This is a genomic window from Comamonas serinivorans (assembly GCF_002158865.1).
In the GTDB taxonomy this organism is placed as follows: domain Bacteria; phylum Pseudomonadota; class Gammaproteobacteria; order Burkholderiales; family Burkholderiaceae_C; genus Comamonas_E; species Comamonas_E serinivorans.
Map to the genome: position 1 here is coordinate 3,010,297 of NZ_CP021455.1, position 56,855 is coordinate 3,067,151.

The 56,855-nt window shown below is 67.2% G+C and carries 51 protein-coding genes (2 of these 51 only partly in view); 29 read left to right on the plus strand and 22 right to left on the minus strand.

The window, feature by feature from the left end:
• Nucleotides 1-54, minus strand: the 5' end (the start) of a protein-coding gene (locus CCO03_RS12720; protein ID WP_087281597.1) for a Bug family tripartite tricarboxylate transporter substrate binding protein. 942 nt of this gene lie to the left of the window's left edge; only the first 54 of its 996 coding nucleotides appear in the window; it begins with the start codon at nt 52-54; its stop codon lies beyond the left edge, outside the window.
• 98 nt (nt 55-152) lie between these two features.
• On the opposite strand from CCO03_RS12720, the gene CCO03_RS12725 reads away from it, so the two are divergent.
• Complete coding sequence (locus CCO03_RS12725; RefSeq protein WP_087281599.1) at nt 153-1,058, plus strand: LysR family transcriptional regulator; 906 nt, start codon at nt 153-155, stop codon at nt 1,056-1,058.
• 193 nt (nt 1,059-1,251) lie between these two features.
• On the opposite strand, the gene CCO03_RS12730 is transcribed toward CCO03_RS12725, so the two are convergent.
• The 3 genes from CCO03_RS12730 to CCO03_RS12740 are packed head-to-tail and all read right to left on the minus strand — an operon-like array spanning nt 1,252 to nt 2,857.
• Nucleotides 1,252-1,845 (minus strand): LOG family protein, encoded by a 594-nt coding sequence (locus tag CCO03_RS12730; RefSeq protein ID WP_087284646.1) that lies wholly within the window; start codon nt 1,843-1,845, stop codon nt 1,252-1,254.
• Between the two features lie 20 nt (nt 1,846-1,865).
• Nucleotides 1,866-2,288 carry a diacylglycerol kinase gene (locus tag CCO03_RS12735; protein ID WP_087281601.1) on the minus strand — a complete coding sequence of 141 codons (423 nt, stop codon included), beginning with the start codon at nt 2,286-2,288 and terminating at the stop codon, nt 1,866-1,868.
• Nucleotides 2,285-2,857: an RDD family protein gene (locus CCO03_RS12740; protein ID WP_087281603.1), complete on the minus strand. Its 573-nt coding sequence runs from the start codon at nt 2,855-2,857 to the stop codon at nt 2,285-2,287. Before CCO03_RS12740 ends, CCO03_RS12735 begins: the two co-directional genes overlap by 4 nt.
• Before the next feature lie 642 nt (nt 2,858-3,499).
• Here CCO03_RS12740 and CCO03_RS12745 point away from each other — a divergent pair.
• Nucleotides 3,500-4,540: a Bug family tripartite tricarboxylate transporter substrate binding protein gene (locus CCO03_RS12745; protein WP_157667672.1), complete on the plus strand. Its 1,041-nt coding sequence runs from the start codon at nt 3,500-3,502 to the stop codon at nt 4,538-4,540.
• Between the two features lie 537 nt (nt 4,541-5,077).
• Here the strand turns inward: CCO03_RS12745 and CCO03_RS12750 are convergent.
• Nucleotides 5,078-6,019 carry a 2-hydroxyacid dehydrogenase gene (locus tag CCO03_RS12750; RefSeq protein WP_087284648.1) on the minus strand — a complete coding sequence of 314 codons (942 nt, stop codon included), beginning with the start codon at nt 6,017-6,019 and terminating at the stop codon, nt 5,078-5,080.
• Between the two features lie 101 nt (nt 6,020-6,120).
• Here CCO03_RS12750 and gloA point away from each other — a divergent pair, with 101 nt between their 5' ends.
• From gloA to CCO03_RS12765, 3 genes are all read left to right on the plus strand, one after another.
• Nucleotides 6,121-6,531 carry a lactoylglutathione lyase gene (gene gloA / locus CCO03_RS12755; RefSeq protein WP_236903798.1) on the plus strand — a complete coding sequence of 137 codons (411 nt, stop codon included), beginning with the start codon at nt 6,121-6,123 and terminating at the stop codon, nt 6,529-6,531.
• 171 nt (nt 6,532-6,702) lie between these two features.
• Nucleotides 6,703-6,984, plus strand: a complete 282-nt coding sequence (locus tag CCO03_RS12760) for a hypothetical protein (RefSeq protein WP_157667673.1) — start codon at nt 6,703-6,705, stop codon at nt 6,982-6,984.
• A 706-nt stretch (nt 6,985-7,690) separates the two neighbouring features.
• Complete coding sequence (locus CCO03_RS12765) at nt 7,691-9,649, plus strand: gamma-glutamyltransferase family protein (protein ID WP_087281611.1); 1,959 nt, start codon at nt 7,691-7,693, stop codon at nt 9,647-9,649.
• A gap of 325 nt (nt 9,650-9,974) precedes the next feature.
• Here CCO03_RS12765 and CCO03_RS12770 read toward each other — a convergent pair whose 3' ends face one another.
• Entirely contained in the window at nt 9,975-10,961 is a 987-nt protein-coding gene (locus CCO03_RS12770; protein WP_087281613.1) for a purine nucleoside phosphorylase YfiH/LACC1 family protein, read from the minus strand.
• A gap of 197 nt (nt 10,962-11,158) precedes the next feature.
• Between CCO03_RS12770 and CCO03_RS12775 the strand changes: the two genes are divergently transcribed.
• From CCO03_RS12775 to CCO03_RS12785, 3 genes are all read left to right on the plus strand, one after another.
• Nucleotides 11,159-12,481, plus strand: coding sequence for a polyhydroxyalkanoate depolymerase (locus CCO03_RS12775; RefSeq protein ID WP_087281614.1), 1,323 nt, complete (start codon nt 11,159-11,161; stop codon nt 12,479-12,481).
• Nucleotides 12,482-12,681: 200 nt separating this feature from the next.
• Nucleotides 12,682-13,347 (plus strand): RnfABCDGE type electron transport complex subunit B, encoded by a 666-nt coding sequence (locus CCO03_RS12780; RefSeq protein ID WP_087281616.1) that lies wholly within the window; start codon nt 12,682-12,684, stop codon nt 13,345-13,347.
• A 244-nt stretch (nt 13,348-13,591) separates the two neighbouring features.
• Nucleotides 13,592-14,119, plus strand: a complete 528-nt coding sequence (locus CCO03_RS12785; protein ID WP_418236023.1) for a DUF192 domain-containing protein — start codon at nt 13,592-13,594, stop codon at nt 14,117-14,119.
• Nucleotides 14,120-14,486: 367 nt separating this feature from the next.
• On the opposite strand, the gene CCO03_RS12790 is transcribed toward CCO03_RS12785, so the two are convergent.
• Genes CCO03_RS12790 through CCO03_RS12800 form a run of 3 tightly spaced genes read right to left on the minus strand, consistent with a single transcriptional unit; the run spans nt 14,487 to nt 17,092 of the window.
• Nucleotides 14,487-14,954 carry a hypothetical protein gene (locus CCO03_RS12790; protein WP_157667674.1) on the minus strand — a complete coding sequence of 156 codons (468 nt, stop codon included), beginning with the start codon at nt 14,952-14,954 and terminating at the stop codon, nt 14,487-14,489.
• 49 nt (nt 14,955-15,003) lie between these two features.
• Nucleotides 15,004-15,432 (minus strand): DNA polymerase III subunit chi, encoded by a 429-nt coding sequence (locus CCO03_RS12795; protein WP_087284650.1) that lies wholly within the window; start codon nt 15,430-15,432, stop codon nt 15,004-15,006.
• A gap of 13 nt (nt 15,433-15,445) precedes the next feature.
• On the minus strand, nt 15,446-17,092 hold the full coding sequence (locus CCO03_RS12800) for a leucyl aminopeptidase (RefSeq protein ID WP_087281622.1): 1,647 nt from the start codon (nt 17,090-17,092) through the stop codon (nt 15,446-15,448).
• Between the two features lie 24 nt (nt 17,093-17,116).
• On the opposite strand from CCO03_RS12800, the gene lptF reads away from it, so the two are divergent.
• From lptF to CCO03_RS12815, 3 genes are read left to right on the plus strand one after another with little or no spacing between them, the layout of a single operon-like run.
• Complete coding sequence (gene lptF / locus CCO03_RS12805) at nt 17,117-18,226, plus strand: LPS export ABC transporter permease LptF (protein WP_087281624.1); 1,110 nt, start codon at nt 17,117-17,119, stop codon at nt 18,224-18,226.
• Nucleotides 18,223-19,323 carry an LPS export ABC transporter permease LptG gene (gene lptG, locus CCO03_RS12810; protein WP_087281626.1) on the plus strand — a complete coding sequence of 367 codons (1,101 nt, stop codon included), beginning with the start codon at nt 18,223-18,225 and terminating at the stop codon, nt 19,321-19,323. The genes lptF and lptG overlap by 4 nt, the downstream gene beginning before the upstream one ends.
• On the plus strand, nt 19,320-19,715 hold the full coding sequence (locus CCO03_RS12815) for a sirohydrochlorin chelatase (protein ID WP_087281628.1): 396 nt from the start codon (nt 19,320-19,322) through the stop codon (nt 19,713-19,715). Before lptG ends, CCO03_RS12815 begins: the two co-directional genes overlap by 4 nt.
• A gap of 252 nt (nt 19,716-19,967) precedes the next feature.
• On the opposite strand, the gene CCO03_RS12820 is transcribed toward CCO03_RS12815, so the two are convergent.
• The 5 genes from CCO03_RS12820 to mltG all read right to left on the minus strand — a co-directional run bounded on the left by CCO03_RS12820 (nt 19,968) and on the right by mltG (nt 23,664).
• Complete coding sequence (locus CCO03_RS12820) at nt 19,968-20,351, minus strand: PilZ domain-containing protein (RefSeq protein WP_087281630.1); 384 nt, start codon at nt 20,349-20,351, stop codon at nt 19,968-19,970.
• Nucleotides 20,352-20,354: 3 nt separating this feature from the next.
• Nucleotides 20,355-21,482 carry a DNA polymerase III subunit delta' gene (locus CCO03_RS12825; protein WP_087281632.1) on the minus strand — a complete coding sequence of 376 codons (1,128 nt, stop codon included), beginning with the start codon at nt 21,480-21,482 and terminating at the stop codon, nt 20,355-20,357.
• Entirely contained in the window at nt 21,482-22,189 is a 708-nt protein-coding gene (gene tmk, locus CCO03_RS12830; protein WP_087284652.1) for a dTMP kinase, read from the minus strand. Before tmk ends, CCO03_RS12825 begins: the two co-directional genes overlap by 1 nt.
• Before the next feature lie 257 nt (nt 22,190-22,446).
• Complete coding sequence (locus CCO03_RS12835; RefSeq protein WP_157667675.1) at nt 22,447-22,623, minus strand: hypothetical protein; 177 nt, start codon at nt 22,621-22,623, stop codon at nt 22,447-22,449.
• A gap of 36 nt (nt 22,624-22,659) precedes the next feature.
• Nucleotides 22,660-23,664 (minus strand): endolytic transglycosylase MltG, encoded by a 1,005-nt coding sequence (mltG, locus tag CCO03_RS12840; RefSeq protein WP_169717503.1) that lies wholly within the window; start codon nt 23,662-23,664, stop codon nt 22,660-22,662.
• A gap of 136 nt (nt 23,665-23,800) precedes the next feature.
• Here mltG and ygfZ point away from each other — a divergent pair, with 136 nt between their 5' ends.
• Both ygfZ and CCO03_RS12850 read left to right on the plus strand, forming a co-directional pair.
• A complete protein-coding gene (gene ygfZ / locus CCO03_RS12845; RefSeq protein WP_087281636.1) occupies nt 23,801-24,805 on the plus strand; it encodes a CAF17-like 4Fe-4S cluster assembly/insertion protein YgfZ in 1,005 nt (334 codons plus the stop codon).
• Nucleotides 24,806-25,184: 379 nt separating this feature from the next.
• Complete coding sequence (locus tag CCO03_RS12850; protein WP_087284656.1) at nt 25,185-27,791, plus strand: transglycosylase domain-containing protein; 2,607 nt, start codon at nt 25,185-25,187, stop codon at nt 27,789-27,791.
• 38 nt (nt 27,792-27,829) lie between these two features.
• On the opposite strand, the gene CCO03_RS12855 is transcribed toward CCO03_RS12850, so the two are convergent.
• On the minus strand, nt 27,830-28,258 hold the full coding sequence (locus CCO03_RS12855; RefSeq protein WP_157667676.1) for a hypothetical protein: 429 nt from the start codon (nt 28,256-28,258) through the stop codon (nt 27,830-27,832).
• 122 nt (nt 28,259-28,380) lie between these two features.
• Here CCO03_RS12855 and dnaG point away from each other — a divergent pair, with 122 nt between their 5' ends.
• Nucleotides 28,381-30,492, plus strand: a complete 2,112-nt coding sequence (gene dnaG / locus CCO03_RS12860; RefSeq protein ID WP_087284658.1) for a DNA primase — start codon at nt 28,381-28,383, stop codon at nt 30,490-30,492.
• A gap of 359 nt (nt 30,493-30,851) precedes the next feature.
• Here the strand turns inward: dnaG and CCO03_RS12865 are convergent, their stop codons facing one another.
• Nucleotides 30,852-31,655 carry a PEP-CTERM sorting domain-containing protein gene (locus tag CCO03_RS12865; protein WP_157667677.1) on the minus strand — a complete coding sequence of 268 codons (804 nt, stop codon included), beginning with the start codon at nt 31,653-31,655 and terminating at the stop codon, nt 30,852-30,854.
• Nucleotides 31,656-32,161: 506 nt separating this feature from the next.
• Here CCO03_RS12865 and rpoD point away from each other — a divergent pair.
• The 7 genes from rpoD to CCO03_RS12900 all read left to right on the plus strand — a co-directional run bounded on the left by rpoD (nt 32,162) and on the right by CCO03_RS12900 (nt 43,234).
• Entirely contained in the window at nt 32,162-34,549 is a 2,388-nt protein-coding gene (gene rpoD / locus CCO03_RS12870; protein WP_087281641.1) for an RNA polymerase sigma factor RpoD, read from the plus strand.
• Nucleotides 34,550-34,840: 291 nt separating this feature from the next.
• Nucleotides 34,841-35,389, plus strand: a complete 549-nt coding sequence (locus CCO03_RS12875) for a septation protein A (RefSeq protein WP_087284660.1) — start codon at nt 34,841-34,843, stop codon at nt 35,387-35,389.
• Nucleotides 35,386-35,691: a BolA family protein gene (locus CCO03_RS12880; protein ID WP_418236024.1), complete on the plus strand. Its 306-nt coding sequence runs from the start codon at nt 35,386-35,388 to the stop codon at nt 35,689-35,691. The genes CCO03_RS12875 and CCO03_RS12880 overlap by 4 nt, the downstream gene beginning before the upstream one ends.
• 49 nt (nt 35,692-35,740) lie before the next feature.
• Complete coding sequence (locus CCO03_RS12885; RefSeq protein ID WP_087281643.1) at nt 35,741-36,538, plus strand: peptidylprolyl isomerase; 798 nt, start codon at nt 35,741-35,743, stop codon at nt 36,536-36,538.
• 528 nt (nt 36,539-37,066) lie between these two features.
• Entirely contained in the window at nt 37,067-38,533 is a 1,467-nt protein-coding gene (locus CCO03_RS12890) for a class I SAM-dependent methyltransferase (RefSeq protein WP_087281645.1), read from the plus strand.
• A 65-nt stretch (nt 38,534-38,598) separates the two neighbouring features.
• Nucleotides 38,599-40,791 (plus strand): FepA family TonB-dependent siderophore receptor, encoded by a 2,193-nt coding sequence (locus tag CCO03_RS12895; protein ID WP_087281647.1) that lies wholly within the window; start codon nt 38,599-38,601, stop codon nt 40,789-40,791.
• 382 nt (nt 40,792-41,173) lie between these two features.
• Nucleotides 41,174-43,234, plus strand: a complete 2,061-nt coding sequence (locus CCO03_RS12900; RefSeq protein WP_087281649.1) for a peptidase U32 family protein — start codon at nt 41,174-41,176, stop codon at nt 43,232-43,234.
• A gap of 177 nt (nt 43,235-43,411) precedes the next feature.
• On the opposite strand, the gene CCO03_RS12905 is transcribed toward CCO03_RS12900, so the two are convergent.
• Together CCO03_RS12905 and CCO03_RS12910 are read right to left on the minus strand one after the other, a co-directional pair.
• A complete protein-coding gene (locus tag CCO03_RS12905) occupies nt 43,412-44,269 on the minus strand; it encodes a hypothetical protein (protein WP_087281651.1) in 858 nt (285 codons plus the stop codon).
• 37 nt (nt 44,270-44,306) lie between these two features.
• On the minus strand, nt 44,307-45,047 hold the full coding sequence (locus tag CCO03_RS12910) for a hypothetical protein (RefSeq protein WP_087281653.1): 741 nt from the start codon (nt 45,045-45,047) through the stop codon (nt 44,307-44,309).
• 338 nt (nt 45,048-45,385) lie between these two features.
• Here CCO03_RS12910 and CCO03_RS12915 point away from each other — a divergent pair, with 338 nt between their 5' ends.
• Complete coding sequence (locus CCO03_RS12915) at nt 45,386-45,832, plus strand: universal stress protein (RefSeq protein WP_087284664.1); 447 nt, start codon at nt 45,386-45,388, stop codon at nt 45,830-45,832.
• A 468-nt stretch (nt 45,833-46,300) separates the two neighbouring features.
• Here the strand turns inward: CCO03_RS12915 and acnB are convergent, their stop codons facing one another.
• The 4 genes from acnB to CCO03_RS12935 form a co-directional block, all read right to left on the minus strand.
• The gene (acnB, locus tag CCO03_RS12920; protein WP_087281655.1) at nt 46,301-48,889 is read right to left on the minus strand and encodes a bifunctional aconitate hydratase 2/2-methylisocitrate dehydratase; all 2,589 of its coding nucleotides are present in this window, start codon (nt 48,887-48,889) and stop codon (nt 46,301-46,303) included.
• A gap of 104 nt (nt 48,890-48,993) precedes the next feature.
• The gene (locus CCO03_RS12925) at nt 48,994-49,566 is read right to left on the minus strand and encodes a hypothetical protein (RefSeq protein WP_087281658.1); all 573 of its coding nucleotides are present in this window, start codon (nt 49,564-49,566) and stop codon (nt 48,994-48,996) included.
• Nucleotides 49,567-49,885: 319 nt separating this feature from the next.
• Complete coding sequence (tam, locus tag CCO03_RS12930) at nt 49,886-50,692, minus strand: trans-aconitate 2-methyltransferase (protein WP_087281660.1); 807 nt, start codon at nt 50,690-50,692, stop codon at nt 49,886-49,888.
• Nucleotides 50,693-50,695: 3 nt separating this feature from the next.
• A complete protein-coding gene (locus CCO03_RS12935) occupies nt 50,696-51,682 on the minus strand; it encodes a malate dehydrogenase (protein ID WP_087281662.1) in 987 nt (328 codons plus the stop codon).
• Between the two features lie 307 nt (nt 51,683-51,989).
• Between CCO03_RS12935 and CCO03_RS12940 the strand changes: the two genes are divergently transcribed.
• The 7 genes from CCO03_RS12940 to CCO03_RS12970 form a co-directional block, all read left to right on the plus strand.
• Entirely contained in the window at nt 51,990-52,760 is a 771-nt protein-coding gene (locus tag CCO03_RS12940) for a GntR family transcriptional regulator (protein WP_087281664.1), read from the plus strand.
• A gap of 109 nt (nt 52,761-52,869) precedes the next feature.
• Entirely contained in the window at nt 52,870-53,322 is a 453-nt protein-coding gene (gene sdhC, locus CCO03_RS12945; RefSeq protein ID WP_087281666.1) for a succinate dehydrogenase, cytochrome b556 subunit, read from the plus strand.
• A 27-nt stretch (nt 53,323-53,349) separates the two neighbouring features.
• On the plus strand, nt 53,350-53,715 hold the full coding sequence (gene sdhD, locus CCO03_RS12950; protein ID WP_087281668.1) for a succinate dehydrogenase, hydrophobic membrane anchor protein: 366 nt from the start codon (nt 53,350-53,352) through the stop codon (nt 53,713-53,715).
• 52 nt (nt 53,716-53,767) lie between these two features.
• The gene (gene sdhA / locus CCO03_RS12955) at nt 53,768-55,576 is read left to right on the plus strand and encodes a succinate dehydrogenase flavoprotein subunit (protein WP_087281670.1); all 1,809 of its coding nucleotides are present in this window, start codon (nt 53,768-53,770) and stop codon (nt 55,574-55,576) included.
• Between the two features lie 27 nt (nt 55,577-55,603).
• The gene (locus CCO03_RS12960; RefSeq protein ID WP_087281672.1) at nt 55,604-56,311 is read left to right on the plus strand and encodes a succinate dehydrogenase iron-sulfur subunit; all 708 of its coding nucleotides are present in this window, start codon (nt 55,604-55,606) and stop codon (nt 56,309-56,311) included.
• 8 nt (nt 56,312-56,319) lie between these two features.
• Entirely contained in the window at nt 56,320-56,592 is a 273-nt protein-coding gene (locus CCO03_RS12965) for an FAD assembly factor SdhE (protein WP_087284666.1), read from the plus strand.
• 66 nt (nt 56,593-56,658) lie between these two features.
• On the plus strand, nt 56,659-56,855 hold the beginning of the coding sequence (locus CCO03_RS12970) for a citrate synthase (RefSeq protein WP_087281674.1). The gene runs 1,099 nt beyond the window's last position; only the first 197 of its 1,296 coding nucleotides appear in the window; the start codon lies at nt 56,659-56,661; its stop codon lies off the right edge, out of view.

The window sequence follows — 56,855 nt, forward strand, 5'->3', positions numbered from 1 at the left end:
CAGGGCCAGCTGGATGAGCTCACGGCGGGACGGCTGGCGTGGGGATGGGGTCATGGTGTCTCCTGTCGGTGGTTGACTGTCTCACCCCGATTGCATCGCATCCACACTTATCATTCAAACCGTTTCTTTTGATGAATTCAGAAGCTCATCCAATGAATGTCACCCTGCGTCAGCTGCGCGCCTTTTTGGCCGTGAGCCGCACCGGCAGCTTCACGTTGGCCGCAGAGAGCCTGTACATCACCCAGTCCGCCCTCAGTGGCCTCATCAAGGAGCTGGAGAAGACCCTGGGGGCACGCCTGCTGGACCGCAGCACGCGCCGCATCCACCTGACCGAGCTGGGTGAACGCCTCTACCCCTCGCTGGAGCGCGTGCTGCACGACCTCGACAACGCGCTGCAGCAGGCCGTGGCCGAGCAGGCGCTGCAAACCGGCCTGGTGCGCGTGGCCGCCTCGCAGCTGCTGGCCTCCACGTTGATGCCGGATCTCATCGCCGCCTACCGGGCCGAGCACCCCACCATCGACGTGCGGCTGGTGGATGTGCCCGTCGAGTCCGTCATGGCGCGCGTGTTCGCCGGCGAGGTCGACCTCGGCATCGGCCCCGAGCGCGAGCCCAACTCCGACATCACCTCGACCCGGCTGTTCGACGGCCCCTTCATGGCCGTCATGCCCGCCGAACACCCGCTGGCCCGTCCCGACGCCCTGCACTGGGCGCAGCTGCTGGCCCACCCCCTCATCACGCTGCAAGGGCAATTCACCGAACGGCTGAAGCAGGACCTGCGCAGCGCCGCCCCCACGCTGGTGTTCGCGCCCACCACCGAGGTCGCCTACATGTCCACCGCACTGTCCATGGTCAAGGCCGGGCTGGGCGTCGGCTTGTGCATTCCCTACGCCTCGTCGCTGGTGGCGCTCTACGGCCTGCAGATGCGCCCGGTGGTCGGCCCCGAAATCCGCCGCAATTTCGAGGTCTTCACCCGCCGCAACCGCACGCTGCCAGCCGCCGCGCAGGGCTTTTTGTCCTTCATCGGGCCCCGCATCCGGGCCATGCCGCACCTGCGTTGAGGGGGCGCGTGCCACAGCCTGGCCATGCCCGCTGCGCCTTCAGCGAGGTGGAAGCGAAATGACGGCCAAGTCGTCCAAGGATGCTCAGGCGGATTCAACCGAGGGGTTTGAACGGCGCCGCATCACTGCACGACAGAAGTATTAGGCCATTACCGTTTGATTACCATCGGCAATCAAGGCATACCCCGCCCCATCAAGTCTGAGACAGATCCTGATCCTCGGGGCGGCGAGTCTGGCAGGCCGCGCGCAGCTCGGTCAGCAACGGCACGGCGGCATCGCCCCAACGCACCAGCGCGTTCTGCCAATCGCCCATGAAGCCTTGTGCGGTGACGTGATCGATGAAGCGGGCCAGCGGCTCGTAGAAGCCGTGCGCGTTCAAGATGCCGATGGGCTTGTCGTGGTAGCCCAGCTGCCGCCAGGTCCAGACCTCGAACAGCTCTTCAAAGGTGCCGATGCCGCCCGGCAACGCCAAAAACGCCTGCGCGTGCTCGGCCATCAGGCGCTTGCGCTCGTGCATGTTGGGCACCACGTGCAGCTCGGTACAGCCGCGGTGGGCATGCTCCTTGTCGACCAGCGCCTGCGGGATGACGCCGATCACCCGGCCACCCGCCGCCAGCGTGGCATCGGCCACCACGCCCATGAGGCCGGCCTTGCCGCCGCCATAGACCAGCTGGCCGCCCTGCTCGCCAATCCAGTGGCCCACCTCGTGCGCCAGCGCCGCAAACTCGGGCCGCAGACCGGGCCGGGAACCGCAATAGACACAGATCGAAAACGCAGGCACTGTCATCGTGAGCCGCTCATCCTTGTTCACGCCACAAACCGGGCACACAGGGCCGCAACCCAGATGCCCACCATCAACAGCAGGGCCAGCAACACCGCGGCACTGCCCATGTCCTTGGCTTTTTTCGACAGCGCATGGCGCTCGGGGCCGATGCGGTCGATGGCCGCCTCCACGGCCGTGTTCAGCAGCTCGACCACCATCACGGCCACCACGCTGGCGATCAGCACCGCGGTTTCTAGCCAGCTGCGGCCCAGCCAGCAGGCGGCCGGCAGCAGAACCACCGCCATCAGCACCTCTTGCCGGAACGCCTTCTCGCCCCAGCCGGCCCGCAACCCGGCCAGCGAGTACCCCAGCGCATGCCACAGGCGCGCCAGGCCGGTGCGGTGTTTTTGCGCGTCCACGGGTTCCAGCCCGACGTCGTCGGTGGCGGGTGAAGGTTTGGGCGTCATGACGGCTTCGTGGCCTCGGGGGCTGGGGGGACGGAGTTGGCGGGGGCGGTGGCGTCGATCAGGCGCGTCCCCGCCAGGTGGTCGTGCCAGAACTGGCGCTGCGGGTGAAACCGCGCCAGCAGCGCCCACACCCACACCCAGCCGACCAGCAGCACCCCCAGCTCGGCCAGCGACAGGCGCGCCACACCCATCAGCGCCAGCGGCGGCAGCACCCAGACCCAGGACAGCACGTAGCGCACGAACGCGCGCACCTGGCCCACGGGCCGCCCCTGCGTGTCGGTGATGCGCACGCGCCAAGTCTTCATCGCCAGCGTCTGGCCCTTGGACCAGAACCAGACAAAGTAGATGCCGCACACGATGAACAGGAACAGCTGCAGCAGGCCATGCAGGGCATCGTTGCTGCGCGCCGGGGCAAACAGGCTGAACAGCGCCGTGGCAAAGAAGTAAACACCGAACAGCAGCATGCCCTCGTACAGCCAGCACGCCATGCGTCGCACCAGCGAAGGCGCGCGCAGCACCGGCGCCGCGCCGTCGGCGCAAGCGGCCGCCATGGCAGCGGAATCGTCCATCAGCGGGGCTGCCCGTCCAGCAGGCGGGGCCCACACGCCGCGTGCGCTCGCAGAGCGGGTTCGAGCCTTGTGCGTCGGCAGTCCATGTTCATGCAGTACCTTGGTCAGTCGATGATTCATTCAACGGCAAATGGCCCATACTCCTTGTACAACGGGCAGGAAGCCTCGGCCATTCTACAAGTGGCGACCGGGCCGACGTGACGCCGCAGCTGCACCGCGCAAGGCTCACGGGATGGGGCGGTCCATGCCATGCCGCTCGGCACGCCATTGGCGACGCGGACTCGGTCCGCTCGTGATCCATCGTCGGTGAGCATGCGAGGCCGGCCAACAGTTCGGCACGATTCGCCTGCCGGACGCTTTGCCACAGCGCTTGTCGCCCACTCGCGTGCCGAGAGCCCACCACCCGCTCCGTCATCCCAGGCAGATCAACCGTGTCCCGCGCAAGCCCACCGCCAGGCCGCATCCGGTCGCACAATCCGCGTCAGACGTCCACGCCGGCTGCCCTGCGACAGACTGCACCGCTTGCCTCTCGTTCTGTCTTGCCGGCTTGCCGCTGGCGCGAATCCAGATCGCACACGCTGTCGGTCAGGCGGGCGTCTTCCTCCGCCGCCATCCTCGCGGCCACTTGCCCACACCACCGCCATGCACCACCCCGATCGCCGCCGCAGCCTGCACGTGCTGACCCGCCTGGGGGCGGCCTGCCTGGCGGGCCCCCTCGCCGCGCAGGCTCAGCCGACCCAGCCCCCGGCGCGCCTGCCCTCAGCGTCGGCTGCGGCCCACTTTCCGCAACGCGCCCTCCGGTTGTTCAACCCCTTCCCCGTGGGCGGCGGGCCCGATGGCGTCTCGCGCCTGATCGCTCAGAAGCTGGGCGCGGCCTACCAGGTGCCCGTGGTGGTCGACAACCGCCCCGGCGCCAATGGCTTCCTCGCGATCGAAGCCTTTCGCGCCGCCAGCGCGCCCGCGCGCGATGGGCACGAGCTCATCGTGCTCGACCTGGTGCACCTGGCCGCCTACCCCTGGCTGTTCAAACGCCTGCCGTACGACCCCGAACGCGACTTCACGCCGCTGCTGCCGCTGTTCCGCACGCACTTTTTCATCGCCGTGGGGCGGCACAGCCCGCACCACACCCTGGCCGATCTGCTGGCCGAGGCCCAACGCGCGCGCCTGACCTACGGCTCGTGGGCCGTGGGCAGCCCGGCCCACCTGGGCGCCGCCATGCTGGCCGAACAGACCGGGACGCGGATGGACCACATCGTCTACAAGGAAACGGCCCAGCTCTACGCCGATGTGGCCAACGGCACGCTGAGCTTTGCGCTGGGCACGCTGGCCACCATGCGGGCCCTGGTTGACGGCGACCGGCTGCGCCTGCTGGCCGTGTGCGCCAGCCAGCGGCTGGGCGCCCACCCGCAGGTGCCCACCGTGGCCGAGGCCGGCGGGCCAGCCGGCTTCACGGTGGCCGGCATCAACCTGCTGGCGGGGCCCGCGGGCTTGCCCCCAGCCGTGGCCGACCAGCTGTGGCGCGACGTGGGCCGCAGCCTGCAAGGACCGGACGTGGACGCCAAGTTCAACGCCTTCGGCTACGAGCCCTTTGCCATGCCCCGCGCCGAGCTGCCGGCCTACCTGCAAGCCCAGCGCCTGACCCACCAGCGGCTGGTGCGGGCCGCCAACATCACGCCGCTTTAATCGTCAGGAGTAACCAGCCATTCCCGTTCTTATACAAACGAGAAACAAGACATACCTCACCTCAATGCGAGTGCCTCCATCTGAAAGATAACCGCAACCACTCCCGCGCATCGCCGGTTCAGTGGCCCGATTTCCGGCCCCGACGACCTGAACCCAGCTGCCGAGCCGAGCACGCAGCATCCAGACCGGCGGACAGGCTGGCCCGCTGCGGGCCAGCGGCGCAGCAGGCCACCGCGCGTGGTGGCCACACAGCCACTGCAGGGTGACGACAACGGGTCTTCTGCCGGGCCCGCATCCCTCAGCAATTGGCACGAATCGGCCCGACTGCCGGCACGCTGACCGCAGCTGGCAATCCGCCCCGACGCACTTGCCCCCGACCGCCGCCCCGTCAAAGGTGCGCTTCGTCGTCGTCTGCAGCCGGCAAGCCGGCCCGTGTGGCAGGACCCCGACCCTGTGACAGCTGGCGACCCAGCCGTGCCACGACCGCGGTCCAGCAGCCGACGGCTGGCCAGCGATGCCGGGCCCGGTCGCAGGCCGTCAGCGCACCGGCGACACCACACCACGCCCGCTGAAGTGGCCCAGGGCGTTGTCCAGAAAGCGGTCGACCATGGCTTGGCCGGCCTCGGGCGACCAGCCGCCGATGTGCGGCGTGATGGTCAGGTTGTCAAAGCCGATCAGCGCCTGCGGGGGCTCGGGCTCGCTGTCGTACACATCCAGCCCAGCGCCGGCAATGGCCTTGTCCTGCAGCGCCTGGGCCAGCGCCGCCGTGTCGACCACGCTGCCACGGCCGATGTTGACCAGCACGCCGCGTGGCCCCAGCGCCTGCAGCACCTCGGCGTTCACGGCGTGGTGCGTGGCCGCGCCGCCCGGTGCCGCACACACCAGCACGTCGCTCCAGGCCGCCAGCTCGGTCAGGCTGGCGATGTAGTCCAGGTCCACGCCGTCGCGCGGCTTGCGGTTGCAGTAGGCCACGGGCATGTCGAAGCCCTTAGCACGCTTGGCGATCTCCAGGCCAATGGCGCCCAGGCCAAAGATGCCCAGGCGCTTGCCGCTGGCCTGGGCCGGCGCCGTCATGCCCGTGCGCCAATGGCCGGCGCGGCAGGCCCGGTCCATGGTCCGCACCTGGCGCAGCACGGCCAGCACCAATGCAAACGCATGGTCGGCCACACAGGCCGCGTTGGTTCCGGCGCCATTGGCCACGACCACGCCACGCCGGTGCAGGTCGGGCAGGTCCAGCTGTTCATAGCCTGCACCCAGGCAGCAAATCAGCTCCAGTGCGGGCATGCGGTCGATTTCGGCCGCCGACAGGCCGATGGCCCCGATGGTGAGCACGGCCCGGATGCGGGCGCCGTGTTGGGCCAAAGCGGCCTCGCGCTGCGCGGGCTTGGGCGCGTAGAGCAGCTCGAAATGCTCGGCGATCTGCGCTTCGTGCGCCGGTGTCATGGGGTTGAGGACCAGGAGGGGGATGCGATCGGACATGAGGGCCATGCAAAAGGAGCAAAAAGGCGATGGTGCGCCAGCGGGCGCAGGCCGTCAGCGCCTGCGGCACACATGCCACCAAAGGCGCGACAATCGCCCCCATGAGACTGCTCCACACGATGCTGCGCGTTGGCGACCTGCAACGCTCGATTGACTTCTACACCCAGGTGCTGGGCATGACGCTGCTGCGCCGCTCGGAAAACCCCGAGTACAAGTACTCGCTCGCCTTCGTCGGCTACGAGGGTGGCAACCCGGCCCAGGCCGAGATCGAGCTGACCTACAACTGGGGCGTGGACCGCTACGACCTGGGCTCGGCCTACGGCCACATCGCCATCGGCGTGCCCGACGCCTACGCCGCCTGCGACAAGATCAAGGCCGCCGGAGGCCAGGTGACGCGCGAAGCCGGCCCGGTGGCCGGTGGCACCACGGTGATCGCCTTCGTCACCGACCCCGACGGCTACAAGGTCGAGCTGATTCAGCTGAGCGGCGATCAGGGCCAAGGCCTGCGCTGATCGGCACCGGCGTGCCTGCTGCAGCCCCACTCGCTTCATCACGGCCGATGTGGTGGTGCGTGCGCATGCCGATCTGTCTGTGCTGGCCCAGGCCCTGTCCGGCAGCGACGGCCTGGCAAAGCTGCACGTCGGGCTCAGTCAGACTGCAGCCTCCGGCACGGCGAGCAGGCGGTGGCTCCGCCCCATGAGCAGGTGCTGGTGCTGCACGGCGTGCGCGGCCACACCGAGGGCGACGCGCTGATCGCCCACTGGTGCCACTGGCTGGAGCAGCTGCCCCCCGCTGCACGGGACTGCTGGGACACGGCCGACAGCCGCACCCTGGACCTGGGCTGGGCGTCTGGCCACGGCGGTGGCGCCCCACTGGAGGTGGTGTTGCACCCCAGCCGGCTGGCGGCGCTGGCTGCACTCGGCGCCTGCCTTCAAGTCACCGTGTCTCCCTGGCCGCCGGGCTGACGCTGACCTCGCGTCATCGGCATGACAACGCCGCGCCGCCATCACCCCTTGGCCGCTGGCCGGCGCAGTGACCCCACCACGTCGGGCCTGTTGACGCGAGGTGCTTGCCCCAGGCGGGGGCAGCTTGACGCTGCGGGCTCTCCGTTCATCTGCGACGCGCCTTGGCCGGCTGACGGGCTCAGCGCAGGCGGCCACGGCCGCTTGGCGGGCGGTCAGGCATGACGGCCGAACAATCGGGCGCCGCCTTGACCGGTATCGGGCACGCTGCCGTCATGGGCGCCCGTGCCTGGCTCGCGCAACCCAGGACTTCCAGCAGCAAGGAGCCCGTCTCGGATCCACCGTCTGGCGATGTCGCCGCGACGGGCCGAGCGCGAGCCAACCCACACCCGCGCCGGCCTGCAGCGGATGAGCATTCTTATAAAACACAGTATGCATCCCTTGCCGATTTGGAGATAACGGCAACCACCCCATACTGCCTCCCCAAAACGACGGCGGACGCCGCCATGTCGCCAGCTCCTTGGCGTTTACCCGGTTAACGCCGATCAGGGCTTGCACTAGGGTCGGCCTGCACCGGCAAACGTACAGATCGGCACTGCCCCTCGTCCCGGGGCTGCAAGCCGGCATCCGTCTTGCTTGATGCAGGCGCCCGCGGCGACACCTGGTGCCCCGCGGCGCGCTGTATGCCAACTCAACCAGGAGCTTTCCCATGACCCTCACACGTTCTTTCGTGCTCACGCCGCTGGCGTTGGCGCTCGCGCTGGCCGCCTGCGGCGGCGGAGGCGACGACGACCAGCCAGGCAGTGGCCTGATCGTCGATAACAACGCCAACAGCTGCCAGGTGGCCTCGAATGGCGGCTCGGTGGTCGTGGGTTCGGGTGATCCGGGCGACCCCGCCGCGCCCGAGGAGGCCTCGGGCTATCGCCTGGGCTACAAAGCCAAGTATTCGAACAAGTACATGGTGGTCGCCAACACGCCGCTGGCCACCAAGGCCGGATGCGATGTGCTCAAGGCCGGCGGCACGGCCGCAGACGCGGCCGTGGCGGTGCAGGTGGTGCTGGGCCTGGTCGAACCGCAATCGAGCACGCTGGCCGGCAGCGCCTTCATGCTGCATTACGACGCCGCCACCAAAAAGGTCACCGCCTACGACGGCCGCGAGACCGCCCCCAAGGCGGCCACCGGCTACTACCTGGTCCGGCAGGACCAGGCCGACCCCGCCTCGCCCGGCCCAGTGCCCAGCGCCCGCCGCAGCGGCCGCTCCATCGGCGTGCCCGGCGTGATGCGCATGCTGGAGATGGCGCAGAGTGAACACGGCAAGCTGAAATGGAACCAGCTGTTCGACGAGGGCATCCGCCTGGCGTCCGACGGCTTCGTGATTCCGGCCCGCCTGGGCAGCGCCATTGCCAGCAACGCCGCCAGCCTGGCGCTGGATGGCAACGCCATGGCCACCTACTTCCACCCCGATGGCACGCCGCGCAAGAGCGGCGAGAGCATGACCAACGTGCCCTACGCGGCCACGCTGCGCGCCCTGGCCGATCAAGGTGCCAACGCGCTGCACACCGGCCCCATCGCGGCGGCCATCGTGGCCAAGGCCGCGCAGTCGGTGGGCGACGACGCGGCCAAAACGCCCATCACGCCCAGCCTGATGACGCTGGCCGACCTGGCCGACTACCAGCCCAAGAAGCGCGAGCCGGTCTGCGTGACCTACCGCAACAGCTACCACATCTGCTCCATGTCGCCGCCGTCGTCGGGCGGCATCGCCATCACGCAGGCGCTGGGCATCCTCGAGAACTTCGACCTGTCGGGCCTGGCGCCCACCAACCCCAGCAACGAGGGTGGCGTGCCCAGCGTGATGGGCGTGCACCTGGTGACCGAGGCCTCGCGCCTGGCCTATGCCGACCGCGACAAGTACGTGGCCGACACGGATTTCGTGCCGCTGCCCGGCAACGGCGTGTCCTCCCTGCTGAACAAGGACTACCTCAAGTCGCGCGCCCTGCTCATCAACCCCGACCAAAGCATGGGCCGGGCCGAAGCCGGCAACTTCGGCGTGGCACGCGGCATCGACAAGACCGAGGAACACGGCACGACGCACTTCTCCATCGTCGACGCCTACGGCAACGTCGTGTCCATGACCACCACGGTGGAGGCCAGCATGGGCTCGTTCCACATGACGGGCGGCTTCCTGCTGACCAACCAGCTGACCGACTTCTCGGCCCAGCCGGAAGACGCCACCGGCCTGATCGCCAACCGGGTGGAGCCCGGCAAGCGTCCCCGCAGCACCATGGCCCCCACGCTGGTGTTCCGCGGCACGCAGCCGGGTGACTTCGTCATGGCCACGGGCTCGCCCGGTGGCGGCGCCATCATCCAGTACGTGCTGAAGACCGTGGTGGGCGCGCTGGACTGGAAGATGGACGCCCAGCAGGCGACCTCGATGGTGGACTTTGGCGCCACCAACAGCCCCACGACCAACGTCGACGGCTCGAACACGACGCTGGACCTCACGGCCCTCGTCGATGGGCTCAAGGCCAAGGGCCACACCGTGTCGACCTCGGCGCAATCGAGCGGCATCTCGACCATCATGCGCGTGACCAAGGACGGCAAAACCCAGCTGGAAGGTGGCGTGGATCCGCGCCGCGAAGGCATCATCCTGGGCGACGGCGCCCTGTGAGGTGCATGTAGGTATGGAGCTGTTGCCGTTCAAGGATAGACGGCAATCAAGCCATACTGCCTAAACAATGCTGTTCCCCAGTGGCCCTGCCAGCGCAGGGCCACTTTTTTTGCGGCCTGACGCCCGGCCACGGTCCAGGACAGGGAGCATGACCGATGGCCACGCAGCGCGGTGGGCAGGGTTGACGCGCGAACGGCGCCAAACGGTGGTCGGCGATGTGCACCCCGGTGTGCACCACGTGCCGCTGGCTCATCCCGCCGCCATACAGGCCGAGTTGGTGCGTCTGGCGCCGGACTTGGACTCGACTCAGGCCTGGCAGCCTGGCTCAGCGAGCCTGCAGCCAGATGTAGGCACACATGCGGCCGCTGGCGCCAAGCGCCTGCTGATCGCGGCGGTAGGAGAAAAACCGCTCGGGCTGCCCCACCGTGCACCAGGCGGCGGTGCCGTCGTTGCCATGCACCGCAGTGACCCCTGTGGCGGCCAGCCAAAGGCGCGCCAAGCCAGGCAGGTTGGCCAGGAACTTGCCGCCGGGCTGCGGGGTGAACTGCGCCCCGGTCTGCGTGCGCCACGCGCCCGCCTGAGCCAGAAAGGCCGCCCGCACCTCGGGCCCGACCTCAAACGCCGTCGGGCCGATGCAGGGGCCCAGCCAGGCAACGAGATCGGCCGTTGCACGCACCTGTCCCGGCTGCGCCGCCGGCACCTGCAGGTAGGCCTGCACCAGCGCCTCCAACACGCCGCCGGGCAAGGCTGCAAGCCCATCTCCTGCGGGCGACCCCGGAGGCAGTTCTGCATTTGAAAATCCGGCTCGGTGGCCGTCTGCGTCCGGCTGCGGTTGGGCACGGGCGCCCTCGCCCGCCAGGCCGCGCCAGCCCGCATGGGCGGCGCCCACCCAGTCGCCCTGGCGGTTGGTCATCAACACCGGCAGGCAATCCGCCACCATGATGGCGCAGGCCACGCCTGGGGCGGTGGTCCAGCTTGCATCCGCCGTCGCGCCCTGCGCGTCGCCATCGGCCAGCGGCTGCACCACCCTGCCGTGCACCTGGTTGAGGTACACCGCCTGAACACCCCAGCGCGCATCCACGGCCGCCCGATGGCGGGCCACCCGCCCCGGGTCATCGCCGACGTGCGCACCGAGGTTGAAGTGGCTCAAACCCGCAGCGACGGCAGCGCCGTCATCGCCCCCTTTTTCGTCCAGCGTGCCCCGCTCGGTGAAGGCGGCCTGCACGTTGCTGGGCGCCGGCCACTCGGGCCGCAAGACCTGGAAATGGGGCTGTTGTGCAAAACGACCACTTTCTAGAGGATTTGTACTCATTCCTGACATCGGGCCCGGGGGCCCGTTCGTGCTGACTAAAATCATGGCGTTCAGCCACGCGCGGCACCCGGCAGGTGCGCCACGCTGAACTGGAGAAGCGCACCGCTCGACCGTTCTGACAGCCCCCGGCACTGCGGGGACTGCCGCTTGCCGACCATCGTTTGTACTGTACCGATTCGCTGCAGAGAAAGGCTCCCATGCTGTATCAGATCTATGAAACCCAGCGTTCGCTGATGGAACCGTTCTCCGAGCTGGCCAAAGCCACGTCCAAGGCCCTGGCCAACCCGGTCAATCCTTTCTCCACCCTGCCGGCCATGCAGCGCTCCAGCGCCGCCTATGCGCTGGTGCACCGCCTGCTCAAGGACTACGAAAAGCCCGCGTTCGGCATCAACACCCTTGAGATCGGCGGCACCGAGATCGCCATCCACGAGCGCGTGATGGTCGACAAGCCCTTCTGCGAGCTGCGCCGCTTCAAGCGCTTCTCCGACGACCCCAAGACGCTGGAATCCCTCAAGGGTCAGCCGGCTGTGCTCATCGTCGCCCCGCTGTCGGGTCACTACGCCACGCTGCTGCGTGAAACCGTGCGCGCCATGCTCGAAGGCCACAAGGTCTACATCACCGACTGGAAGAACGCCTGCATGGTGCCCCTGTCCGAGGGTGAGTTCCACCTGGACGACTACGTGAACTACGTGCAGGAGTTCATCCGCTACGTGCAGGAACAGCACGGCAACTGCCACGTGATGAGCGTGTGCCAACCCACGGTGCCCGTGCTGGCGGCCATTTCGTTGATGAGCTCGCGCGGCGAAACCACGCCCTGGTCCATGACCATGATGGGCGGCCCCATCGACGCCCGCAAATCGCCCACGGCCGTCAACGACCTGGCGACCACCAAGAGCCATGACTGGTTCAGCAACAACGTGATCTACCGCGTGCCGTCCAGCTACCCGGGTGCAGGCCGCCGCGTCTACCCCGGCTTTCTGCAGCACGCCGGCTTCGTGGCCATGAACCCCGACCGTCACGCCAGCAGCCACTACGACTACTTCAAGGACCTGCTCAAGGGCGATCAGTCGAGCGCCGAAACGCACCAGAAGTTCTACGACGAGTACAACGCCGTGCTCGACATGGACGCGGACTATTACCTGGAAACCATCAAGACCGTGTTCCAGGACTTCTCGCTGGTCAAGGGCACCTGGAACGTCAAGTCCGTTGAGGGCGCCCCGGAGCTCGTGCGTCCGCAAGACATCCGCAGCACCGCGCTGCTGACCGTCGAAGGCGAGCTGGACGACATTTCGGGCTCGGGCCAGACCCGCGCCGCACACGACCTGTGCAGCAGCATCCCCGCTGCGGACAAAACCCACCTCGAAGTGCAAGGCGCTGGCCACTACGGCATCTTCAGCGGCCGCCGCTGGCGCGAAGTGGTCTACCCGCAAGTCAAGGCCTTCATCCTGAAGTACGAAACCCAGGGCCGCAAAGCCGCCGCCACCAGCCCGGCAGCGACACCGGCCACGGCCAAGTCCTGATGCATCCCTGAGGACTTGCGCCTCGCCACACCAAGCGCTGCCCAGGGCAGCGCTTTGTCGTTGAGGCGCCCCCCTGCCCGTGGGCATGGATCCGGGTTCATCCCCCATGAACCACGGCCTGCGATGATGGGGGTCCTTTCAGCCACGCCATTTGCCCCCGATCTGCCGTTGTCGAGCCCAATTCGAGATCGCCCACCGCCATGGACACCTCTGCCTTGAGCCTGTTTGAGCAACTTCACCGCGCCCTGCCGCAAACGCAGTGCCAGCGCTGCGGCTATGCGGATTGCGCGGCCTATGCACAGGCGATGGCGAACGAGGAGGCCCCGATCAACCGCTGCCCGCCCGGCGGCGCCGAAGGCGTGGCCAGGCTGGCGCGGCTCACGGGACAGCCTGAACAGCCACTCGATGCCGAATGCGGGCAAGAAGGCCCGCGCACCGTGGCCTGGATCGACGAAGACTGGTGCATCGGGTGCACGCTGTGCCTGCAGGTCTGCCCCACCGACGCCATCGTGGGTGCCAACAAGGCCATGCACACCGTGATCGAGGACGAATGCACGGGTTGCGAGCTGTGCATCCCCGTGTGCCCCGTCGACTGCATCCGGCTCGACAACGTGACGGGATCACGCACCGGCTGGCAGGCCTGGAGCCCGGCTCAGGCCGACCATGCCCTGGCCCGCTACGGCCAGCACCAGGCGCGCAAAACCAGGCACGCCCAGCACCAGGCCGCCACGCGCGTAGCCAAGGCCCGCCACCACCTGGATCACCTCGACAGCACGACCCAACCCGCCCCAGCGGGCGAGCTGGACAAGCGCAAGGCCTTGATCGCGGCGGCCCTGGCGAAGGCGCGTGCCCAACGCCAGGCGTGAGGCCGGGCTGCGCGACGGTCGTTGCCTGAGCCTGCCCAGGCTTGAGCCTCGGCGCTGACCATCCCTGCCGCACCGGTTTGTAGGCTCAGGCTCATCACGCCGACTCGCAATGGGGCCGGGGCCCATGCGGAGGTCATGCGTGCGCTGAATCCCGCCAGGGCCATGGATCCTGCCCTCGCCCATCGCCGGCTGGTGGCGGACTCAGGCACACTGCAGCCCCATGCCCCTTGATCGACTTCCTGCCGTGACCCAGACCGTGACCGCACCCGATTCACACCACGCCCTCACCCAGGGCGCTTTCCAGCCTGCCCGCAACCGCCGTGCCCTGGCGTCGCTGTGCCTGGGCCTGGCCTGCCTGTGGCCCCTGGGGGCGCAGGCACAGGGCGCCTTGCCACCACCGCAGATGGACTTGCCGCGCGCGCACCTGAGCTCGGGCATGTACCGCATTGAGGTGCAGATCGCGGCCACCGACCGCCAGCGCCAGGTCGGCCTCATGAACCGCGCCTCCATGCCCGACAACGAAGGCATGCTGTTCGTGTTCGACCAGCCCAGCGTGCAGTGCTTCTGGATGCGCAACACGCTGCTGCCCTTGACGGCCGCCTTCATCGACGACGCGGGCACAGTCGTCAACCTGAAGGACATGAAGCCGCAGACCGACGACAACCACTGCTCGGCCAAGCCAGTGCGTTACGTGCTCGAGATGAACCAAGGCTGGTTCGACAAGCGCCACGTGAAGCCCGGCAGCACGATCAAAGGGCTTCCAGGTCGATGAGCATGAGTATCACCCCATCCCCGTTGAATATGAAACGGAAACAGGCACATACCCCACTTCATCCATCCAGCCACGCTGCGAAACACATGGCGGCGCCCGAACGCCCCTGCGGACCTTTCGCGCGATGCACAGGCCGAGCAAACCGCGCTCGATTTTCAAGCTCTTGCCCGCGCGCCCAGCAACCCTTTGCTCGACCGCGATGCCCTGCTGGCGCTGGCCGAGAACACTGGTTGCAAGCGGCTTGCCCGCAGTGGTTGATGGGGTGGCGAGATATTTGCAGCGCGACCGACGAGCGCACGGTGATTGCGTCGGTGGTGCGCGAACGCGTCTGGCGCGCGGCCACGGGGCCTGCGTCATTCGCCTGGCCTCACGCCTTGCGCAACGCGTCCGAAATGGCTTGCTGCACCGACTGCGCCACCAGCTCGGGCAGCTTGGCCGCGAGACTGGCCACCTGGCCGCTGAGTTGCGCGTGCACCTGCTGGGCCACCACCGTGGCCACGGCTTCGGCCAATTTGTCCTGGAAGTCGGACCGCAGGATGAGGCGCGTGACGGCATCGGCCAGATCTGCCTCGGCCAGGCCCGTCAAGGGCACCCCACCGGGCACGGTGCGCCCGCCACCGGGTTGCGCGGTCCTGGCCTCGGGCTGACCCGACGCGCGCCGCAGCATCACACCCGGCTCCAGCGGCGATGTCACCGCGCCCGACTTACCCTGCCCCGCGACGGGTCCCACAGTTGCTGCCGCCAGCTGGCGAGCCGACTCCGGCAGCGGCATGCGTTCGCCGCTGACGGGCGGAGCCGCAGGCGGCACGGCATCCGGCCCCACAACCTCGGTCAAGGTCGGCACAAAACGTGGCGGTGTCCGCCGCTCCTGGTCGGTCATGCGCTCATCCCCTCGCCGAAACATCGTGCCGCACGATGGGGTACCCCCGAGCAGCGTAATGGCGCCAGCGCTCGCGCGCGTGATGCCGATCGTCGTCATCGCCCGTCACGAGCTCGATCAGGCGTTCAAACCGCTCGAAGCCCGCAGGCACCCGCATGCCCAGGTTGAGCATGACCTGGCTGTGGGGCCACTGCGCAGGCTCTCCGCCGATGAGCACCGCCGACGCGGCTGCCACATCGGCATGGGCCGGCAGGCTGCAGTGGGCGATGAACTCGCGCGCGGAAAAGGTCCACAACAGCTGGTCCAGGCGCGAGGCATCGGCCCCATCGGCCAGCACCACCAGGCGCACACCCTGCCCCACGGCCTTGCGGATCAGGCGACAGGCATAGGCCAGCCGATCCGGCACGTTGAAATGGAAAGCAACCTCGGTCACCGCCCCCAACGCCTCAGGACAGCGCCAGGCGGGCAACCTTGCCAGCGGGCTTGCTCAGCTTGCCGGGCTCGCCCTGCGTGGCCGGCGAAGCGGTTTTCTTGGCCAGCTCCGCCTGGGCTTTCCGGGTCTTGGTCGATGCCTTGATCGACTTGGCTGGCTTGGCCTTGCTGGCGCCCGCCGCCTTGGCCTTGCCCGTGTCACCCGCTGAGGCCTGCAGGCTGGCCGCCTGTGCCAGCAGGTACTCCACCAGCAGGCCCACGGGGCGACCCGTGGAGCCCTTGGCCGCACCGCTCTTCCAGGCCGTGCCGGCAATGTCGAGGTGCGCCCAGGCGAACTGGCCGGCAAACCGTTGCAGGAACTTGGCCGCCGTCACCGCCCCCGCAGCGCGCCCAGCCACGTTGGCCACATCGGCAAAGTTGGTGCGCAGGCCTTCGGCGTAGTCGTCGTCCAGCGGCAGGCGCCAGATGAGGTCCTGCGCCTCGTGTGCCGCCGCTTCCAGCGACTGGGCCAGCGCCTCGTCGCTGGCAAAGTAACCGCTGCGCACGGCGCCCAGCGCCACCACGCAGGCGCCCGTCAGGGTCGCGATGTCGATCACCGCGCGCGGCTTGAAGCGCTCGGCGTAGCACAGTGCATCGCACAGCACCAGACGGCCTTCGGCGTCGGTGTTGAGGATTTCCACCGTCTGCCCCGCCATGGTGGTGATCACGTCGCCGGGCTTGACAGCGGTCGGACCCGGCAGGTTTTCGCAGCTCACGATCAGACCCACCACGTTGACCGCCGGCTTGAGCTCTGCCAGGGCCCGGAAGGTTCCCAGCACGCTGGCCGCCCCGCACATGTCGAACTTCATCTCGTCCATCTCGGCCGCGGGCTTGAGCGAGATGCCGCCCGAGTCGAAGGTGATGCCTTTGCCCACCAGCACCACAGGCGCCTCGGTCTTGGCCGCGCCGTTGTATTGCAAGACGATGAAGCGCAGCGGCTGGGCCGAGCCCTGAGCCACGGCCTGCAGCGCCCCCATGCCCAGCTTGGCCACCTCGTTGGGGCCCAGCACCTGGCACGTGAACGCCCCCGACCGCGCCAGGCGCTTGGCCTCCTGGCCCAGCATCGTGGGGGTGGCGTGGTTGGCCGGACGGTTGCCCCACTCCTTGGCCTCCTCAACCCCTTGTGCAATGGCCACGCTGCGTAGCAGCACCGCTCGCAGGTCCCGCACGTCGGTGGATTCGGGCACCGACACGCGAACCTGCGCCAACTGCCGCGCCGTGGCCTTGGGCTTGGTGGTGCCATAGCTGTATGTGGCATCGAACAGGGCCAACACCAGCGCCCGCAGCGCAGCTGCCGTGGGCGCCGCCACGCACACCACGTGCAGCCGCTTGATGCCCGCGCCTTTGCATGCCGACATCGCAGCCGCCACGGCGGCACGCACGTCCTTGGGCCGTGCCTCCCCCACGCCGGCCAGCAGCACGCGCGCCGGCGCCGCACCCGGCAACCGGTAGGCCGACAGCACGCTGCCCGCCTTGGAGTCGGCGTCGCCCTGCTGGACGGGATCTTGCAGCCAGGCCGGCCAGTCCTGGGACGTCGCGCCCTCGGGCAGGAGCACCAAGAGGGCATCCGCCTTGTGGGATGCTGCTTTCGACAGCGATGAGGCAATCAGTTCGAAGTCCATAATCCGTGCTTTTCGTTTGAACCAATGTTATTCGATTCCACCCTGCGCAAAGAGCTGGGCCGATCGTTCAGCGCGACCTTGGTCATTCTGGCCACCATCGTGATGACGATGATGCTCATCCGCACGCTGGGCCTGGCATCGGGCGGCAAGGTCGACCCCGCCGACGTGATGCTGGTCATGGGCTTCACGGTGCTGGGTCACTTGCCCACGATCCTCACGCTCAGCCTGTTCATCGCCATCGTGGCGACACTGTCCCGCATGTATGTGCAAAGCGAGATGGTGATCTGGTTGAGCTCGGGACAGAGCCTGCTCGCCTTCATCCGCCCGCTGGCGCGCTTTGCCGCGCCCGTGGTGGTGGTGATTGGCCTGCTGGCCCTGTTGGCCTGGCCCTGGGCGAATCAGCAGGTGCAGGAGCTGCGCACCCACTTCCAGCAGCGGGGCGACATCGACCGCGTGGCCGCCGGCCAGTTCCAGGAGTCGGCCAATGGCGAACGCGTGTTCTTCATCGAGAAAGACGCCTCGGGCAAGGAACAGGGCAGCAACATCTTCATCGCCACGCGCGACGCCAAGTCCGAAACCGTGACCTCGGCCCAGTCCGGCCACCTCGAGGTCATCAACGGCGACCGCTTCCTGATGCTGGACAAGGGTCAACGCACCCAGATCGACCTGGCCACGGGCGATCTGCGCATCAGCACCTTTCAGCAGTACGGCGTGGTCATCGCCACCAAGGTGCTGGACAACACCGCCCTGCAACGGCCGCGCGCGAAAAGCACCGCCGCCCTGCTGGCCGACCCCTCGGCCCCCAACCTCGGTGAGCTGAGCTGGCGCATCGGCTTGATGCTGGCCGCCTGCAACCTCGTGCTGCTGGGCGTGACCGCGGCCAACGGCAACGCGCGCAGCGGGCGCACCGCCGGCCTGATCTTTGCCTTGCTGGCCTTCGTCGTCTACTACAACCTGCTGGCCTTCACACAAAGCTGGGTCAGCTCCGGCAAGATCGGCATCGTGCCTGCCCTGGTGGTGCTGCACGGCGGCGTGTTCACCGGTGTGCTGGCCTGGCTGCTGCTGCGCAACCGCCGCTGGTCCTGGCGTGACCTGCTGCCCCAGCCCACACCCCAGGCAGGGCCCACCGCATGAAAACCATCCGTCGCCTCATCCATGGCGAAGTGCTGCGCGCCGTGCTGTTCGTGGTGCTGGGCTTTCTGGCGCTGTTCGCCTTTTTCGACATCGTGGACGAACTGGGTGCGGTCGGCCGCAACCAATACACGCTGTTCAACGCCCTGACCTACGTCGGCCTGCTGCTGCCCGCCCACCTGTACGACCTGCTGCCCATCGCCGTGCTCATCGGTGCCATCTACGTCATGGCACGCCTGGCCGCCGATTCGGAATACACCATCCTGCGCACCAGCGGCATGGGGCCGGGCCGCGCCTTGACCACGCTGCTGAGCCTGGGCTGCGCCTTCGTCGTGCTCACCTTCGGCATCGGCGACTACGTGGCCCCCCAGGCCAACCGGGCGGCGCAGCTGCTCAAGGCCCGTTTCGACGGCGACATCACCGTGGGCCAGACCGGCGCCTGGATCAAGGAGCGCATGGGCGAGCACAGCGTGTCGGTCAATGTCGGCCGCATGAGCCCCGACGGCACCATCGCCAACATCCGCATCTTCGAGTTCGACGCGCAAGCGCGCCTGGTGTCGGCCACGCGCGCCACCACGGGTGTGTTCGACCGGGGCGAGGCCTGGCTGCTCAAAGACGTGCAGCGCACGGAGTTCGCGCCCGCCGGGAGCGATGGCGCCCTGCGCATCACGCGGCAAAGCCTGCCCGAATGGCGCTGGCCCACGGCCTTGAGCGCCAGCATGGTGGCGGCCTCGCTGCTGAGCCCCGACCGCATGCGCACGCTGGACCTGTTCCAGTACATCTCGCACCTCAAGGCCAACAACCAGGACGCGCAGCGCTACCAGATCGAGTTCTGGCGCAAGGTCTTCTACCCGCTGAGCTGCCTGGTGATGATGATGCTGGCCCTGCCCTTTGCCTACCTCCACTTCCGCTCGGGCAACATCACCGGCTACGTGTTCGGCGGCGTCATGGCCGGCATCAGCTTCTTCCTGCTCAACAACGTGGTCGGCTTCATGGGCAACCTGAACCAGTGGCAACCCTGGCTCACGGCGGCCACCCCCAGCCTGATCTACACCGGCATTTCGCTGCTGGCCCTGCGCTGGCTGGTGCTGCGCCAATGACCCTCTCCACTGCCTTGCCCCGCCGGGGCCGCATCCTGCTCGGCCATGGCTCGCGCGACCCCCACTGGCGCGCCGGCCTGGACGCCGTGGCCCACACGCTGCGCCAGGCCGACACCCCCTGCTGCTGCGCGTTCATCGAACTGTGCCCGCCCACCCTCCACGAGGCGGCCGATGCGCTGCTGGCACAGGGCTGCACCGAACTGTGCATCACGCCCATGTTCCTGGGCCTGGGCCGGCACGCGCGGCACGACATCCCCGAGCTGGTCGAGCAGCTGCACCAGCACCTGCGCCAGCGCCAAATCGAGGTGCCGATCCACCTGGAAGCCGCGCTGTGTGACCGGCCCGATTTTGCACAGGCGATGGCGGCGTTCATTCAGCCGAAAGGTGGATGAATCACAAGAGTATGGCCCTGTTGCCGTTGATAAAATCACGGCAACCGAGCTATACCCCCACACTTGGATTGAACGCCAGCACCAGCTTGGCGTTTTCCTGCGCCTGCGCAGCCCGTAGTGGGGCGATGCATGCCCCGGGCATGACAACCCAGGCGACGGGCCCGGATGCGATGCGGCCGCGTCGTGAACAAGCGCCTCAGATCGGACACAGATGCCGACCTCGGCCCCGCATTCACTGGCCGCACTGGCGATTCAGATGGTTTGATTGGGCCGGTCCGACCCCAGGTGGGCGCCCAGGATCTGCTCGATCTTGAGCTTGAGTTCCTGCGACTTCTCGTCCCCCGGAAAACGCACGCCAATGCCCTGCGTGCGGTTGCCGGACGACCGCGCCGGCGTGATCCAGGCCACCTTGCCCGCAATCGGGTAGCGCTGCAGGTCCTCGGGCAGCGTGATCAACACCATCACATCGTCGCCCAGCCGATGCGACTTGGTGGTGGGGATGAAGATGCCGCCATCTTTGAAGATGGGGATGTAGGCCGCGTAGAGCGCGCCCTTTTCCTTGATGGCCAGCTGGATGATGCTGGGCCGCGCGGGTTGGTTCTGAGGAGCGGCAGAGCCGAGGGGAGCAGTCGACATGGCTCAGGCAGGTGGGGTGCGAAAACCCGAGTTTATGGCCTGGCTTGCCTCGCTCACAAGGAACTCTGTCATGAGTCCGGCCTGAAACGGGTGCTCGGCCGTGCGGGCCGCGGTCAAGAGCGACTGCGACCAGCGCACCAGCGATCGCCCGTCGGGCCAGGGGCGCCCCCGGCCGGTCCGACCCGCGCCCTTGCCCGCGTCGGTGAACAGCGCTTGCAGGGTCGCTGCCGGAAAGTAACGCGGCTGCGCCCCGCAGCCCAGGGCCATCAGGTCATGGCACAGCTTCTGCAGGTGCGCCACGGCCTGCGGCGGCGGCTGGTCTTTCAGCCAGGCCGGCTCACCCTGGGCCAGCGCCTTGGGCAAGGCCACCCAATCGGCGGCAGTCAGCCCCGAGCTGGCCAGGGCCAGCGCGTCGGTCGGCCGGCCACCCGCCATGGCCAGCAGGGCCTGGGCCTCATCGCCCGACACGCCGCACTGCGCCAGCCAGCCGATGGCTGCCTGCGCATCGGGCCAGGCCAGGGCGTGGGTGATGCAGCGGCTGCGGATGGTCGGCAGCAGCAGGTGCGCGGCCTCGCTGGCCAGCACAAAGCGCAGGTCGCCGGCGGGCTCTTCCAGGGTCTTGAGCAAGGCGTTGGCCGAGATGGCGTTCATGCGCTCAGCCGGGTAGACCAGCACCGCCTTGCCCCGGCCGCGCGCACTGGTGCGCTGGGCGAACTCGACCACCTGGCGCAGCGCCTCGACCCGGATCTCCTTGCTGGGCTTGCGCTTTTTCTCGTCCAGCTCGGCCTGAGCCTTCTCCGGCAGGGGCCAGCCCAGGGCCTGCATCTGCACCTCGGGCATGACGACCAGCAGGTCGGCATGCGTGCGCACGGCCACCGCGTGGCAGCTCTCACACTGGCCGCAGGCCACCCCCTGAGCCTGGGGGGCATCGCACAGCCAGGCCTGCGCCAGCATCAGCCCCAACTCGTACTGTCCCAGGCCCGAGGGCCCTTGCAGCAACCACGCATGGCCGCGCTGGGCCAGCAAGCCCGTCAGCTGGGTATGCAGCCAGGGCGATGGCGGCAACGAAGAGGGCGCCGCATACGTCGGTGTGGCGGGTTTGGCCGCAGCCCGGGGTGCGCGCGTCGCCATCAGGAGATCTCCCCCGTCGCAGCCAGCGCCTGGCTGACCTGGTCCGGCGTCAGCAGCTGCCGTTGTTGTGCGGCCCGCAGGACCTGCTCGCGCACCTGCGCGCGCGGCTGGTCCGAGTCGATGCGGACCACCCGCTGGGGCGCCGCCGCCATGCGCCGGGCGTAGCCGCTGCGCACAGCGTCGAAAAACGCCTCGGGCTGCGATTCGAAGCGATCGGGCACGCGCGCCTTGGCCAGGCGCTGGGCCGCTTCGTGCGGCGACAGGTCGAACCACAGCGTCACATCCGGCTGGCGCAGCGCGGCGCCACCGTCCGCCGCCACGCCATCGCGGCTGGCCTGCACCATGCGCTCCAGCTGCGCCAGGGTGTCCCAGTCGAAGCCGCGACCGGCACCCTGGTAGGCAAAGGTGGCATCGGTGAAGCGGTCGCACAGCACCAGGCTGCCGCTGGCCAGCGCGGGCTCGATCACGGTGTCGAGGTGGTCGCGCCGGGCCGCGAACATCAGCAAGGCCTCGGTCAAGGGCGACATGGCCTCGTGCAGCACCAGCTCGCGCAGGCGCTCGGCCAGCGGCGTGCCCCCCGGCTCGCGCGTGAGCACCACGGTGTGCCCGGCGGCGCGCAGCGCATCGGCCAAGGCCGCGATGTGCGTGGATTTGCCGGCTCCGTCGATGCCCTCGAAACTGATGAAGTGCGCCCGTGTGCTGCTCATCCGCGTATTGTCGCCCGGCACTGGCGGGTTCCGACGGCCGGCCGGGCCGCGATGGCTTGCGGCAGGTGGCGTGACTTGGATCGATTCACCATGTCAACCCAGTATGCACCATCACCCGATTATTTGAAAACAAGAATGGCCGCATACTCCTTCAAATTCCACCCTGAATCAATCTCTGCACACGCAAGGGGCGGATCGAGGTGATCGCCCCGCAGATGGGGCGCTCGCCAAGCCTTCGTGGGTGGGAAAGTCTTGGGTCAGGCCCTGGTGATCGACAACAAGCCCGGCGCAGCCGGTCTGATCGCGCTCGGACTCAAGCCGACCCAGACGCCAGCGGCCCGGGCGATCAGGGCGATCGCACCGGCTACAGCCTTGGCCGAGTCGTCGTTACCGGGGATCACATGGTCGATGCCATCGAGGCGCTCGATCGCCACGGCGCCGGCCACAACGCGGCGGCGCAGCCCAGGCGCTCATTGCGCGCTCGACGCGGGTGCCGAGGCCGCTTCCTGCGGCAGCGGCCCGCTCTGCTGGCCGCGCTGGTACAGGTTGACGGCGCGGTTGTGGTCCTGCAGGTTGTCGCTGAAGTGGCTGGTGCCATTGCCCCGCGCGACGAAGTACAGCGCCTTGGTGCGCGCGGGCTGCACCACGGCGATCAGCGCGTCCTTGCCCGGCAGCGCGATGGGCGTGGGCGGCAGGCCCGTGCGGGTGTAGCTGTTGTAGGGCGTGTCGGTCTGCAGGTCTTTCTTGCGCAGGTTGCCCTGAAACGTCGCCCCCATGCCGTAGATGACGGTGGGGTCGGTCTGCAGCGGCATGCCGACCTGCAGGCGGTTGAGGAACACGGCCGCCACCATGGGCCGTTCGCTGCCGCGGCCCGTTTCCTTCTCGACGATGCTGGCGAGCTTGAGCAGCTCGTCGGCGCTCTTGAGCGGTGTGTTGGCTGCGCGCAGCGACCAGGCAGCGTCGAGTTGGCGGTCCATGCGCACCAGCGCCTGGCGCAGCACGGTCAGGTCGCTGGTCCCGCGCGGGTAGGTGTAGGTGTCGGGGAAGAAGCGCCCTTCGGCCGGCACGCCGGGCCGGTCCAGGGCCTTCATGAGGTCGTCGGTGCTCATCGCGGCCGAGTCGGGCAGCAGGTCGGGCGCCTTGGCCAGCGCGGCACGCGCCTGCGCCAGCGTCCAGCCTTCGATGAAGGTCACGCGGTGCACGGCCTGCTCGCCCTTGACCAGGCGCTCCAGCGCCCGCTGCGGGGTGTCGCCCTGCTCGACCTCGTACACGCCGGCCTTGATCTGCCGCGACTCGCCCGAGAGCCGGAACCACGCGTACAGCAGCCACGGGTGGGTCTGCACGCCGGCCTTGTGCATGCGTTCGGCCACCTGCTGGGCCGAACTGCCGCTGGGCACCGAGAACTGCACATTGGGTTTGTTCAGCGGCAGCGGTTGCTCCAGCCACCAGAACAGGTAGGCCGCACAGGCGGCCATCACGATGAGGATCAACACCCCGATTGCTCGAATCACCCGCACGGCGTTTGTCCTTTCAGCACATGCCCCTGATCACCTCGGTGGCGCCCGTGGCCCCAGACCTTGCATTCAGGGGCCCGGATCATAATTCAGGCCCATGATCGCCAATTCTGTGGCCCCTGGCCATGTCCCCCTTGCTCACCTGGGCGTCATTCGCGTTCAGGGCCCCGACGCCATCGCCTTCCTGCATGGCCAGCTGACCCAGGATTTCGCCCTGCTGCCGCCGGACCAAGCCCGGCTGGCGGCCTGGTGTTCGCCCAAAGGGCGCATGCTGGTGAGCCTGATCGGCTTCTCCAGCGTGGTGGCCGAAGGCGCCGAGCCTGCCGTGCTGCTGGTCCTGTGGCGCGACCGCATCGAGGCCATGCTCAAACGCCTGCGCATGTTCGTGCTGCGGGCCAAGGTCACGCTGACCGACGTCAGCGACGAACTCGCCCTGCACGGCCTGCTCGGCGACACCGCGTTGGCCGCGGCCCCCGAGCTGCAGCGCAGCTGGCAGCGCGCGCACCGGGCCGATGGCGTGGACGTGGTGCGCCTGCCCGGCGCGATGCCGCCGGCGGCGTTGTCCGGTGCGTCCGGCCAGGCGCTGCCCGAACTCGCTCGCGCCCTCTGGGTGGCGCCGCGCGGCCAGATGCCCGAGGGCCCCGCCCTGCCCCTGGCCGCCTGGCTGACCGCCGAGGTCTGGAGCGGCGTGGCGCCGGTCATGACGGCCACAGCCGAGGCCTTCGTACCGCAGATGCTCAACTACGAAAGCGTGGGCGGGGTGAACTTCAAGAAAGGCTGCTACCCCGGCCAGGAGATCGTGGCCCGCAGCCAGTTCCGCGGCACGCTGAAGCAGCGCGCCTTCGTGGGCCGGGTGCAGGGCGCGGTGCAGAACGGCGATGAGGTCTGGACCACGGGCGAGGACGCCGGCGTGGTGGGCACCGTGGCCCTGGCCGCGCCGGCCGAATCGGCAGACCCCGCCGAGGCAGGCAGCGCCCCCTGGGTGATCGCGTCGCTCAAGCTGTCGGCGGTGGACGAGCGGCTGCCGCTGGCCATCGGCGGCGCCAGCGGGCCCGCGCTGGCAGGCCTGGGCTTGCCCTACGCCCTGGCCGACGACCTTTGAAGGCGATGCCGTGGGCGTGCGACATGCGGCGCTGGAGGCGCGTCATGACAAGGCAGTATGAGCAAATACCCGTTTGTCCAGTATCGGCAGTCACCTCATACTCCCGATTCATCACCCTCTGTGAATCAGCCCAAAGGGCTGGTGCATCGCGCAGCCACACACGCCTCGCGCCCCCCACACACAAGCCCGCGATGCCACGCCAGTGCCCCTGCGCCAGCAGGCTGACGGCCTGATGCGCGCACGATCCTCCCGCACCCGCCACAACGCCCTGGCGCGCCGGGCCGTCGCAGCCGCCTGGCGTCTCGGCACACGCCTGGGCGTACGTCTCGACGCAAGCCTTGGCGCAAGCCTGGGCGCCCGCCTCGGTGTCGGCTTGGGCATGACAGCCTTCAGCATCGGCGTCAACCTTGGCCTCGGCCTGAGCCTGCTCCTGGCTCCAGCTGCGGCCCAGGCCAGCGCCCTGCCCACGCCGGCGCAGGTGCAGGCCGACTTCCAGTCCTCGGACACGGTGATCCTGGATCGCCACGGCCAGCCCCTGCACCGCCTGCGCAGCGACAGCCAGGCGCGGCGCGGCGACTGGGTGGCATTGGCCGAGATCTCGCCCGCCATGCGCAGCGCCCTGCTGCTGAGCGAGGACCGCGATTTCTACGCGCACAGCGGCGTCGACTGGAGCGCCGTGTCGGCGGCCGCCTGGGCCAACCTGTGGCACACGCGCACCCGCGGGGCGTCCACGCTGACCATGCAGCTGGCCGGCCTGCTGGACGAGGACCTGCAGGCCAGGGGCGCGGGCCAGAGCGGCCGCAGCCTGGGCCAGAAGATCAACCAGGCCTGGGTCGCGCGCCAGCTCGAAAAATCCTGGCGCAAGGACCAGATCCTCGAGGCCTACCTGAACCGCGTGCCCTTCCGCGGCGAGCTGGTCGGCATCGACGCGCTGGCCCGTTCGCTGTTCGCCAAGGCGCCCAGCGGGCTGGACGCGCGCGAATCGGCCATCGCCGCGGCGCTGATCCGCGGCCCCAACGCCGCGCCCGCCGTGGTGGCGCGGCGGGCCTGCCAGGTCTGGCAGAGCATGCAGGCCGCGGTGGCCATCCCCAGCAGCCCAGCCCAGCCCAGCCCGGTGCAAGCCGGCACGGGGCAAGCCAGCCCCGCCCGCGCGGCGAGCGCCGCCCCGCCCGCCGGCCTGCCGTCGGCCGAGGGCAGCGACTGCACCGCCATGGACCTGCTGACCACGGCCGCCCTGCGCCGCCAGGCCTTCGTCCCCAGCGATGGCCTGGCGCCCCACCTGGCACGCCGGCTGGTGCAGGCGGCTCGCCAGGCCAGCCCCCAGGGCACGGCGCCGGCGCGCATCGCCAGCACGCTGGATGCCCGCCTGCAGGCCGAGGCCGCAGCCAGCCTGCGCCGCCATTTGCGCGAGATCCGCCACCGCAACGTCGAAGACGGCGCCGTCGTCGTGCTGGACAACCGCAGCGGCGAGGTGCTGGCCTGGGTGGGCTCGTCGGGCGAGCTGAGCCAGGCCAGCGAGGTCGACGGCGTGACGGCGCGGCGCCAGCCAGGCTCGACGCTCAAGCCCTTTTTGTACGCCCAGGCCCTGGCCGAGCGGCGGCTCACCGCCGCCTCGCTGCTGGAGGACGCGCCCACCCAGGTGGTCACGCCCACCGGCCTGTATGCGCCGCAGAACTACGACAGCCAGTACCAGGGCTGGGTGTCGGTGCGCACGGCGCTGGCCTCGTCGCTCAACATCCCGGCCGTGCGCACGCTGGCCATGGTGGGCCCCGAGGCCTTTGCCACGCAGTTGAACGCGCTGGGCCTGCGCCTGGCGCACACGGGCGGCCACTACGGCCTGAGCCTGGCGCTGGGCAGCCCGGATGTGAGCCTGCTCGACCTGACCAACGCCTACCGCGCCCTGGCACGCGGCGGTCGCTACAGCGAGACACATGTAACCCCAGTACAACTCAATTCCCGTTCATCTCAAAACGAAAACAGGACGATACTGGATGAAAATGCTGCCTTCATCGTGGGCGACATGCTGAGCGACCCCATCGCCCGCGCCCCCACCTTCGGCACCGCCAGCGTGCTGGCCACGCGCTCGTGGACGGCCGTGAAGACCGGCACCAGCAAGGACATGCGCGACAACTGGGCCCTGGGCTGGTCCGACCGCTACACCGTTGGCGTGTGGGTCGGCAACGCCAGCGGCCAGGCCATGTGGGCCGTCAGCGGCGTGAGCGGCGCGGCCCCCGTCTGGGCCGACCTCATGCTGTGGCTGCACCGCGAATCGCCCTCGCAGGCGCCTGCGGCCCCGCCCGGCGTGGTGCAACAGGCCGTGCAGTACGGCCCCAGCAGCCTGCGCCCTCAGGCGCCGCCCATCGAGGCGCCGCGCAGCGAATGGTTTGTGCGCGGCACCGAGCAGGCGCAGTTCACCGTCCCCGCGCAACGCCTGGCCGACGCCGACGCCACCCCCGCGCATGTTCAGCGCCCAGGCCAGGCCAGCGTGGGCCGGCCAGCCACGACCACTGCACCGACGCGCACGGCGCCGTTGACGGGCGTGGCGGCCAGCCGGCTGGCGGCCGGCAGCGGTCGCCCCTCCCCCCAGGCCCTGGCGCGCGTGGTGCGCGCGCCAAGCAGCCCGGCCAGCGCGCCCGTCCAGGCGCCGCCCGCGTGGTGGTCACCCGCCGTCACCGTGGCCGCGCAGGCGGGGGCTGCCCGCATCACGTCGCCGGCCAGCGGCACCATCCTGGCCCTGGACCCCGACATTCCGCCCGCCAACCAGCGCCTGCGGCTGACCAGTGATGCCACGGCCGCGCAGGGCCGCAGCCTGCGCTGGTTCATCAACGACACCTTGCTGACGCAAGGCGCGAGCGCCGCCTGGATGCCCCTGCCCGGCCGCTTCACGGTGGTGCTGAAGGACGCGCGCGGCCAGCCGCTCGACACGGTGCAGATCGAGGTGCGCGGTGCAGGCCTGGTGCAAAGCCCCGGCCCCGGCCGGCCCTGACCGCCACCGTCAGCACACCAGGCTGAGGTCCAAGCAGGTCATTTGGGCGTAGCCGCGCTCTTGGCCCCAGCGGCAGCCCGTTCGTTGCAGGTCGTGAGGAGCCTGGACCACGTGGCCGTCATGTGGCGCTCGCGCGCCTCCTCCGTCAAGCCGTCGTAGGGCTGGGTGTTCAATTGCGCCTCGAGTTGCTTCATGGCCTCGTCCCGCACCGCCCTCGATTCGAGACGCGCCTCGACATAGGCTTGCCCGCCCGCTTGGTAGGCCAGGGCTTTGTAGTCCGCCGCGGTGGGCAGCTCCGGCACCCGCTTGCCCTGCGCGTACAGGTGCTGAAACAGCGCATGCGCGTTGCACACCATCATGGCGTCCGCGAAGGCCTGACGGTGCTGTTCCTCCTGCGCCACGGCGGACGCGCTTGCGCCGCCCACCAGCAGCGCGATGACCAAGGGGTACAGGGTTGTCGGTGTCATGGGCATCTGAAGCCAGAAAGGCCTGTCGGGTTGATTCAAACGGCTTGAGTCAGCGCACGGTGATCCGCGTCGAACTGGCCCCAGGCATCCGCCGGGTTGGGCTGATCCGCGACAATCGGCCCATGGCCATTCCCCAGGGTTTCATCGACGACCTGCTTGCCCGCACCGACGTGGTCGAGGTGGTGGGCCGCCATGTGCAGCTCAAGCGCGCCGGGGCCAACTACCAGGGCCTGTGTCCGTTCCACAGCGAAAAATCGCCCAGCTTCACGGTCAGCCCCAGCAAGCAGTTCTACCACTGCTTCGGCTGTGGCAAGAGCGGCAACGCCATCGGCTTCCTGATGGACCACCTCGGCAGCGGCTTCGTCGAAACCGTGCAGGACCTGGCGCAACAGGCCGGGTTGACGGTGCCGCAGGAACAGGTCAGTCCGCAGGAGATGGCGCGCCAGCAGGCCCAGCGCGAGCAGCGCAAGACGCTGACGGAGGTGCTGGAGCAGGCCGCCCAGGCCTACCGCGAGCGGCTCAGAACCACCCCGCTGGCCATCGACTACCTGAAAAAGCGCGGCCTGTCGGGGGCCATCGCCCAGCGCTTCGGCCTGGGTTACGCGCCCGACACCTGGCGCGGCCTGGCCAGCGTTTTTGCCGCCTACGACGACCCGCTGCTGGAGCACAGCGGGCTGGTCATCCACAACGCCGAGGAGGACAAGCGTTACGACCGCTTTCGCGGCCGCGTGATGTTCCCCATCCGCAACGAGCGCGGCGAGTGCATCGGCTTTGGCGGCCGCGTGCTGGGCGACGAGAAACCCAAGTACCTCAATTCGCCCGAGACCCCGGTGTTCAGCAAGGGGCATGAGCTGTACGGCCTGTACGAAGCCCGCAACGCCATCCGCGATGCCGGCCACGTGCTGGTCACCGAGGGCTACATGGACGTGGTGGCCCTGGCCCAGCTGGGCCTGCCCAATGCCGTGGCCACGCTGGGCACGGCCTGCACGCCCGACCACATGACCAAGCTGTTCCGCGTCACCGACCAGGTGGTGTTCAGCTTCGACGGCGACGCCGCCGGCCGGCGCGCCGCGCACAAAGCCCTGCATGTGGCCTTGCCGCTGGCCACCGACGTGCGCACGGTCAAGTTCCTGTTCCTGCCCGCCGAACACGACCCCGACAGCTTTGTGCGCACCCAGGGTAAGGCCGCGTTCGACCAGGCCGTGCAACAGGCCGTGCCGCTGTCGCGCTTCGTGATGGACGTGGCCAGCGAGACGCTGGACCTGGAAACCGCCGAAGGCCGCGCGCAAACCGCCGTGCGCGCGGGCGAGCTGTGGCGCTTGCTGCCGCAGGGCACGCTGGCCCAGCAAATGCTGGGGGATCTGGCCAGCCTGGTGCGCATGGAGGCGGCGCAGCTGCTCGAGAGCTGGCAGCGCCAGGGCCTGCTGGGCAAAGGCCGGCCAGGACGGGGCGAGGCCCCGGCTCGCCCCACTTCACCCAGTATCAAGCCATCCCCGTTTGCTGATGAACGGAAACATGACCATACTGCTCATCCACCTGGTTCAGACTGGTCTCAGGATTTGGGCGGGTTCGACAGCTGGCCCACGGCCGAATCCACCTGGCCCCAGGATGGCCACGGCGCCTGGCCGGGCGCCCGCCACGAAGGCCGCGAGTCCCGTGATTCCCGCAGCAGCCATGGCGGCCGCGGCGAGCGCGGCGCCTTCCGCAACGACCGCGGCAACCGATTCAAGGGCAAGGACACCACCGCCGGCAAACGCTGGCAAAGCCACAGCGGCCCACCCGGCATGCCCACGCCGCGCAGCGAGCATGCGGCCCGGCTGCTGCTGGCGCAGATGGAGCTGTGGGCCACGCTGTCGGAAACCGAGCACAGCCTGCTGTGCGAGCAACCCGCGCCCGTGGGCCCGTTGATCCGCTGGCTGGATCGGCAGTTTCAGGACCATGGCACCGTGGCCTGGGGCGTGCTGGTCGAGCAGCTGCAAGGCCAGCCCTTCGCCGACTTTGCGTCGCAGCTGATGCGCACGCACAAGGACCTGACGGCGCCGCAGGCCAACTTCGCCGAGCTGGAAAGCGAGATGCGATCCATCATGTTCGGCATCCGCCGCGACGCCTGCGCGGCCCAGGAAACCCGGGCCGCCCTGGCCAACGACATCGAGGGCCTGAAGCGCGCCAAGCTCGCGCGCGAAGAGCTGGACCGGGCCCAGGCCGCCTGGGCCGCGCAGCGCGCCGCCTCCTGAGCCAGCGAGCGCCAGATCAGCGGCGGCCGAGACCGCGGCCGCCCACCGAGGCAGCGAAGGCCGCGGGCTGCTTGCACCACTGCGCCAAGGAGGCTTGTTCCCAACCGCGTCGGCCGACGCCTGTTGAGCGGCCAGAGGCAGTGGCCTCCCGGCAATCTCGAGCACGATGTCGGTGCCGTTCGTGGCCGCACACTGACGAACACGCCGAACAACGCGCACATCGCGTTCGGGGTGGACAGCTACTAGGGCATTGCATGAACACCAACGTCCACATCCGCCTGACCACCTGCGACTGCGTGGTGACCCGCGCCCAGGAAGCCGGCGAGCCGGTTCCCGAGGCCTGGCGCGCCAGTGGCTGATTAGCGAATGGCGCGACGGCGCATCCGATAGGCGCCAAAGGCAGCGATACCCAGCAGTCCGGCGAGCAGTCCGGTGTCGCTCACGGCTGGCACAGGTGCCACGGTGCCGCCGATTGCGCCGCGGCGGATGGCGGCGAAGCGCAAGGTGCCGCCCGCGTACAAAGCCTCGCCGAAGCCATCCCCCCAAAAATCGACCGTGGTGAAGCTACCCGAGTCGTCAATGGCGCCGATGAAGTTGGTGAATCGGCTCTCTGCGACCCAACCAGGGTTGTCGTTTTCGGACAGCGCGTTGGCGGGCAGCGTGGCGGCGCCGCCATTGAAGCGAATCCACAGACCCGAGCCCTCAGCCGGTACGCCATAGGTGCTTTGGATGGCGGCAGGACGCGTTGCCTCGTAACAACACGTCGCCCAGTCACCAATTTCCAGCCCAAACGCGTTCACCGGTGAAGAGAAGGTGAAGCGCAAGCCGGTTTTTTCGCCTGGAATGGTGTCGGATGGCTCCGTCCAGGGGCTGATGTCCCATGCCGGAGCGGTCAAATTGTCGTAGGTCGTCGTCCACCCGAGCGGGTTGCCGTCGAGACGAGTCACCGTCAACGTTGCCGGGTTGCCGTTGGCGTCGGTGTAGTTGTAGACCCCAACGCCGTTCACGACGGCCGTTTGAATCACGGTTCCACCCAGTGTGGTGACCCGGCTGTCAAATGTTGGGATCTGCCCGATGGGCACGTTCACAATTTCAACGGCGCTCTGTGCTGCGCCAGACCACATGCTTGCAGCAAGCGCTGCAGCCACCAGAATCTTCTTCATCATTCGTCCCAAATGTGTGATGCCGTCACGGCACCCCATCCCCTCCCGGTGGTGGTGCCGCTCGCCCCTTCGATTGGATACAAATGGAATCAAAAGGACAATCACTGAAATTGGTGATGTATGAACGTACAGTAATTTAAATTGGCGTGCCCCGCCTCGGCCAGGGTTTCAGCGCAGGGCTTGATCCCCTGACAGCGAAAGACCGCCACCGCCGGCAGCGAAGCCGAGGCGCCCGTGGCCCAACACCCGCACGGTATAATCCACGTTTCATCGCGGCAAGAGCGACAGCAGCACCTCCGGCCCGGCCAACACCCAAGCGTGGGTGCCCCGCAGGGGACGGCCACCCTACCGCAAGGACTGCACCCCAAATGATCGCCCATCCCCTTGCCCAACACACCTTGATGTGAGGCTTGCTGCCCCCACACCAGGGTGATCCGGCGCGCAGTGTCATGGCGCCATTCGTTTCCGCTTGAGATTGTTTCGTTCTTCTTGATCGAGGTTGATTCATGCCCACTGCGAAAAAGCCTGTCACTGCCGCCAAGACCGTCCCCGCAAAAAAAACACCTGCCCCAGCAGCCGTGAAAGCACCGCCCACCAAGGCCGGTGCAGGCAAGACCGCCGCCGGCAAGGCCCAGAGCACCATGACTCCTGCAGAAAAAGCCAACACCCCCTCGACCGATACCGAAGCACAACTGCTGCCTGAAGCCGCTGCCAAGAAGACCCCGCGCAAGACCGCTGCCAAGAAGGCCGACACCGACACCACCAAGGCGCCCGCCAAGCGCGGCCGCAAGCCCAGTGCGGCCAAGACCGCCAAGGGCAAGGGCAAGTCCGGCGACGACCTGGACGATGACGCCGACTTCAGCGACATCGAGGAAGACCTGACGGGCGACGAGCCCGAAGTCGTCGAAGCCGTCAGCGACGCCCCGGTCGAGAAGGCCAAGCCGCTGCGCATGAAGATCAGCAAGGCCAAAGAACGCGCCTTGATGAAGGAATTCGGCCTGGACGAAACCGTCCTGACCGAAGAGGAAATGGCCAAGCGCCGCAACACCCTCAAGGCCTTGCTGAAGCTGGGCAAGACGCGGGGCTTCCTGACGCACGCCGAAATCTCCGACCACTTGCCGGACAAGCTGGTCGACGCCGAAACGCTGGAAGTCGTCGTGGCCATGCTGGTCGACATCGGCGTGCAGGTGTTCGAGCAGACCCCTGACGCCGACACCCTGCTGCTGTCGAACGCCACCGGCACCGTGGCCACCGAAGAAGAAGCCGAGGAAGAAGCCGAAGCCGCCCTGTCCAACGTGGACTCGGAGTTCGGCCGCACCACCGACCCCGTGCGCATGTACATGCGCGAAATGGGCTCGGTCGAGCTGCTCACGCGCGAAGGCGAAATCGAGATCGCCAAACGCATCGAAGGCGGCCTGATGGACATGATGGAAGCGATCAGCGGCTGCCCCGCCACCATCGCCGAAATCCTGGCCATGATGGAAGAAATCCGTGGCGGCGCCACCAAGGCCGTCATCTCGCAGGTGGTGGACGGCTTCGTCGACGCCGACGCCAACGACGACTACGTGGCCGAGGAAGACTTCGACGAGTACGACGAAGAAGACGATGACGACGGCAAGGGCGGCTCCAAGGCCCTGACCAAGAAGCTCGAAGAGCTGAAAAACCAGGCCCTGGCGCGCTTTGACGTGATCGCCGGCCACTTCGACAAGATGCGCCGCATCTACGAGAAGGAAGGCTGGGGCACGCCCGCCTACATGAAGGAGCAGACCGCGCTGTCGGCCCAGCTGATGTCGATCCGCCTGACGGCCAAGACCATCGAAAAGCTGTGCGACACCGTGCGCGGCCACGTGTCCGAGGTGCGCCAGCACGAGCGCGAGCTGCGCAAGATCATCGTGGACAAGTGCGGCTACCCGCAGATGGACTTCATCACCGCCTTCTCGGGCAAGGATGCCAAGGGCAACAAGGTGCAAAGCCACCTGCTCGACCTGAAGTGGATCGAGAAGCAAGCCGCCGCCGGCAAGCCCTGGAGCGCCATCATGGAGCGCAACATCCCGCCGGTTCAGGACCTGCAACAGAAGCTGCTGGACCTGCAGAGCAAGGTCGTGGTGCCGCTGGAAGAGCTCAAGGAGATCAACAAGCGCATGAACGCCGGCGAGGCCAGCTCGCGCGATGCCAAGAAGGAGATGATCGAGGCCAACCTGCGCCTGGTGATCTCCATCGCCAAGAAGTACACCAACCGTGGCCTGCAGTTCCTGGACCTGATCCAGGAAGGCAACATCGGCTTGATGAAGGCGGTCGACAAGTTCGAATATCGCCGCGGCTACAAATTCTCGACCTACGCCACGTGGTGGATCCGCCAGGCCATCACGCGCTCGATCGCCGACCAGGCGCGCACCATCCGCATTCCGGTGCACATGATCGAGACCATCAACAAGATGAACCGCCTGTCGCGCCAGCACCTGCAGGAGTTCGGCTTCGAGCCCGACGCCGCCATGCTGGCCGAGAAGATGGAGATCCCCGAGGACAAGATCCGCAAGATCATGAAGATCGCCAAGGAGCCGATCTCCATGGAAACGCCGATCGGCGACGACGACGATTCGCACCTGGGCGATTTCATCGAGGACAGCACCAACACCGCGCCCATCGAAGCCGCGCTGCAGGCTGGCCTGCGCGACGTGGTGAAGGACATCCTCGATTCGCTGACGCCGCGCGAGGCCAAGGTGCTGCGCATGCGCTTCGGCATCGAGATGTCGACCGACCACACGCTGGAGGAAGTCGGCAAGCAGTTCGACGTGACGCGTGAGCGCATCCGCCAGATCGAGGCCAAGGCACTGCGCAAGCTCAAGCACCCGAGCCGCTCGGACAAGCTGCGCAGCTTCGTCGACACGCAGTGAGTGCTGGCGCGACCGGTCCGCACCGGTTGCATCGCCATCCTTGACACAGCCCGGCCCCTGCCGGGCTGTGTCGTTTCAAGCAGTATGAGCCCATTGCCGTTGATCAGATAACGGCCACGCATCCATACTCCACTTATCAGATCATTCAACTCGCCTGAGCGTCCCATGCTGCTCGTCCTCGAGCGCCGGCAACCGGCCACGCCCGCCCGTCCACCCCGGCACTGCGCGCCCTTTGACGGCCTGCGACAATGGCGCCCCCTGTTCCGTTTGCCAGCGCTGCGTGTCACACCCATGAAACTGCTGCTCGATTTCTTCCCCATCCTGGCCTTTTTCGTCGCCTACAAACTCGACGACATCTACACCGGGACGGCGGTGCTCATGGCCTGCACGGTGCTGCAGATGGGCATCGTCTACGCCATGGAACGCAAGCTGGAGACCATGCAAAAGGCCACGTTGGTGCTCATCCTGGTGTTCGGCGCGCTGACCCTGGGCCTGCATGACGACCGCTTCATCAAGTGGAAGCCCACGGTGCTTTACGTCGCCATCGCGCTGGTGTTGGCCGTGGGCCAATGGGGCTTCAAGAAGAACCTGTTCAAGACCATGATGGGCAGCCAGCTGCCGCTGCCCGACCGCATCTGGGGCCATCTGTCGGCCTCGTTCATCGTGTTTTCGCTGTTCATGGCCGGGCTCAATGCCTGGGTGGCCACCTATTTGTCCACCGAGGCCTACATGAATTTCAAGCTCTGGGGCTTCGCCATCCCGGTCGTGTACTTCGTCGGCTTTGGCTACTACGCCATGCGCCACATGCAGGACACCAACCCCACGGAGCCGCAGGCATGAGCGCGCCCGACGGGGGCAGCCTGCACGCCACGCGGGCCGACCGCATGGCCCAAACCCTGCGCACCGCCCTGCCCGGCGCCAGTGTCGAGGTCATCGACGAGAGCTGGGAACACGCCGGCCACAGCGGGGCCAACGAGGCTGGTCTGGGCACCCACATGCGCGTGCGCATCCAGGCCGCGCAGCTGCACGGTTTGTCACGCGTGGCCCAGCATCGCCTTGTGTATGATGCCCTGCGCCCGTATGTGGAGGGCGAAGGCGTGCATGCCCTGGCGATCGAAGCCAAGGCACTGCCACCCGCTTGAGCCTGTGCTCCGCCCTCTGCAGCGACATTCCCATTCAAACAGGCAATCCATGAAATCGAACGCTATTCGCACCGTGGCCGCCGCCGCGTTGCTCGCGGCTTTGGCTGCTCCTGCCTTTGCGCAAAACATCGCCATCGTCAACGGCAAGGCCATCCCCAGCGCGCGCCTGAAGGCCGTTGAAGGCCAGCTCGAGCGCATGGGCCGCCCGGTGTCCCCCGAAGTGCGTGAACAGCTGAAAAAGCGCCTGATCGATCAGGAAGTGCTGGCCCAGGCCGCCGAACAGGCCGGCGTGACCCGCACGCCCGAGTACAAGGCCGGCATGGAAGACGCCCGGCAGATGGTGCTGATCAATGGCCTGCGCGAGCAGTACCTCAAGGCCAACCCGGTGACGGAAGCCGACGCCAAGGCCGAGTACGACCGCCTGGTGGCGGCCCAGAGTGGCGACGAGTACCGTGCCCACCACATCCTCGTCGAGAAAGAAGGCGAGGCAAAAGACCTGATTGCCAAAATCAAGGCCGGTGGCAACTTCGAGGAATTGGCCAAGCAACACTCCAAGGACCCGGGTTCCGGCGCCCGGGGTGGCGATTTGGACTGGGCGCCCGCCAGCGCCTACGTGGGCGAGTTCGGCACTGCCCTGAAAGCCCTGAACAAGGGCGACATCACACAAACCCCGGTCAAGACGCAATTTGGCTACCACGTCATTCGCCTGGACGACAAACGCGCCAGCCAGGCCGCCAGCCAGATTCCACCGTTTGAACAGGTGCAGGCCCAGGTCAAGGAGCAGCTGCAGCAGCAAAAGCTCGGCGCCTACATGAAGAAACTGATCGACGGCGCCAAGGTCCAGTGACCTGACCGCCCTTCGGGCGGCGCCTCGCTCCATCAGCCCCGCATGGCATTGCGCCTGCGGGGCTTTTCTTTTGCCCCGCCAACGGGTCATTGCAGGACACCTCCGCACGACCCGTGCAGCCCTTCGACAAAAGCCCGGGACACGATTTCTCCCAGCTCCCAGCTCCCAGCCCCCAGCTCCCAGCTCCCAGCTCCCAGCTCCCAGCTCCCAGCTCCCAGCTCCCAGCTCCCAGCTCCCAGCTCCTGCTGAACCGCCGTCCGGCATCGGTTCCCGCCATCGAGCAGCTTTACCGAACCCTTACAAGAGGCCTAACCATTACACAATTAAAATACGAATGATTCGCATTTGTTAAATCAACTTCAACAAGGACACCATGCAACCGCCCGTTGCAACGCTGTACCGGCCGCGCGCAGCACGTGCCCACCGCTTCCTCGCCCCTGCTGTGACACCCTCTTCTCCTCGGCAAGCCCTCCTCGGCACCCGGCATCACAGCTGCGCCAGCGCAGGCGCCACCCAGCAGGTGGCGCCGTGACCAGCCGCTTCACCGATCCCGCGCACCCGCAGTCCCTGCAACCAGCGCCACCCGGCCTGCACGCGGGCTACATCCAGGATGTGCTCTACCCGCGGCATGTTTTCCGCGAAACCATGCCCGTGTGGACCGCCTCGGTGCTCACAGCCCTGGGCCGCCGAGCCCCGGACCTCACCCAGCCGTACACCTTGCTTGAACTGGGCTGCGGCCAGGGGCTGGGGGTGGTCATGGCTGCAGCCATCAATCCCCTGGGGCAATTCCTGGGGATGGACATCAACCTGCAGGCCATCCGCCAGGCGCGGGCGCTGGCCGAGACGGCCGGCGTGGCCAATGCCCGCTTTGTCTGCCTGGACGTCGAAGCCCCTGCATCCGAACATGCGCTGCCGGCCTGCGACTTCATCGTCGTCCATGGCCTTTATTCCTGGGTGGGCGACACCCAGCGGGCCGCCATTCGCCGCTGGGCTACCCAGCTGTTGAAGCCCGGTGGCGTGTGCCATCTGGGCTACCTCACGCAACCTGGCTCGGCTTCCTTTGCCGCCGCGCAGCGCCTGATGCACCTGAGCAGCGCCCGCACGGCCGGCGGCAGCACCCACAAAGTGCGCCATGCCGCCGCATGGATTCATCAACTCGCGGGTGCAGGCCTGGGCTACTTCCAGGACGTGCCGGATGCGTTGGCCAACGTCCCCAGCCTGCAGGAGCTGGCCGACGACGAGGCCGCCGCCTACCACGCACACGACCTGCTGAACCCGCACTGGGATGCCCTGCACGTCAGCGACGTCATCGCCAGCATGGCCCATGCGGGCTGCGACTACGCCGGCAGCGCCTCCCCGCTCGACAACATCGACGCCGCCTCGTTACCACTGCAGGCGCAGGCGCTGTTGGCCGACTTGCGGCGGCAAGGCGCCAGCGTGGCCGAGCAGGAAACCTTCAAAGACCTGGCCCGCAACCAGCACGCACGCTTCGACCTGTACCAGCGCCACCACCCCGAGGGCAACCTGCTGCCCGAGGCGGCGCATCGCCACACTTTGTTGCAGCAGCGCGTGGGCCTGCTGCCCGAAGCCCCGCACGTCGAAAGCCCCACGGGCATGTTGACGCTGCAAAGCCGCATCGGCCCCATCCAGTTGCCGATGTCGCATGTGGCGCCCCTGCTGGGCGCCTTGCAGCACGGCCCACGCAGCTACGCCGAATTGGCGCAGTTGCCCGCCTATGCGCAGCGGCCCGGTGAACTCAACAGCCTGCTGCAGCTGCTGCAGTGGGCCAACTGGCTGCATCCCCTGCGGCCCGATGCGGGCCCTCAAACCTCGAGCGAGCCGGCCGCCCACCGGTTGAATGCCGTGCTCTCGGATCAGCCTGCGCCCTTCAACGGCGCCGTCCTGGCCTGCGCGCCCATCGGGTCGGCCTGCGCCATCCCCGAGGGCGGACTGTCGCCACACCACCACGCGCGCATGGCCGTGAAGGCCCCGTGATCGCCTGGCCCGCGTCGCTCACATCCCGCTTTTCATCCCACCTCCTTGAGAAAGGACGATTCACCATGTCCCAACACCTTGGCCGCGCCGTGACCTTCCGTCGGCACGCCCTCGCCTCCGCCGCGGCATCCTGCCTGTCCCTGCTGGCCCTGTCGGCCCACGCCCAGGCGCCGGCCACCGGCGAAGCCGTTCAGCAGCTCGATGCCGTGACGGTCACCGCCGAAGAGCAGCTGCGCCAGTCCCTGGGGGTCTCGGTCATCACCGAAAGCGACCTGGAAAAACGCCCGCCCGCCAACGACCTGTCGGAAATCCTGCGCACCCAGCCCGGCGTCAACCTGACGGGCAACAGCTCGGGCGGCAGCTATGGCAACCAGCGCCAGATCGACCTGCGCGGCATGGGGCCTGAGAACACCATGATCCTGATCGACGGCAAGCCGGTGCTGTCGCGCAATGGCGCCCAGATGCGCCGCAGCGGTGAGCGCGACACCGGCGGCGACACCAACTGGGTGCCTGCCGACCAGATCGAAAGCATCGAGATCATCCGCGGCCCGGCCGCCGCCCGCTATGGCTCGGGCGCGGCGGGGGGCGTGGTCAACATCATCACCAAGAAGCCGACCAAGAAGCTCTCGGGCGGCGTGACCCTGTACGGCAGCACCGAAGACGGTGGCGGCGACACGCGCCGCGCGGGCTTCAACCTGTCGGGCCCGCTCAGCGACACGCTGTCGTTCCGCCTGTATGGCAACGTGGCCAAGACCGGCGCCGAAGACATCGACACCAACGTCGGCGCGGACGGTCGCTTTCTGGCCGCCGGCCACGAAGGCCGCCGCAACCGCGACCTGAACGGCCTGCTGCGCTGGCAGCTGACCCCCGATCAGGTGCTCGAGTTCGAAGCCGGCTTCAGCCGCCAGGGCAACATCTACACCGGCGAATCGGTCACCGGCACGACCGATCCGGCGTCCGAATCGGCATCGGCCCAACTGATCGGCTCCGAGGTTCGGCGCGTGTACCGCCAGACGGCCGCGGTGACCCACCGCGGCAAATGGGGTGACCTCGGCAATTCCCGCGTGATCTTCCAGTACGAGAACACCCGCACCGCCAACTGCCAGAAAGGCACCGCCGGCAGCGGCGACGGCAACTGCAACAGCACGACCGTGTTCCCCGTGTCGGCGCTGAAGAACTACTTCGCCAACGGCGAGCTGTACACGCCGCTGACCATCGGGGGCTTCCGGCAGATGCTGACCACCGGCATCGAGTACCGAAAAGAACAGCTGCGCGACGACAACGTCGCCGCCTGGGATGCCAGCGCCGCCACAGCCAACACGCTGGCCTTCTACCTCGAGGACAACATCTCGCTCAGCAGCAAGCTGATCCTGACGCCCGGTGTGCGCCTGGACCACCACGAGAAGTTCGGCAACAACTGGAGCCCCAGCCTGAACGCCACCTATGAGCTGACGCCGGACTGGACGCTCAAGGGCGGCATCGCCCGCGTGTTCAAGGCCCCCAACGTCTACCAGACCAACCCCGGCTACCGCTGGTCGAGCATGGGCAACGGCTGCAACGGCCTGGGCCAGTGCGAGATCCTGGGCAACCCCGACCTGAAGCCCGAAATCAGCGTGAACAAGGAACTGGGCCTGGCCTGGAACCCGAACAACGGCTGGTCCGCCAGCATCGCCTACTTCCGCAACGACTACAGCAACAAGATCGGCACCGACCTCACCTTCCTGGAATTCAACCCCAGCAACGGCCTGATGACCACCCGCTGGGTGAACACCGGCAAGGCGCTGATCCATGGCCTGGAAGGCAGCTTCACCATCCCGCTGCTGGGCGACGAGGGCCGCACGCTGAAGCTGAGCAACAACTACACCCTGATGTTCAGCAACAAGAGCAAGGACACCGAGCAACCCGTGTCCATCATCCCCAAATACACCCTCAACAGCACGCTGGATTGGCAGGTAACGCCGCAGTTCTCTGCCCAGCTGCATGGCACGTTCTACGGCCGGCAGAAGCCGCGCACGCTGAACGTCGCCAACAGCGACGTGCCCATCACCGAAGGCGGCCTGGCCGAGCTGGGCGCTTACGCCATGGCCAGCCTCAGCGGCTCTTACCAGTTCGACAAGAACACCCGCCTGAGCGCCGGCGTGACCAACCTGTTCAACAAGAAGATCTCGCGCCAGTCCAACAACTCGCAGTCGGCCGGCGCCTTCACCTACAACGAGCCCGGGCGCGGCTTCTACATCAGCCTGAACAGCACCTTCTGATCACGGCACCTCTGACGGCGCCTCAGCCGGCACCTCGGCCGGCCACCTCCGATTGACCCGCACCGGATCCCGCCGATCCGGTGCGCCGCCCGCACGGCCTGCAGCGCTGCTACGGCTCATCGGCGTCGTACCGAGTATGGCCCCTTGCTCGTCCAAGAGAAAAAGGCAAGCCATCCATACTCGTGCTGACGCATGCGCCGAACGACACTGCGGCCGAACGGTGCCCGTCACCTGCGCGCACCTGGCGCCCACGCCGGGCGCCACTAGACGGCGGCGCTCAGGCGCCGCGAGCGGTCGGCGGGCCGCAGGGCATGCCGCAAGGCGTCCATCCTGAAGCGGCGCCGCCTGCAGGCCGACAGCCGCGCGGCGATAATCGCGCCCCATGTCCCTCGCCCCCCACCTTCTCGAATTGCTGGCGCCTGCGCGCACGGTCGACATCGGCCTGGAAGCGCTCAAGCACGGCGCCGACGCCATCTACATCGGCGGCCCTGGCTTTGGCGCCCGCGCCAGCGCCGGCAATTCGCTGCAAGACATCGCGCGCCTGACCGCGCAGACGCGCCGCTATGGCGCCCGCGTGTTCGTCACCCTCAACACCATCTTGCGCGACGACGAACTCGAGCCCGCGCGCCAGCTCATCTGGCAACTGTACGACGCCGGCGCCGACGCGCTCATCATCCAGGACATGGGCCTGCTGGAGCTGGACCTGCCCCCCATCCAGCTGCACGCCAGCACGCAAACCGACATCCGCACGCCCGAGAAGGCGCGCTTTCTGCAGGACGCGGGCCTGTCGCAAATCGTGCTGGCGCGCGAGCTGACGCTCGAGCAGATTGCCGCCTGCCGCACCGCCACCGACCCCGAGCGCTGCACCATCGAGCACTTCGTGCATGGCGCGCTCTGCGTGGCCTACAGCGGCCAGTGCTACATCAGCCATGCGCACACCGGCCGCAGCGCCAACCGCGGTGACTGCTCTCAGGCCTGCCGCCTGCCCTACCAGGTGGTCGACAGCCAGGGCCGCTTCGTCGCGCACGACAAACACGTGCTGTCCATGAAGGACAACAACCAGTCGGATAACCTGCGCGCCCTCATCGACGCTGGCGTGCGCAGCTTCAAGATCGAGGGCCGCTACAAGGACATGGGCTACGTGAAGAACATCACCGCCCATTACCGGCAACTGCTCGACGAGGTGCTGGACGAGCGCCCCGAGCTGGCCGCGTCGTCCTCTGGGACCTGCACGTTCACCTTCACGCCCGATCCGAATCAGAACTTCAACCGCGAGTTCACCGACTACTTTTCGAACGGCCGCCAGATCGACATCGGCGCCTTCGATTCGCCCAAGAACCCGGGCCAGCCCATCGGCTGGGTGCGGCAGGTCGGCACCCAGTCCTTCGAGCTGCAGCTGGACGACGACACCCAGCGCCTCGCCAACGGCGATGGCCTGTGCTACCTGGACTCACAGAAAGAACTGGTGGGCGCGCAAGCCAACCGCGTGGAAGACCTGGGCGGCGGCGTGTGGCGCGTGTTCCCCAAAGACCCCATCGCCCCGGCTGCGGGCCGCGCCCCGGCCAGCGGCACGTCAGGCGGCAGCCGCGGCGCCAGTGGCGCGCAGCTGCATGACCTGCGCAAGGGCACCATCATCAACCGCAACCGCAGCATGGACTGGGTGCGCACGCTGGAGCGCCCCTCGGCTGAGCGCCGCATCGGCGTGTGGCTCACGCTGGCCGAGCTGGCCGACGGCAGCGGCCTGTCGCTGACCATGGTGGACACCGATGGCAACACGGGGTATGCATCCATCGCCGTTGAAAAACAAACAGCAAACGACGCATACTCCGCCAATGAAACCACAGCCACCGGCCTGCGCAAACTGGGGGACTCCCTCTACACCGCGCTGGACGTGCAGCTGAACTGGGCCAGCCCCTGGTTCGTGCCGGCCTCGCAACTCAAGCACCTGCGCCGCGAAGCCGTGGCCGCACTCGATGCCGCCCGCGCCGCCGCCTTCGTGCGCCTGCCGCGTGCCCTGCCTGTTGAACCGCCCACGCCGTACCCCGAAGACACGCTCAGCTACCTGGCCAACGTGTTCAACCACAAGGCGCGTGACTTCTACGCCCGGCATGGCGTCAAGGTCATCGCCGCCGCGTACGAAAGCCAGGAGGAAGAAGGCGAAGTCAGCTTGATGATCACCAAGCACTGCGTGCGCTTTTCCTTGAGCCTGTGCCCCAAGCAGGCCAAGGGCGTGATTGGCGTGAAAGGCACGGTGAAGGCCGAGCCGCTGCAGCTCATCAACGGCAAAGAGAAACTCACCCTGCGCTTTGACTGCAAGCCCTGCGAGATGCACGTGGTCGGCAAGATGAAACGCAGCGTGATGAACGAGCACCGCCGCAGCGCCGATGCCGCCCTGGCGCAAGGGGTGCCGATGCAGTTCTACCGCACGCGTCCCGCGCCCTGAACACGCGCCGGTCCTGCAAGCGCGGTTCACACAGCCGTGCTTCGCCTCATCAGCAGTATGGTCCGCTTCATGGCCAGGGACTGAAGCCCAGTGAGTGTCCTGGCCAGCTCCGCGCGCTGGCGCGGTTAACCGGCATGGCCGCATGGCGATCCGCGCTCGAGCGCCGCGGAAACGTGTTCAGGGGCTGGGCGCCACCACCACCGACCACGTGACCGAGCGACGTGTCACGGGTTGAAGCCCCGTGCCGTTTTCAGGCGAAGCCCGCAGCACGATGCGCTGTCCGATCGAGACCGGCACCGCGCCTGTCACGGCACAGCCCGTGTCACTCCCCGCGACCGTACAGCTCAGGCCCGCCATGGCCGTCCCATCGACGAACACGGTGAACACATAGCGCCTGGACCCATTGCCTGCTGCGCCGCTGAGCTGCACCTGCAGCCGTTGCAGGGTGCCTGCCAGCGGCATCAGCAAGCCATGCGCATTGCGTGCACTGATCTCGGCTTCGCTGCTGTTGGTCGTGATGCCTGCCGAGTCGAAGCCCGCGATGCCGATGAACGAATTCCAGTTGCTGGCGGTGACCACCTCGCCGCCTGAACTGCCGAAGAGCACGACCTTGGCATCGCTGGCATTGCCGGGAACGCCTTGGATGCCTTGGGGACCTTGAAGGCCCTGAATCCCCTGCGGCCCCGGGGGTCCGGCCTCGCCCGGTGCACCCACCGGCCCCGGAGGCCCAATCGGCCCCGTGGGTCCGGCGGGACCCACCGGACCTTGTGGCCCCTCGGTGCCCGCGCTGGTGCTCAGGTTGCCGGCGCCATCCACCTGCACATAGCCGGCGCCACCGCCGCCCAGCCCGGGCAAGCGCAGAGCCCCGGGCACATTCACGCTCTGGTCGTTGTTGAACTGGGCGATGGGGTCGCCGCCCGGCGTGCGAACCTCCACCCCGTTGGTGCCCGAGAGGCTGACCTGGGCCTGGACGGTGCCGCCGATCAGCAGCAAAGCGGGCACGAGGGCCGAAAAACAGGAAATGCGTGTGTTCATGGTGAGAAGCAATTCGGACAGGTGAGAGGTCGCGCCGTCAACGGCCAAGGGGAGCGCCAGCCCCTGAGCGCGAACGCTGGCGCCAGCGTCCAGCCGTTGCCAGCACGCCCGCGATCAGCACGCCCAGGCTCCAGGGCCCGCCCAGGGGCACGGGGGCAACGACACCGGCCCCGGGCGCGGCCGGCTGGAACCAGTTGGGCGCCACGCCCCCGGCGATGAGGTTGTGCTGCGTGGGCGCCAGGTGCTGGCCCCCGCGCGCGTCCACGTTGTCGACCCCCACCGCCTCGATGGCCTGCGTGCCTTCGGGCAACAAGCTCAGGCGGGCCGTGCCCCCCTGCCCTCTGAGGGTCTGACCCTGCAGGGTGAGCAGGCCGGCCACCTGCTGCTCGCTGCCCGCTGCCCACAGCAGCGTCTGGCCGGCCGCCGTGGCCTGCAGCGTCTGGAAGCGGTTGTTGCCTGTGAACGTGGTGGTGTCGCTGCAGGCACCGTCGACATCGACCGTGCCGTCGCCGGCTGTGAAGGCACCGGCGTTGTGCCAGCCCAGGGACACGTCGAGCTGGGCGCCACCGCTGACCGCCAGGTGCCCGCCCGCCTCGATGGTGAGGGTGCGCACCCGGCTCAGGTGAGCCCCCTGCAGCTGCAAGGTGCCTTGCACCAGCACGTCTTCACAGCTCAAGTCCACGTCGATGGCCCAGGCGGCCGTGTCGCCGGCCGGCACCACGATGCCCTGCGCCATCGCCGCCGAGGCGCCCAGCACCGCCGCAGTGGCCAGGACCAAGGCGGCCCGCCTGAGCCTGCGGGGACGCGTGCCTCGCGGAGGAATCGCCCCACCTGCGGAGCGTGTCTGCCTGGTTCCAGCCGTCAAAATGACCCACCATGTTGCTCAAAAGATGCGCAAATGTGCATTATTTTGATTACATCCCATGCAGGTAGAAACCCTTATTCACGTCTTGTGACAGACCGCCCGCCTTTGGGTGTAGGGCTCGGAGGGTGCGTTCAGACCACTGTCTGGCAAGCTCAGGGCGCCCTTCTCCCGCCCTCGGCCAAGCCCTTGCAGCCTTGCGCTAGCATGGGCCTCAGCCATGTGCCGCATGGCGGTTGCCCAAGGAGAAGCCCATGAACATCCTGCTGCCCGTCGATGGCTCGGCGCTGTCGGTTCACGAAGTGCGTTTTGCGCTGCGGCTGGTCGAAGAAGGCTTGCGTGCCGAATTCGTGCTGGCCAACGTGCAGGAGCCCGCCACCTTCTTCGAGGTGGTGACGGCCAGGGAGCCCGAGCTGATCGAGCATGCCGCCCGCGAAGCCGGCCGCGACATGCTGCACGAACCCACGCGCCTGTTGCAGCAGGCCGGCGTGCCCTTCGACAGCGAGGTGCTGTCCGGCGATCCGGTGCAGGCCATGCTGGACCTGATCGGCACCCACGACATCGACCTGGTGGTCATGGGCACGCGGGCCCTGGGCTGGATCCGCGAAGCGCTGGAAGGCTCCACCTCGCGGCGGTTGCTGCAGTACTCGCCCGTGCCGGTGCTGCTCGTCAAGCCGCCAGTGGCCGACGATGAGCCGTGACCATCCAACAAAGGGGTATCACACCACTCTCGTTTTTCAATAAACAGGAATTGATCCATACTGCATAAACACATGAACATCGCGGCGCGCACCATGCTGAGGGCCGACACGTTGGACACGTAACCCGCCAGCTGAGCCCGGCCCCCAGAAACGCCTTGTTGTGGGTGTTCACGCGGTGTCGGCTGGCCGTGCTCCAGCGTGCACCCGGCGCAGGCCCTGTGCAATGCGTGGCACCGCTGACGTCCACTGCGTCTGGCACTGCGCCCATCGGTGAAGGCCATGCCACGCACGATCCAGGTGGGCAGCTGCCCTGCGGTCTCCGGGCGCAGCCGCCAGATCAGGGTGCGGCAGTCGGCACCCACTCTGGCGCCGCCGCAGATTGACCTGGCCGAGCCACCGCCGCACCCATGAAAAAACCCGCCTGGGCACGCCCAGGCGGGTTTTCAACGCGGGAAGGAATCCGGAGGATCAGACCTTCTCGGCGGCTTCCACGTACTCGGGGATTTCGTTGAAGTTCATGTAGCGGTAGACGCTGGCCTTGTCGGCATCGATCACGCCCATTTCCTTCAGGTACTCCTCACGCGTGGGCAGCTTGCCCAGACGCGACGCGATGGCCGCCAGCTCGGCCGAGCCCAGGAACACGTTGGTGTTCTTGCCCAGGCGGTTCGGGAAGTTGCGGGTGGAGGTGGAGATGACCGTTGCGCCTTCACGCACCTGCGCCTGGTTGCCCATGCACAGCGAGCAGCCCGGCATTTCGGTGCGCGCACCGGCCGTGCCAAAGGCGGCGTAATGGCCTTCCTTGATCAGCTCGCTCTCGTCCATCTTGGTCGGCGGTGCGACCCACAGCTTGACCGGGATGTCGCGCTGGCCACCCAGCAGCTTGGCGGCGGCGCGGAAGTGGCCGATGTTGGTCATGCACGAGCCGATGAAGGCTTCGTCGATCGGGGTGCCGGCCACTTCGGACAGGAACTTGGCATCGTCCGGGTCGTTCGGGCAGCAGACGATGGGCTCTTTGATGTCGGCCAGGTCGATCTCGATCACGGCGGCGTACTCGGCGTCCTTGTCGGCTTCGAGCAGCTCGGGCTTGGCCAGCCAGGCCTCGACCTTCTCGATGCGGCGCTGCAGCGTCTTCGCGTCGGCATAGCCGTCGGCGATCATGTTCTTCATCAGAACGATGTTCGAGGTCAGGTACTCCTTGATCGGCTCGGGGTTGAGCTTGATCGTGCAGCCGGCGGCCGAGCGCTCGGCGGAGGCGTCGGACAGCTCGAAGGCCTGCTCCACCTTCAGGTCCGGCAGACCTTCGATTTCCAGGATCTTGCCGGAGAAGATGTTCTTCTTGCCGGCCTTGGCCACGGTCAGCAGACCGGCCTTGATGGCGTACAGCGGAATGGCGTGCACCAGGTCACGCAGCGTCACGCCGGGCTGCAGCTCGCCCTTGAAGCGCACCAGCACCGACTCGGGCATGTCCAGCGGCATCACACCGGTGGCGGCACCGAAGGCCACCAGGCCCGAACCGGCCGGGAAGGAAATCCCGATGGGGAAACGCGTGTGCGAGTCGCCGCCCGTGCCCACGGTGTCGGGCAGCAGCAGGCGGTTCAGCCAGCTGTGGATCACACCGTCGCCCGGACGCAGGGCCACGCCGCCGCGGTTGGAGATGAAGGCCGGCAGCTCGCGGTGCGTCTTCACGTCCACGGGCTTGGGGTAGGCGGCGGTGTGGCAGAAGGACTGCATGACCATGTCGGCCGAGAAGCCCAGGCAGGCCAGGTCCTTCAGCTCGTCGCGGGTCATCGGGCCCGTGGTGTCCTGCGAGCCGACGGTGGTCATGCGGGGTTCGCAGTAGGTGCCGGGGCGCACGCCCTGACCTTCGGGCAGGCCGACGGCGCGGCCGACCATCTTCTGCGCCAGCGTGAAGCCGGCCTTGGATTCGGCGGGGGCTTGCGGCAGGCGGAAGGCGGTGGACGCCGGCAAGCCCAGGAATTCGCGCGCCTTGGCCGTCAGCGAACGGCCGATGATCAGGTTGATGCGGCCGCCGGCCTGCACTTCATCCAGCAGCACGTCGGACTTGAGCGCGAAGTCGGCGACCTTGGCCCCGGCCTTCTCGATCTTGCCCGCGTACGGGAAGATGTCGATCACATCGCCCATCTCCAGGCTGGACACGTCCACTTCGATGGGCAGCGCGCCCGAGTCTTCCTGCGTGTTGAAGAAGATGGGGGCGATCTTGCCACCCAGCGTGACGCCACCAAAGCGCTTGTTGGGCACGAAGGGGATGTCCACGCCCGTGCCCCAGATGATGGAGTTGGTGGCGGACTTGCGCGACGAGCCGGTGCCGACCACGTCACCCACGTAGGCGACCAGGTGGCCCTTCTTTTTCAGGTCCTCGATGAACTGCATCGGGCCGCGCTTGCCGTCTTCTTCGGGCTTGAAGGCCGCGTCGGGACGCGTGTTCTTCAGCATGGCCAGGTAGTGCAGCGGGATGTCCGGACGGCTCCAGGCATCGGGTGCGGGCGACAGGTCGTCGGTGTTGGTTTCGCCGGGCACCTTGAACACGGTGACGGTGATCTTCTCTTCGACCTTGGGACGGCTCGTGAACCACTCGGCATCGGCCCAGCTCTGCATCACGTCCTGCGCCTTGGCGTTGCCGGCCTTGGCCTTGGTTGCGACGTCGTTGAAGAAGTCGAACATCAGCAGCGTCTTCTTCAGCGCCTCGGCCGCCACGCCCGCCACTTCGGCGTCGTCCAGCAGCTCGATCAGCGGGTGCACGTTGTAGCCGCCCACCATGGTGCCCAGCAGCTCGGTGGCCTTGGCCTTGGAGATCAGACCAACCTGGAGGTCGCCATGCGCCACGGCGGCCAGGAAGCTGGCCTTCACCTTGGCGGCATCGTCCACACCTGGGGGCACGCGGTAGGTCAGCAGCTCGAGCAGTTCAGCCGTGTCCTGGCCAGCAGGCGGATTCTTGATCAACTCGATCAATTCGGCGGTTTGCTTGGCGTCGAGCGGCAATGGGGGAATGCCCAGTGCGGCGCGTTCTGCGACATGCTTCTTGTACTCTTGCAACATCGTTGTTCCTGCGTGAGGTCGGTCTAGGATCGTGGGACACAGGCGGCTCGCCTGTGCGTCATGGGGGCCAGGCCAGGCCCGGCTGCGCGGAGGACCGCGTCAAATCAGTTGTCGAACAGACCCTTGCCCTTGGGCGCCGTCTTCATGGCCTCGGCCACGTCGTGCTGCTGGCGGGTCTTGCAGTCGTCGGCAATGCGCTCGCCCTTGCGCTGGTTCATCAGCATGGACTTGTTGCCCAGCTGCAGCCAGACGGCGCCCGAGCGGGCGTCTTCCAGACGAACGGCACCCGTGCGGCTTTCCACGGGGTGCATGTAGAAGCGCTCCTTGCCCGAGACGACGTTGAAGAAGCCGGGGTTGTTGGTGTCTTCGCTGACCGAGATGTTGGCGCCCAGCTCGCACTGGATGCTGCCGGTGTACACCGTCTTCGCGATGGCCAGCTCGCCGTCCGTCAAGCGCTTGGTGGCCGATTGCACCGGGGTCGTGGCTTCAACGGCCTTCTTCACGGTGGCCTTGTTGCGCACCTGGGGCTGCTTCTTCGCCGGCGCCTTTTTCTGGGGGGTGGCCTTCTTGGCCGGAGTTGCCGCCTTCTTGGCTGCAGCCGGCTTGTCTGCGGCTTGCACGTTCAGGGCAACCGGCATGGCCAGGGACAGCGCGACGACAAGGGGAAGGAACTTCATGGGAGGTGCCTTTGAGGATGAGGCTGATGAAATGGCCCACGCACCGCGCGTGGGCATGCGTCCACAAACCCTGGCTGCATGAAGCCCATGGATTTGCGCAGCCGCAGTGTAGGTTCAAAGCTTGGTCTGTGCCCCGGCAAAACGTGCCAAGGCGTCAGCTTGTTCACACCTGCCCCTCGGCCGCATGGCGGCCGCGTGTCGGAGTGAGGTGCCATGGCGGTGAATCGCCGTGCCGACGGCAGTATGACCCTGCTGCCGTTGTTACAAAAACGACGATGGCGCCATACTCCGCGCCCATGACGCACAACAGGCACACCTTTCACGGCTGTCTCCGCGCCACCATGAACAGGCGGGGAAACGCCAGCAGGCGCTGGCCATCGGCCCGGGCGGGATAGGCGGCATCCACCCGGCGTTCGTACTCGGCCAGGAAGCTGGGCTGCAGCTCGGCCGGCAGCCCCTCGACAAAGGGTTTCAGCCCCGTGCTGCTCAGCCACTGGACGATGGCCGCCGCCGACGCCATGGGGTGTTGGTAAACGGTGTGCCACACATCGACACTGGCGGCCTGGCGCTCCGGCGCGGCCAGCAGGTCGTAGTAGGCGCCAATGGGCAGGATCTCGGTGCGCACCTGGTCGGCATCGCCGATGTGGGGCGCAAACGCTGGCAGCCTGGCGACCTCGCGCATCAGGCGGTGCGAGGGCTCCTGCCGGTTGTCAGGCATCTGCACGGCCAGCACCCCACCGGGGGCCAACTGCGCGAACAGACGCGGAATGAGGGTGTCGTGCCCGCCCACCCACTGCAGGGCGGCATTGGCATAGATCAGGTCGGGTGCGGGCTGGCCGGCAGACACCGTCCAGGTCGCGATGTCGCCCTGCTCGAAACGAGCCTGGGGCAAGGCTTGGCGCGCGGTCTGCAGCATGGCGTCGGAGGTGTCGACGCCCAGCACCTGGGCACCGGCAAATCGCTCGACCAGCAACGCCGTGGAGTTGCCCGGCCCGCAGCCCAGATCCACGATGTGGAGGCTGCGGGTCGTGGCATCGACCGGAGGCACCCGCGCCAACAGCTCTGCCGCCGGGCGCGTGCGCTCGCTGGCAAAGCGCAGGTACAGCGCGGGGCTCCAGTCTTGCATGGCTTACAGCAGGTGCTTGACGCCGTCTTGTTCGCCTTGCAGCTCGGCCAGGGTCTTGTCGATGCACTCTTGCGAGAAGGCGTCGATCTCCAGACCTTCGACGATCTTGTATTCGCCGTTTTCGGTGGTCACGGGGAAGCCGAACACGATGCCTGCAGGGATGCCGTATTCACCGTTGGAGGGCACGCCCATGGTCACCCATTCGCCGTTCGAGCCCAGGGCCCAGTCGCGCACGTGGTCGATGGCGGCGTTGGCGGCCGAGGCAGCCGACGACAGGCCGCGGGCAGCGATGATGGCGGCGCCGCGCTTGCCCACGGTGGGCAGGAACACATCCTTGTTCCAGGCCTGGTCGTTGATCATGTCCTTGACCGACTTGCCGTCCACGGTGGCGAAGCGGTAGTCGGCGTACATGGTGGGCGAGTGGTTGCCCCACACGGTCAGCTTCTTGATGTCGCCGACCTTGAAACCGGCCTTGGCAGCCAGTTGCGAGGCCGCGCGGTTGTGGTCCAGGCGCAGCATGGCGGTGAAGTTCTTGGCCGGCAGATCCGGGGCCGACTTCATGGCGATGTAGGCGTTGGTGTTGGCGGGGTTGCCCACGACCAGCACCTTCACGTTGCGCGAAGCCACGGCGTTCAGGGCCTTGCCCTGGGCCGTGAAGATCTGGGCGTTGGCGGCCAGCAGGTCGGCACGCTCCATGCCGGGGCCACGGGGACGGGCGCCGACCAGCAGGGCGTAATCCGTGTCCTTGAAGGCTTGCAGGGGGTCGGAATGGGCTTCGATGCCGGCCAGCAGCGGGAACGCGCAGTCTTCCAGCTCCATGATCACGCCTTTGAGGGCGTTTTGGGCCTTCTCATCGGGGATTTCGAGCAACTGCAGGATGACCGGCTGATCCTTGCCCAGCATTTCGCCAGAGGCGATGCGGAACAGCAGGGCGTAACCAATTTGGCCAGCGGCGCCGGTAACGGCCACGCGCACGGGTTGCTTGCTCATGAGAGAACTCCAGAAAATCCAGAAAAGGGAGTGCAGGCGAGCGCCGATTCATGATGCCCGGACACCGACCTGCGACAGGTTTGTGCATGCACCCGCACCGACAAGGCACGCGCGCATGCGGGAAAACACGCATCCAAGTGTACCCGCAAACGCATCTCTCGGGGCATTTTGTCTTATGTCTTATATAAGATATCATATGCTCAACCACTGGCCCAGATACATCTTTGGCGCCTGCTTTTTCCCTCCCCGCGGCCGGCTGTGTCCTGGATGGATTCAACACACGGGACAGCTTCACTGCGACCTCACCATGGCCAAGACTGCGATTCCAGACGCGCCCGAAGGCAAAGCCCAGACGCCCGCGTTCAGCCCGCTCTACCAGCAGATCAAGCAGTTGATCCTGGGCAGCCTGCAGCAGGGCGAATGGCAACCCGGCGAGGCCATCCCCAGCGAGCTGGAGCTCGCAGCCCGCTTCAAGGTCAGCCAGGGCACCGTGCGCAAAGCCATCGACGAGCTGGCGGCCGAGAACCTGGTCGTGCGCCGCCAGGGGCGTGGCACCTTCGTCGCCACCCATGCCGAACAGCACACCCAATACCGCTTTTTGCGGCTGGTGCCCGACAGCGGCTCGCTGGACAGCGAAGGCCCGGCCCAGCGCGACATCGTCGCCTGCAAACGCATGCGTGCCGCGGGTGATGTGGCCCAAGCGCTGGCGCTGCGCGCCGGTGAGCCTGTGCTCCAGATCACGCGTCTGCTCACCTTCCAGGGCGTGCCGACCATCCTGGAAGACCTGTGGTTGCCGGCCACGCCCTTCAAAGGGCTCACCGCCGAGCGCCTGGCCGACTACCACGGCCCCATGTACGCCATGTTCGAGGCCGAATTCGGCGTGCGCATGGTGCGCGCCAGCGAGCAGATCCGCGCCGTGGTGGCGCACGACGAGCAAGCCCAGCTGCTGGCAGTATCGACCGGAAGCCCTTTGCTGAGTGTCGAAAGAACCGCATACACCTACAACGACATCCCCATGGAGTGGCGTCGCGGCCTGTACCGCACCGACACCCACCACTACCACAATGAACTGAGCTGAGTTGTGAAGGCGATGGCGCACAGGTGCCACATGCCCCTGCGGCTTGCAATAGAATTTACAGGTTTTCCCTAGCGTTTCGCTCAAACGTCATCACCCCTCGGATACCCACATGACAGAAGCAACCAAATCCGCCAAAGCGGTGCGGCCGGAGTTCCGCAACATCAACCTGCTCTCGGACGTCAGGACTTACCGCCTGCCCGCAGCCGGCATCGTGTCGATCCTGCACCGCGTCAGCGGCGCCGTGCTCTTTGTGCTGTTGCCTTTCATCGTTTGGTTGTTCGACAAATCGGTGTCGTCCGAAATTTCGTTCGGCGAGTTCACAAGCGCCTTTTCGGCTGGTCTGGGCGGCGTGCCCGGCTGGTTCATCAAGCTCGTGACCCTGGCCATCATCTGGGCCTACCTGCATCACTTCTGCGCTGGCGTGCGTCACCTGTACATGGACTTCACCCACAAGGTGAGCAAGGAGTTCGGCAAGTCGTCGGCCACCGCCACGCTCGTGATCTCGCTGCTGCTGACCGCAGCCCTGGGCGCCAAGCTGTTCGGCGTGTTCGGCGCGCACTGATCGACCTCCCACGAAAGGCATACAAAAATGGCAGTCAATTACGGTTCCAAACGTGCGGTGGTCGGTGCTCACTACGGCTTGCGCGACTTCCTGGCTCAGCGTGCCACGGCATGCCTGATGGCCCTCTTCACCATCGTGTTGCTGGCTCAGGTCATCTTCTCGACGGGCCCCATCGGCTACGACACCTGGGCAGGCATTTTTTCGGCCCAATGGATGCGCGCCCTCACCTTCGCGCTCATCGTGGGTTTGGCCTGGCATGCCTGGATCGGCATGCGCGACATCTGGATGGACTACGTCAAGCCCGTGGGCTGGCGTCTGGCCCTGTACACCTTGACCATTGTCTGGCTGGTGGGTTGCGCCGGCTGGGCCTTCCAAGTGCTGTGGCGCCTGTGATCGGCTCGGCAAACGCACATCCATCTGACCCACACAATTTCACAAGAGCATCATGAGCTACACAAAAGATCAGGTCACCAACCGCAAGTTTGACGTGGTGATCGTTGGCGCCGGCGGCTCCGGCATGCGCGCCTCGCTGCAACTGGCCAAGGCTGGCCTGAACGTGGCCGTTCTGTCCAAGGTTTTCCCGACCCGTTCACACACCGTGGCGGCCCAAGGCGGCGTGTCCGCGTCGCTGGGCAACATGAGCGAAGACAACTGGGAATGGCACTTCTACGACACCATCAAGGGCTCTGACTGGCTGGGCGACCAGGACGCCATCGAGTTCATGTGCCAGGAAGCCCCCAAGGTGGTGTACGAGCTCGAGCACTTCGGCATGCCGTTCGACCGCAACGCCGATGGCACGATCTACCAGCGTCCGTTCGGTGGCCACACCGCCAACCACGGCGAGAAGCCCGTGCAGCGCGCCTGCGCCGCGGCCGACCGCACCGGCCACGCCATGCTGCACACGCTGTACCAGCAAAACGTGAAGGCCCGCACCACGTTCTTCGTGGAGTGGATGGCCCTGGACCTGGTGGTGGATCGTGAAGGCCATGTGGTCGGCGTGACCGCCATCGAGATGGAAACCGGCGATTTCTTCACGCTGCAAGCCAAGAACGTGCTGCTGGCCACCGGTGGTGCCGGCCGCATCTTCCAGGCCTCGACCAACGCCTTCATCAACACCGGTGATGGCCTGGGCATGGCGGCCCGCGCAGGCATTCCGCTGCAGGACATGGAGTTCTGGCAGTTCCACCCCACCGGCGTCGCCGGTGCCGGCGTGCTGCTGACCGAAGGCTGCCGTGGTGAAGGCGCCATCCTGCGCAACAGCGATGGCGAGCGTTTCATGGAGCGCTATGCCCCCACCCTGAAGGACCTGGCACCGCGTGACTTCGTGTCGCGCTCGATGGACCAGGAAATCAAGGAAGGCCGTGGCTGTGGTCCCAACAAGGACTACATCCTGCTGGACATGACCCACCTGGGTGCCGACACCATCCGCAAGCGCCTGCCGTCGGTGGAAGAAATCGGACACAACTTCGCCAACGTCGACATCACCAAGGAACCGATTCCCGTGGTGCCGACCATCCACTACCAGATGGGCGGCATCCCCACCACCATCAATGGTCAGGTGTGCGTGCCCATGAACGGCGACTACAACACGCCGATCAGCGGCCTGTACGCCGTCGGCGAATGCTCGTGCGTGTCGGTGCATGGCGCCAACCGCCTGGGCACCAACTCGCTGCTCGACCTGCTGGTGTTCGGCAAGGCTGCCGGCAACCACATCATCAGCAACTTCAAGGCCAACGAATCGCACCGCGCCCTGCCGGCCGATGCCGCCGACTACTCGCTGGAGCGCATCAACCGCCTGGAAGCCAATGCCAGCGGCGAATACGCCCAAAGCATCGCCAACGACATCCGCTCGGCCATGCAGCAGCACGCCGGCGTGTTCCGCAAGCAGTCCATCATGGACGAAGGCGTGGACAAGATCGCCGCCCTGCGCGAACGCGTGAAGGACCTGGGCCTGAAGGACCACTCGCGCGTGTTCAACATGGCGCGCCAGGAAGCCCTGGAGGTCGAGAACCTGATCGAAGTGGCGCAAGCCACCATGGTCTCCGCCGCAGCCCGCAAGGAATGCCGTGGCGCCCACACGGTGGTCGATTACGAACACCCCGCCGACTACGCACCGGCGCCCCTGGGTCGTGACGACCAGAACTGGCTCAAGCACACGCTGTGGTTCAGCGAGTCGAACTCGCTCGACTACAAGCCCGTGCGCATGAAGCCGCTCACCGTCGACACCGTTCCTCCCAAGGTTCGCACGTTCTAATCGCTGGCACTTTTTCGAGAACTCACGATGCAAAAACGCACTTTCAAGATCTATCGTTACGATCCCGACAAGGATGCCAAGCCTTACATGCAGACCGTGGAGATCGAGCTTGAGGGCAACGAGCGCATGCTGCTCGACGCACTGATCAAGCTCAAGGCCATCGACCCCACGATCTCGTACCGCCGCTCCTGCCGCGAAGGCGTGTGCGGCTCCGACGCCATGAACATCAATGGCAAGAACGGTCTGGCCTGCCTGACCAACCTGCGCACGCTCAAGGGCGACATCGTCCTCAAGCCCCTGCCGGGCCTGCCCGTGATCCGCGACCTGATCGTGGACATGACCAACTTCTTCAACCAATACCACTCGATCAAGCCTTACCTGATCAACGAGACGCCGGTGTCCCCCGACAAGGAGCGCCTGCAGTCGCCGGAAGAGCGTGAAGAACTCAACGGCTTGTACGAGTGCATCCTGTGCGCCAGCTGCTCGACCAGCTGCCCCTCGTTCTGGTGGAACCCCGACAAGTTCGTGGGCCCGGCTGGTCTGCTGCAGGCCTACCGCTTCATCGCCGACAGCCGCGACGACGCCACGGGCGCCCGCCTGGACAACCTCGAGGACCCGTACCGCCTCTTCCGCTGCCACACGATCATGAACTGTGTGGACGTGTGCCCCAAGCACCTGAACCCGACGAAGGCCATTGGCAAGATCAAGGAGCTGATGGTTCGCCGAGCCGTCTGATGCAGAGCATGAAGGACAGTGACTTGCTTGACGAGCGCCAACGTGGGCGGCTTTTGTGGAGCTGCCGGCGTGGCTTGTTGGAAAACGACCTGTTCATTCAGCGGTTTTTTGACCGCTACGGCGCATCGTTGACGGTGCGCCAAGCACGTGGTTTGTCCTCCCTGATGGACCTGTCGGACAACGACCTGATGGACTTGCTGCTTCGCCGCAGCGAGCCCAGCGGTGACTTGGCCAGCGACGAGGTGCTGGAGGTCTTGACCCAGCTGCGTGAGCGCCCGTGATTTGCCGCCGGCGCTGTTGTCAGCGACGGATCACGTCTGTTTTTTACGAAGGAACATGCAATGACTATGAAACTCTCCGATAACAAGGCCACGCTGGCGTTCTCGAACGGCAGCCCGAGCGTGGAGCTACCGGTCTATCACGGCACCATCGGTCCGGATGTGGTCGACATCCGCAAGTTGTACGGTCAAACGGGCATGTTCACCTATGACCCGGGCTTCCTGTCCACCGCGTCCTGCCAGTCGTCGATCACCTACATCGACGG

Coding starts and splice junctions, on each gene's coding strand:
- CCO03_RS12825 (WP_087281632.1), bottom strand. CDS start 21,482: ATGGCGACGCGCGCACCCCGGGCTGCGGCCAAACCCGCCACACCGACG.
- CCO03_RS12895 (WP_087281647.1), top strand. CDS start 38,599: ATGTCCCAACACCTTGGCCGCGCCGTGACCTTCCGTCGGCACGCCCTC.
- CCO03_RS12800 (WP_087281622.1), bottom strand. CDS start 17,092: ATGGACTTCGAACTGATTGCCTCATCGCTGTCGAAAGCAGCATCCCAC.
- CCO03_RS12820 (WP_087281630.1), bottom strand. CDS start 20,351: ATGTCGACTGCTCCCCTCGGCTCTGCCGCTCCTCAGAACCAACCCGCG.
- CCO03_RS12875 (WP_087284660.1), top strand. CDS start 34,841: ATGAAACTGCTGCTCGATTTCTTCCCCATCCTGGCCTTTTTCGTCGCC.
- CCO03_RS12885 (WP_087281643.1), top strand. CDS start 35,741: ATGAAATCGAACGCTATTCGCACCGTGGCCGCCGCCGCGTTGCTCGCG.
- CCO03_RS12965 (WP_087284666.1), top strand. CDS start 56,320: ATGAAGGACAGTGACTTGCTTGACGAGCGCCAACGTGGGCGGCTTTTG.
- CCO03_RS12735 (WP_087281601.1), bottom strand. CDS start 2,288: ATGACGCCCAAACCTTCACCCGCCACCGACGACGTCGGGCTGGAACCC.
- CCO03_RS12745 (WP_157667672.1), top strand. CDS start 3,500: ATGCACCACCCCGATCGCCGCCGCAGCCTGCACGTGCTGACCCGCCTG.
- CCO03_RS12750 (WP_087284648.1), bottom strand. CDS start 6,019: ATGTCCGATCGCATCCCCCTCCTGGTCCTCAACCCCATGACACCGGCG.
- lptF (WP_087281624.1), top strand. CDS start 17,117: ATGTTATTCGATTCCACCCTGCGCAAAGAGCTGGGCCGATCGTTCAGC.
- CCO03_RS12850 (WP_087284656.1), top strand. CDS start 25,185: ATGACAGCCTTCAGCATCGGCGTCAACCTTGGCCTCGGCCTGAGCCTG.
- CCO03_RS12935 (WP_087281662.1), bottom strand. CDS start 51,682: ATGAGCAAGCAACCCGTGCGCGTGGCCGTTACCGGCGCCGCTGGCCAA.
- sdhA (WP_087281670.1), top strand. CDS start 53,768: ATGAGCTACACAAAAGATCAGGTCACCAACCGCAAGTTTGACGTGGTG.
- dnaG (WP_087284658.1), top strand. CDS start 28,381: ATGGCCATTCCCCAGGGTTTCATCGACGACCTGCTTGCCCGCACCGAC.
- CCO03_RS12740 (WP_087281603.1), bottom strand. CDS start 2,857: ATGGACGATTCCGCTGCCATGGCGGCCGCTTGCGCCGACGGCGCGGCG.
- CCO03_RS12725 (WP_087281599.1), top strand. CDS start 153: ATGAATGTCACCCTGCGTCAGCTGCGCGCCTTTTTGGCCGTGAGCCGC.
- tam (WP_087281660.1), bottom strand. CDS start 50,692: ATGCAAGACTGGAGCCCCGCGCTGTACCTGCGCTTTGCCAGCGAGCGC.
- CCO03_RS12815 (WP_087281628.1), top strand. CDS start 19,320: ATGACCCTCTCCACTGCCTTGCCCCGCCGGGGCCGCATCCTGCTCGGC.
- tmk (WP_087284652.1), bottom strand. CDS start 22,189: ATGAGCAGCACACGGGCGCACTTCATCAGTTTCGAGGGCATCGACGGA.
- CCO03_RS12940 (WP_087281664.1), top strand. CDS start 51,990: ATGGCCAAGACTGCGATTCCAGACGCGCCCGAAGGCAAAGCCCAGACG.
- gloA (WP_236903798.1), top strand. CDS start 6,121: ATGAGACTGCTCCACACGATGCTGCGCGTTGGCGACCTGCAACGCTCG.
- sdhD (WP_087281668.1), top strand. CDS start 53,350: ATGGCAGTCAATTACGGTTCCAAACGTGCGGTGGTCGGTGCTCACTAC.
- CCO03_RS12900 (WP_087281649.1), top strand. CDS start 41,174: ATGTCCCTCGCCCCCCACCTTCTCGAATTGCTGGCGCCTGCGCGCACG.
- acnB (WP_087281655.1), bottom strand. CDS start 48,889: ATGTTGCAAGAGTACAAGAAGCATGTCGCAGAACGCGCCGCACTGGGC.
- CCO03_RS12730 (WP_087284646.1), bottom strand. CDS start 1,845: ATGACAGTGCCTGCGTTTTCGATCTGTGTCTATTGCGGTTCCCGGCCC.
- CCO03_RS12865 (WP_157667677.1), bottom strand. CDS start 31,655: ATGAAGAAGATTCTGGTGGCTGCAGCGCTTGCTGCAAGCATGTGGTCT.
- rpoD (WP_087281641.1), top strand. CDS start 32,162: ATGCCCACTGCGAAAAAGCCTGTCACTGCCGCCAAGACCGTCCCCGCA.
- CCO03_RS12770 (WP_087281613.1), bottom strand. CDS start 10,961: ATGAGTACAAATCCTCTAGAAAGTGGTCGTTTTGCACAACAGCCCCAT.
- CCO03_RS12855 (WP_157667676.1), bottom strand. CDS start 28,258: ATGACACCGACAACCCTGTACCCCTTGGTCATCGCGCTGCTGGTGGGC.
- CCO03_RS12880 (WP_418236024.1), top strand. CDS start 35,386: ATGAGCGCGCCCGACGGGGGCAGCCTGCACGCCACGCGGGCCGACCGC.
- CCO03_RS12905 (WP_087281651.1), bottom strand. CDS start 44,269: ATGAACACACGCATTTCCTGTTTTTCGGCCCTCGTGCCCGCTTTGCTG.
- CCO03_RS12780 (WP_087281616.1), top strand. CDS start 12,682: ATGGACACCTCTGCCTTGAGCCTGTTTGAGCAACTTCACCGCGCCCTG.
- CCO03_RS12775 (WP_087281614.1), top strand. CDS start 11,159: ATGCTGTATCAGATCTATGAAACCCAGCGTTCGCTGATGGAACCGTTC.
- sdhC (WP_087281666.1), top strand. CDS start 52,870: ATGACAGAAGCAACCAAATCCGCCAAAGCGGTGCGGCCGGAGTTCCGC.
- ygfZ (WP_087281636.1), top strand. CDS start 23,801: ATGATCGCCAATTCTGTGGCCCCTGGCCATGTCCCCCTTGCTCACCTG.
- lptG (WP_087281626.1), top strand. CDS start 18,223: ATGAAAACCATCCGTCGCCTCATCCATGGCGAAGTGCTGCGCGCCGTG.
- mltG (WP_169717503.1), bottom strand. CDS start 23,664: ATGGCCGCCTGTGCGGCCTACCTGTTCTGGTGGCTGGAGCAACCGCTG.
- CCO03_RS12925 (WP_087281658.1), bottom strand. CDS start 49,566: ATGAAGTTCCTTCCCCTTGTCGTCGCGCTGTCCCTGGCCATGCCGGTT.
- CCO03_RS12960 (WP_087281672.1), top strand. CDS start 55,604: ATGCAAAAACGCACTTTCAAGATCTATCGTTACGATCCCGACAAGGAT.
- CCO03_RS12765 (WP_087281611.1), top strand. CDS start 7,691: ATGACCCTCACACGTTCTTTCGTGCTCACGCCGCTGGCGTTGGCGCTC.
- CCO03_RS12915 (WP_087284664.1), top strand. CDS start 45,386: ATGAACATCCTGCTGCCCGTCGATGGCTCGGCGCTGTCGGTTCACGAA.